Source organism: Flavobacteriales bacterium (assembly GCA_025210805.1).
Classification (GTDB): Bacteria; Bacteroidota; Bacteroidia; order Flavobacteriales; family CAJXXR01; genus JAOAQX01.
Map to the genome: position 1 here is coordinate 115343 of JAOAQX010000034.1, position 57671 is coordinate 173013.

The 57671-nt window shown below is 32.7% G+C and carries 57 protein-coding genes, 1 tRNA gene and 1 pseudogene (1 of these 59 cut by a window edge); 23 read left to right on the forward strand and 36 right to left on the reverse strand.

The features are described from left to right. Positions 1-979: the 3' portion of a glycosyltransferase gene (locus tag N4A45_13495; protein ID MCT4666233.1), read on the forward strand. Its footprint begins 152 nt before the window's first position; 979 of the gene's 1131 nt are visible here — the last part of the coding sequence; its start codon lies off the left edge, out of view; it ends in the stop codon at positions 977-979. 3 nt (positions 980-982) lie between these two features. Then, positions 983-2134: an HAD-IIIA family hydrolase gene (locus N4A45_13500; protein ID MCT4666234.1), complete on the forward strand. Its 1152-nt coding sequence runs from the start codon at positions 983-985 to the stop codon at positions 2132-2134. Between the two features lie 28 nt (positions 2135-2162). On the opposite strand, the gene N4A45_13505 is transcribed toward N4A45_13500, so the two are convergent. Genes N4A45_13505 through N4A45_13520 form a run of 4 tightly spaced genes read right to left on the reverse strand, consistent with a single transcriptional unit; the run spans position 2163 to position 6244 of the window. Next, on the reverse strand, positions 2163-3104 hold the full coding sequence (locus N4A45_13505; protein MCT4666235.1) for an FAD:protein FMN transferase: 942 nt from the start codon (positions 3102-3104) through the stop codon (positions 2163-2165). Next, on the reverse strand, positions 3101-4372 hold the full coding sequence (locus N4A45_13510) for an insulinase family protein (GenBank protein MCT4666236.1): 1272 nt from the start codon (positions 4370-4372) through the stop codon (positions 3101-3103). Before N4A45_13510 ends, N4A45_13505 begins: the two co-directional genes overlap by 4 nt. After that, positions 4359-5600 carry an insulinase family protein gene (locus N4A45_13515; protein ID MCT4666237.1) on the reverse strand — a complete coding sequence of 414 codons (1242 nt, stop codon included), beginning with the start codon at positions 5598-5600 and terminating at the stop codon, positions 4359-4361. Before N4A45_13515 ends, N4A45_13510 begins: the two co-directional genes overlap by 14 nt. Positions 5601-5608: 8 nt before the next feature. Continuing rightward, complete coding sequence (locus N4A45_13520) at positions 5609-6244, reverse strand: cob(I)yrinic acid a,c-diamide adenosyltransferase (GenBank protein ID MCT4666238.1); 636 nt, start codon at positions 6242-6244, stop codon at positions 5609-5611. A 330-nt stretch (positions 6245-6574) separates the two neighbouring features. Between N4A45_13520 and N4A45_13525 the strand changes: the two genes are divergently transcribed. From N4A45_13525 to N4A45_13535, 3 genes are all read left to right on the forward strand, one after another. Continuing rightward, positions 6575-6877 (forward strand): hypothetical protein, encoded by a 303-nt coding sequence (locus N4A45_13525; protein ID MCT4666239.1) that lies wholly within the window; start codon positions 6575-6577, stop codon positions 6875-6877. A gap of 11 nt (positions 6878-6888) precedes the next feature. Continuing rightward, positions 6889-7317, forward strand: coding sequence for a DUF2971 domain-containing protein (locus N4A45_13530; GenBank protein ID MCT4666240.1), 429 nt, complete (start codon positions 6889-6891; stop codon positions 7315-7317). A 254-nt stretch (positions 7318-7571) separates the two neighbouring features. Next, positions 7572-9422 (forward strand): WG repeat-containing protein, encoded by a 1851-nt coding sequence (locus N4A45_13535; GenBank protein MCT4666241.1) that lies wholly within the window; start codon positions 7572-7574, stop codon positions 9420-9422. A gap of 170 nt (positions 9423-9592) precedes the next feature. Here N4A45_13535 and N4A45_13540 read toward each other — a convergent pair. The 5 genes from N4A45_13540 to N4A45_13560 form a co-directional block, all read right to left on the reverse strand. Next, a tRNA-Ala gene (locus N4A45_13540) sits at positions 9593-9666 on the reverse strand. Positions 9667-9774: 108 nt separating this feature from the next. After that, positions 9775-10524, reverse strand: a complete 750-nt coding sequence (locus N4A45_13545; GenBank protein ID MCT4666242.1) for a DUF481 domain-containing protein — start codon at positions 10522-10524, stop codon at positions 9775-9777. A 2-nt stretch (positions 10525-10526) separates the two neighbouring features. Beyond that, positions 10527-11105 (reverse strand): PhnA domain-containing protein, encoded by a 579-nt coding sequence (locus tag N4A45_13550; protein MCT4666243.1) that lies wholly within the window; start codon positions 11103-11105, stop codon positions 10527-10529. A 5-nt stretch (positions 11106-11110) separates the two neighbouring features. Next, on the reverse strand, positions 11111-11452 hold the full coding sequence (locus tag N4A45_13555; GenBank protein MCT4666244.1) for a phage holin family protein: 342 nt from the start codon (positions 11450-11452) through the stop codon (positions 11111-11113). Positions 11453-11660: 208 nt separating this feature from the next. Further along, positions 11661-12128, reverse strand: coding sequence for a hypothetical protein (locus N4A45_13560; protein MCT4666245.1), 468 nt, complete (start codon positions 12126-12128; stop codon positions 11661-11663). A 241-nt stretch (positions 12129-12369) separates the two neighbouring features. Between N4A45_13560 and N4A45_13565 the strand changes: the two genes are divergently transcribed. Further along, positions 12370-13035, forward strand: a complete 666-nt coding sequence (locus N4A45_13565; GenBank protein ID MCT4666246.1) for an aspartate kinase — start codon at positions 12370-12372, stop codon at positions 13033-13035. Between the two features lie 243 nt (positions 13036-13278). On the opposite strand, the gene N4A45_13570 is transcribed toward N4A45_13565, so the two are convergent. After that, a complete protein-coding gene (locus N4A45_13570; GenBank protein ID MCT4666247.1) occupies positions 13279-13551 on the reverse strand; it encodes an HU family DNA-binding protein in 273 nt (90 codons plus the stop codon). A 113-nt stretch (positions 13552-13664) separates the two neighbouring features. Next, positions 13665-14591, reverse strand: coding sequence for a zinc dependent phospholipase C family protein (locus N4A45_13575; GenBank protein ID MCT4666248.1), 927 nt, complete (start codon positions 14589-14591; stop codon positions 13665-13667). 43 nt (positions 14592-14634) lie between these two features. Here N4A45_13575 and N4A45_13580 point away from each other — a divergent pair, with 43 nt between their 5' ends. Further along, positions 14635-15666, forward strand: coding sequence for a DUF4056 domain-containing protein (locus N4A45_13580; protein ID MCT4666249.1), 1032 nt, complete (start codon positions 14635-14637; stop codon positions 15664-15666). A gap of 46 nt (positions 15667-15712) precedes the next feature. Here the strand turns inward: N4A45_13580 and N4A45_13585 are convergent, their stop codons facing one another. After that, on the reverse strand, positions 15713-16564 hold the full coding sequence (locus N4A45_13585) for a YitT family protein (GenBank protein ID MCT4666250.1): 852 nt from the start codon (positions 16562-16564) through the stop codon (positions 15713-15715). A gap of 223 nt (positions 16565-16787) precedes the next feature. Next, positions 16788-19145 carry a TonB-dependent receptor family protein gene (locus N4A45_13590; GenBank protein MCT4666251.1) on the reverse strand — a complete coding sequence of 786 codons (2358 nt, stop codon included), beginning with the start codon at positions 19143-19145 and terminating at the stop codon, positions 16788-16790. 158 nt (positions 19146-19303) lie between these two features. On the opposite strand from N4A45_13590, the gene N4A45_13595 reads away from it, so the two are divergent. Together N4A45_13595 and N4A45_13600 are read left to right on the forward strand one after the other, a co-directional pair. Further along, positions 19304-19780 (forward strand): hypothetical protein, encoded by a 477-nt coding sequence (locus N4A45_13595; GenBank protein ID MCT4666252.1) that lies wholly within the window; start codon positions 19304-19306, stop codon positions 19778-19780. A gap of 68 nt (positions 19781-19848) precedes the next feature. Beyond that, positions 19849-20763 (forward strand): helix-turn-helix transcriptional regulator, encoded by a 915-nt coding sequence (locus N4A45_13600; GenBank protein ID MCT4666253.1) that lies wholly within the window; start codon positions 19849-19851, stop codon positions 20761-20763. A 52-nt stretch (positions 20764-20815) separates the two neighbouring features. Here the strand turns inward: N4A45_13600 and N4A45_13605 are convergent, their stop codons facing one another. Both N4A45_13605 and N4A45_13610 read right to left on the reverse strand, forming a co-directional pair. After that, positions 20816-22492: a hypothetical protein gene (locus N4A45_13605; protein ID MCT4666254.1), complete on the reverse strand. Its 1677-nt coding sequence runs from the start codon at positions 22490-22492 to the stop codon at positions 20816-20818. A gap of 71 nt (positions 22493-22563) precedes the next feature. Continuing rightward, positions 22564-23331, reverse strand: a complete 768-nt coding sequence (locus tag N4A45_13610; protein ID MCT4666255.1) for a hypothetical protein — start codon at positions 23329-23331, stop codon at positions 22564-22566. 288 nt (positions 23332-23619) lie between these two features. Here N4A45_13610 and N4A45_13615 point away from each other — a divergent pair, with 288 nt between their 5' ends. Beyond that, positions 23620-24858: a beta-lactamase family protein gene (locus N4A45_13615; GenBank protein ID MCT4666256.1), complete on the forward strand. Its 1239-nt coding sequence runs from the start codon at positions 23620-23622 to the stop codon at positions 24856-24858. A 216-nt stretch (positions 24859-25074) separates the two neighbouring features. Here N4A45_13615 and N4A45_13620 read toward each other — a convergent pair whose 3' ends face one another. The 11 genes from N4A45_13620 to N4A45_13670 form a co-directional block, all read right to left on the reverse strand. Continuing rightward, on the reverse strand, positions 25075-25476 hold the full coding sequence (locus N4A45_13620) for a hypothetical protein (GenBank protein ID MCT4666257.1): 402 nt from the start codon (positions 25474-25476) through the stop codon (positions 25075-25077). 108 nt (positions 25477-25584) lie between these two features. Next, a complete protein-coding gene (locus N4A45_13625) occupies positions 25585-26466 on the reverse strand; it encodes a metal ABC transporter permease (GenBank protein ID MCT4666258.1) in 882 nt (293 codons plus the stop codon). Then, positions 26466-27716 (reverse strand): metal ABC transporter permease, encoded by a 1251-nt coding sequence (locus N4A45_13630; GenBank protein MCT4666259.1) that lies wholly within the window; start codon positions 27714-27716, stop codon positions 26466-26468. The genes N4A45_13625 and N4A45_13630 overlap by 1 nt, the downstream gene beginning before the upstream one ends. Then, a complete protein-coding gene (locus N4A45_13635) occupies positions 27716-28498 on the reverse strand; it encodes a metal ABC transporter ATP-binding protein (GenBank protein MCT4666260.1) in 783 nt (260 codons plus the stop codon). The genes N4A45_13630 and N4A45_13635 overlap by 1 nt, the downstream gene beginning before the upstream one ends. After that, a complete protein-coding gene (locus tag N4A45_13640) occupies positions 28495-29430 on the reverse strand; it encodes a zinc ABC transporter substrate-binding protein (protein ID MCT4666261.1) in 936 nt (311 codons plus the stop codon). Before N4A45_13640 ends, N4A45_13635 begins: the two co-directional genes overlap by 4 nt. Next, the gene (locus N4A45_13645; protein MCT4666262.1) at positions 29414-30085 is read right to left on the reverse strand and encodes a metal-dependent transcriptional regulator; all 672 of its coding nucleotides are present in this window, start codon (positions 30083-30085) and stop codon (positions 29414-29416) included. Before N4A45_13645 ends, N4A45_13640 begins: the two co-directional genes overlap by 17 nt. A gap of 116 nt (positions 30086-30201) precedes the next feature. Further along, on the reverse strand, positions 30202-31866 hold the full coding sequence (locus tag N4A45_13650) for a T9SS type A sorting domain-containing protein (GenBank protein MCT4666263.1): 1665 nt from the start codon (positions 31864-31866) through the stop codon (positions 30202-30204). A 130-nt stretch (positions 31867-31996) separates the two neighbouring features. Beyond that, positions 31997-32950 carry a D-2-hydroxyacid dehydrogenase gene (locus tag N4A45_13655; GenBank protein MCT4666264.1) on the reverse strand — a complete coding sequence of 318 codons (954 nt, stop codon included), beginning with the start codon at positions 32948-32950 and terminating at the stop codon, positions 31997-31999. A gap of 3 nt (positions 32951-32953) precedes the next feature. Then, positions 32954-34024 carry a 3-phosphoserine/phosphohydroxythreonine transaminase gene (gene serC, locus N4A45_13660; GenBank protein MCT4666265.1) on the reverse strand — a complete coding sequence of 357 codons (1071 nt, stop codon included), beginning with the start codon at positions 34022-34024 and terminating at the stop codon, positions 32954-32956. 63 nt (positions 34025-34087) lie between these two features. Beyond that, positions 34088-34912 carry a hypothetical protein gene (locus tag N4A45_13665; protein ID MCT4666266.1) on the reverse strand — a complete coding sequence of 275 codons (825 nt, stop codon included), beginning with the start codon at positions 34910-34912 and terminating at the stop codon, positions 34088-34090. Then, positions 34905-35252 (reverse strand): 4Fe-4S dicluster domain-containing protein, encoded by a 348-nt coding sequence (locus tag N4A45_13670; protein ID MCT4666267.1) that lies wholly within the window; start codon positions 35250-35252, stop codon positions 34905-34907. Before N4A45_13670 ends, N4A45_13665 begins: the two co-directional genes overlap by 8 nt. A 47-nt stretch (positions 35253-35299) precedes the next feature. Here N4A45_13670 and N4A45_13675 point away from each other — a divergent pair, with 47 nt between their 5' ends. From N4A45_13675 to N4A45_13695, 5 genes are all read left to right on the forward strand, one after another. Beyond that, complete coding sequence (locus N4A45_13675; GenBank protein ID MCT4666268.1) at positions 35300-36358, forward strand: acyl-CoA reductase; 1059 nt, start codon at positions 35300-35302, stop codon at positions 36356-36358. A 202-nt stretch (positions 36359-36560) separates the two neighbouring features. Continuing rightward, positions 36561-37748 (forward strand): pyridoxal phosphate-dependent aminotransferase, encoded by a 1188-nt coding sequence (locus N4A45_13680; GenBank protein MCT4666269.1) that lies wholly within the window; start codon positions 36561-36563, stop codon positions 37746-37748. 423 nt (positions 37749-38171) lie between these two features. Then, the gene (locus N4A45_13685) at positions 38172-38999 is read left to right on the forward strand and encodes a KilA-N domain-containing protein (GenBank protein ID MCT4666270.1); all 828 of its coding nucleotides are present in this window, start codon (positions 38172-38174) and stop codon (positions 38997-38999) included. A gap of 301 nt (positions 39000-39300) precedes the next feature. Then, positions 39301-39846: an ATP-binding protein gene (locus tag N4A45_13690; GenBank protein MCT4666271.1), complete on the forward strand. Its 546-nt coding sequence runs from the start codon at positions 39301-39303 to the stop codon at positions 39844-39846. Then, positions 39819-41717: a RecQ family ATP-dependent DNA helicase gene (locus tag N4A45_13695; protein ID MCT4666272.1), complete on the forward strand. Its 1899-nt coding sequence runs from the start codon at positions 39819-39821 to the stop codon at positions 41715-41717. Before N4A45_13690 ends, N4A45_13695 begins: the two co-directional genes overlap by 28 nt. A gap of 11 nt (positions 41718-41728) precedes the next feature. Here N4A45_13695 and N4A45_13700 read toward each other — a convergent pair whose 3' ends face one another. The 5 genes and pseudogenes from N4A45_13700 to N4A45_13720 form a co-directional block, all read right to left on the reverse strand. Beyond that, positions 41729-42397 (reverse strand): helicase-related protein, encoded by a 669-nt coding sequence (locus N4A45_13700; GenBank protein ID MCT4666273.1) that lies wholly within the window; start codon positions 42395-42397, stop codon positions 41729-41731. A gap of 129 nt (positions 42398-42526) precedes the next feature. Beyond that, positions 42527-43039: pseudogene (locus N4A45_13705) on the reverse strand (DEAD/DEAH box helicase). Positions 43040-43189: 150 nt separating this feature from the next. Beyond that, positions 43190-44224 carry a COX15/CtaA family protein gene (locus tag N4A45_13710; GenBank protein ID MCT4666274.1) on the reverse strand — a complete coding sequence of 345 codons (1035 nt, stop codon included), beginning with the start codon at positions 44222-44224 and terminating at the stop codon, positions 43190-43192. Between the two features lie 73 nt (positions 44225-44297). Then, on the reverse strand, positions 44298-44918 hold the full coding sequence (gene rsmG, locus N4A45_13715; protein MCT4666275.1) for a 16S rRNA (guanine(527)-N(7))-methyltransferase RsmG: 621 nt from the start codon (positions 44916-44918) through the stop codon (positions 44298-44300). 15 nt (positions 44919-44933) lie between these two features. Continuing rightward, complete coding sequence (locus N4A45_13720) at positions 44934-46112, reverse strand: glycosyltransferase (protein ID MCT4666276.1); 1179 nt, start codon at positions 46110-46112, stop codon at positions 44934-44936. 175 nt (positions 46113-46287) lie between these two features. Between N4A45_13720 and tgt the strand changes: the two genes are divergently transcribed. Both tgt and N4A45_13730 read left to right on the forward strand, forming a co-directional pair. Continuing rightward, positions 46288-47418 (forward strand): tRNA guanosine(34) transglycosylase Tgt, encoded by a 1131-nt coding sequence (gene tgt, locus N4A45_13725; protein ID MCT4666277.1) that lies wholly within the window; start codon positions 46288-46290, stop codon positions 47416-47418. A 1-nt stretch (position 47419) separates the two neighbouring features. Beyond that, positions 47420-48496: an LptF/LptG family permease gene (locus N4A45_13730; GenBank protein MCT4666278.1), complete on the forward strand. Its 1077-nt coding sequence runs from the start codon at positions 47420-47422 to the stop codon at positions 48494-48496. Positions 48497-48632: 136 nt separating this feature from the next. On the opposite strand, the gene N4A45_13735 is transcribed toward N4A45_13730, so the two are convergent. The 5 genes from N4A45_13735 to N4A45_13755 all read right to left on the reverse strand — a co-directional run bounded on the left by N4A45_13735 (position 48633) and on the right by N4A45_13755 (position 52549). Continuing rightward, positions 48633-48830 (reverse strand): hypothetical protein, encoded by a 198-nt coding sequence (locus N4A45_13735; GenBank protein ID MCT4666279.1) that lies wholly within the window; start codon positions 48828-48830, stop codon positions 48633-48635. A 132-nt stretch (positions 48831-48962) separates the two neighbouring features. After that, a complete protein-coding gene (locus tag N4A45_13740; GenBank protein ID MCT4666280.1) occupies positions 48963-49439 on the reverse strand; it encodes a hypothetical protein in 477 nt (158 codons plus the stop codon). Next, positions 49439-50614, reverse strand: a complete 1176-nt coding sequence (locus N4A45_13745) for a GlmU family protein (protein ID MCT4666281.1) — start codon at positions 50612-50614, stop codon at positions 49439-49441. Before N4A45_13745 ends, N4A45_13740 begins: the two co-directional genes overlap by 1 nt. A 146-nt stretch (positions 50615-50760) precedes the next feature. Then, complete coding sequence (locus tag N4A45_13750) at positions 50761-51972, reverse strand: CotH kinase family protein (GenBank protein MCT4666282.1); 1212 nt, start codon at positions 51970-51972, stop codon at positions 50761-50763. Then, positions 51962-52549, reverse strand: a complete 588-nt coding sequence (locus N4A45_13755) for a hypothetical protein (protein MCT4666283.1) — start codon at positions 52547-52549, stop codon at positions 51962-51964. Before N4A45_13755 ends, N4A45_13750 begins: the two co-directional genes overlap by 11 nt. A 430-nt stretch (positions 52550-52979) precedes the next feature. Between N4A45_13755 and N4A45_13760 the strand changes: the two genes are divergently transcribed. The 6 genes from N4A45_13760 (at position 52980) to N4A45_13785 (ending at position 57247) form a co-directional block, all read left to right on the forward strand. Beyond that, positions 52980-53669 (forward strand): hypothetical protein, encoded by a 690-nt coding sequence (locus tag N4A45_13760; GenBank protein MCT4666284.1) that lies wholly within the window; start codon positions 52980-52982, stop codon positions 53667-53669. Positions 53670-53814: 145 nt separating this feature from the next. Further along, positions 53815-54333 carry a ferritin gene (locus tag N4A45_13765; protein ID MCT4666285.1) on the forward strand — a complete coding sequence of 173 codons (519 nt, stop codon included), beginning with the start codon at positions 53815-53817 and terminating at the stop codon, positions 54331-54333. Between the two features lie 21 nt (positions 54334-54354). Further along, the gene (nadC, locus tag N4A45_13770) at positions 54355-55215 is read left to right on the forward strand and encodes a carboxylating nicotinate-nucleotide diphosphorylase (protein ID MCT4666286.1); all 861 of its coding nucleotides are present in this window, start codon (positions 54355-54357) and stop codon (positions 55213-55215) included. Positions 55216-55222: 7 nt separating this feature from the next. Then, positions 55223-56161, forward strand: coding sequence for a YihY/virulence factor BrkB family protein (locus N4A45_13775; GenBank protein ID MCT4666287.1), 939 nt, complete (start codon positions 55223-55225; stop codon positions 56159-56161). 9 nt (positions 56162-56170) lie between these two features. Then, positions 56171-56743, forward strand: coding sequence for a Crp/Fnr family transcriptional regulator (locus N4A45_13780; GenBank protein ID MCT4666288.1), 573 nt, complete (start codon positions 56171-56173; stop codon positions 56741-56743). Positions 56744-57070: 327 nt separating this feature from the next. Further along, a complete protein-coding gene (locus N4A45_13785) occupies positions 57071-57247 on the forward strand; it encodes a hypothetical protein (GenBank protein MCT4666289.1) in 177 nt (58 codons plus the stop codon). Positions 57248-57671 lie beyond the last annotated feature (424 nt).

Genomic DNA, 57671 nt, shown 5'->3' on the forward strand with positions numbered 1-57671 from the left:
AACGCAATTTTCAGAGAGTCCTACTCCTCAAGATATTCATATTAAAAGAATGATTCATGCCTATAATCCTTTAAATTGGATTAAAACTGGGCGAAAGTTACAAAAAGCACAATATGACTTGGTCATCGTAAGATATTGGCTACCGTTAATGGGTCCTGCTTTAGGAACAATTTTAAGGAGCATTAAAAAAAATAATTATAGCAAAATTATTGCTTTAGTAGACAATATGATTCCTCATGAAAAACGACCTGGAGACCAGCAATTTTCACAATATTTTGTTCAGCCTATTGATGGTTTTATGGCAATGACAGAAAGTGTAGTCCACGATATTAAAAAATTTGTTTCTCAAAAACCTATCAGCCTTTCTCCCCACCCACTTTTTGATAATTTTGGAAAAAAAATAGGTAAAGAACAAGCTTGCAAGCATTTAAAATTAGATCCAAACGATCGTTATATCCTATTCTTTGGACTTATTAGGAAATATAAAGGGCTCGATTGGTTGTTAGAAGCTTTTGCTCAATCTAATTTAGAGAAAGAAAATATCAAAATAATTGTTGCTGGTGAATACTATACAGATTCTGAATATTATCAGGAAATTATCAAAAAACACCAACTAGAATCTGCCGTATTGCAGTATGACTATTTCATCCCAGATGAGGAAGTAAAATACTTTTTCAATGCCTGTGATGTGGTTGTTCAGCCTTATAAATCGGCTACTCAAAGTGGGGTAACACAAATAGCCTATCATTTTGAAATCCCTATGATTGTCACTCGTGTAGGTGGTTTAGAAGAAATGTGTCCTGATAAAAAAGTTGGATTTGTGTCTGAACCAAACACAGAAGCTCTTTCAGAAAAGTTAAACGCTTTTTTTAGCCCAGAAAATCACATAAATTTTGAGAAGAATATCCAAATTGAAAAGAAAAAGTTTGCTTGGGATGTTTTATGCAAAAAATTCTATGAACTTTACCAAAAATTATAAGAAATGAACACTGCCGCCATATTATCCAAAAACCTTAATGATTCTATTGAACTTAAAAAAGAGCTTTTAACCAATCCAAAAATTGCAAAGGATTTGGAAAGAATCTCTTCCGAAATTATCGAGGCTTATCACGGTGGAAGAAAAGTATTCTTTTGTGGAAACGGAGGAAGTGCAGCCGATGCTCAACACTTAGCGGCAGAACTTACTGGTAGATACTATTTTGACAGACCGCCTCTTTTTTCTGAAGCACTCCACGTAAACACTTCTTATATGACGGCGGTTGCCAATGACTATTCTTATGAACATGTTTATGAAAGAATGGTGGAAGCGAGTATGAAACCTGGCGATATTTTAATTGCACTTTCTACTTCGGGTAATTCCGAAAATATTGTAAGAGCGGTAAATCAAGCAAAAAAACAAGGTGTTTTCACTGTAGGAATGACAGGCGAATCTGGTGGTAAACTATTTGAATCTTGCGATTTAACATTTAGAATCCCTTCTAAAAACACACCTAGAATCCAAGAAGCTCACATGATTTTAGGTCATACACTTTGTGAAATTATTGAATACAGAATTTTTCACAACTTCAAGGAAAATCAAAATTACCTTGCAGATATTTCTGAGAAATTAGATCGTTCTTGGACACTGTTTTTGGATAGAGATGGAGTTCTTAATCAAAAGTTAGAAAACGATTATGTAAAATCTGTTGATGAGTTCAAATGGATTCCTGGTGCTCTTGATGCTGTTGTTTCTTTTGGGAAATTATTTGGAAGAATTGTTATTGTGACAAACCAACAAGGTATAGGAAAAGGCTTAATGACTCAAGAAGACCTCCACAAAGTGCATCAAAAGTTAGAGGATGATGTTTTAGCTAAAGGCGGAACAATTGATGCGTTCTATTTTGCAAAAGAATTAGCAGATAAAAATCACCCAAACAGAAAACCGAATATCGGCATGGGTCTCAAGGCTTTGGAAGATTTCCCTGAAATTAATTTCTCAAAGTCTTTAATGGTTGGCGATTCTATTTCCGATATTGAATTTGCTCAAAACCTTGGTATGCATTCTGTTTTTCTATCAAAAAAAGACCACCCGAAGGTGGACTTTAGATTAGATTCTTTAAAAGAATTAGCAGATATTTTGGGTAATGATTTATAGACTTTTCCTTAGTAACTAGGAATGACTATTACTCTATCAAATATACTTGATAGCCTTTTTGTTTTAAGGAATTTCTCAGTTTCAAACTTTTATCCAAACCCATTGCCAAAATAGCGGTAGCATAAGCATCTGCAAGTGCACAACTGGGCATCAGGATGGTGACACTTTGAATATCTGTAGCTTGACTTTTCCCTGTTAATGGATTGATCGTATGCACATATTTCTCCGTTTTATCTGGGCTAAGTTTCCATTTTCTATAATTACCAGAAGTTGCAACAGCCGTATTTTCGATGTCAAGTTTGTTAGAAAACTCCCCATTTCTATTTTCTTCGGCCTTGTCTATAGCTATTTTCCAAGGCATATTTTTCGGCTTTTTACCTTGTGCGTAAATCTCACCGCCAAGCTCTATTAAGAAGTTTTGAATTCCTTTTGCCATCAATAATTCTTTGATTAGATCTACGGTGTATCCTTGAGCAATAGAGTTGAAATTGATTTGAATACTAGAATCCGATTTCTGAAGAAAACCATTCTCCTTTAAAATAAGCTTACTGAGTCCCACCAAAGCCCGTGCACTATCCAAAGAAATAGGACTCACACCGCCCCTTTTTTCAAAACCATAAAACTGACTTAAAGGTTCCACCGTAGGATCAAAATAAGCTTCCGATTCTTGAAATACTTGTTGAGACATTTGAAACATATTGATAAAATGTGTATCTATTTCACCGTGATTCACCTCATTTCTATTCCACCTTGAGATATAGCTTGTAGGCAAATAGGTACTCAAACTTTGGTCAACCTCTTGGAACAAATTCGCCAAATCTTCATTTAAACCTGGTTCTTCTTTTCCGCCAAAATAGATAACGCCAAATGTAGTTCCTTGTGCCCTACCAGATAATTGGAATTTCTGAATTTTATTTTCTTCACAGGAAAACAAAACCACCATTAATACAATACTTAAAAGTTTTTTCATCCTCCTGCTGTTACAATAGTCAATTCATTTGCAAACAATTCTTGGGCTCGAGTTCTGAGTTTTTCCGCAGTCATATTTTCTACCATTTCAAAATAGCGTTTTTTACGTTCCCAGTCATATCCATTGGAATACAAGGCTTCAAAATAGCTTACTTGCTTTCTCCAGCCATTTACAACCCCAAGATAAGAACCTAAAGCATAATTTTTCACTAAATCTAACTCCTCTTGAGAAATGAGTTCTTCTTTCAATCGGTTAATTTCCAACTGAATTTGATTTAATGTATCTGCAACATACTCGTTCCCTACTTCTGTTCTGATAACAAATTGAGAATGATCTGAAAAACTTAAAATCATGGAATAAATTCCATAGGTATATCCTTTATCTTCTCTAATATTTGCCATCAATCGAGACCCAAAAAAACCTCCCAAAACAAGACTTACAAAATTCCATTCCGAAAAATTCTCATGATTTCTAGAAGGGAAAACAAACCCTGCGTTTATGGACGTTTGAATGGCAGAGTCCATTTTTCTTGTCCATTGTTTTACTCCAGATTGAATCTTAAAATCTTGTTTTTCAAAAATCGGATTTCTATTTTCATTTAACTTGAGGGTTTCTTCTATTTTCTGAAAATTTTCCTGAGAAAAAGTTCCTGCTAAATGCAAAGAAAAAGGACAGTTTTCAAATAATTCTTTATGAAAACGTTCTACTTCTTCTAAAGTACATTGATCATAAAAAGATTCGCTAAATTGAAAACCTAAAGGATGTTTTTCGCCATACAGCACTTTATTGAAAGCTTTCTTACTAATATAATCAGGCTTTTGTTCTTGAATCTTAAATTTTTGCTTGAATTTCTCTACACTTCTGTCAAATTCTTCTTGACTGTATTGAAAATCAAACATCACTTCTTTTAAAATCTCCAAAGCGGGATCTAGTTTCCTTTTCAAACAACTTAAACTTAAAACAATTTTCTCTTGTTTTATTTCAAAAGTAATATGAGCTCCTAGATTATCAATGGCATCATTAATGGCTGGATATGGATAGCTTTTTGTTCCTTTAAGAATCATCGATTTTGAAAAAACCAATGCCTTTCGATCTTGGAAATACTGAATTCCTGCATCAAAAACGAGTTTGATAAAAACCATTTCTTTGTCTTCCAAATCAAAAAGAATTAATGGTGTATTTTCTCCAATAATTCGGATTTCAGGATCTAGATGTTCTGGGAAGTGTAAAGCGTGTATTTGGGGTTGAATAGATCTATCGAGTTTCATTTTTGTAGTAGAATAAGGTAGAACACTGATTTGGGTCAAAAATTTCTTTTGCCAATCTTTTTACATCATTTGGAGTTACGGCTTTCAGTTTATCCAATGCTTTGGTATAATCCTCTGCTTCTGTGAGCAATTCGTTTTTACACAAATTCATCGCTTTGTTTAGGACAGATTCATTTTCCTTTAGAAAAAACACTTCATAGTTAATGATCATTTTATCTAAATCTTCTTGATGAATATCAGATTGAACAAATTCTTCTACCACTTTTTCCACAGCGGTATTTGCTTTTTCAAGATCGGCACCTTCCACTAGAGTTCCTGAGATATAAAATAATCCAGTATCAAAAGAACCCGAAACATAGGCAGAAATATCCGTAAATAAGTTTTGATCCACCACAAGTCTTTGATGCAGCAAAGCGGATTGATTAAAATCAATCAAATTTGAAACCGTTACTGATGCAGCGTAATTTTTGTGCCTGATATCGCACATTTTATAAGCCTTTATCAATACTTCAGCAGGAACGTCTCTATATACTTTTAATTGCCTTGCTCCCTCTTGCTTTGGTTCTAATGGTAAATTTCTTTTTGGGACATCTCTTACCGGAATTTCATCAAAATATTTTTTAATAAGCTCCAAGGTTTCATCATACTCTATATTCCCACAGATAGATAAAATACAATTATTGGGTGCATAATGCTTAAAGAAAAACTCCTTTACGTCTTTCATCTGAGCATTTTCTATATGACTAAGCTCCTTTCCTATGGTTTGCCAACGGTAAGGATGCACTTTATAAGTCATTTCTCTTACGAGTTGATAGAGATCTCCATAGGGTTTGTTTAGATAATTTTGTTTAAACTCTTCAATAACTACATTTCGCTGTACTTCAAGGCTTTTTTCACTAAAAGCAAGAGACAACATCCTATCAGACTCAAGCCATAGAGCTGTTTCTAGGTTTTCTTTTGGAATTGTGATATAGTAGTTTGTAATATCATTACTGGTAAAAGCATTATTCTTCCCTCCTGCTTTTTCAAGTGCATTGTCATAATGAGGAATATTCACCGAGCCTCCAAACATTAGATGCTCAAAAAGATGTGCAAAACCTGTTTGGTCTTCATGTTCATCTCTAGCACCCACATCATACAACAAATTTACAGCTGTGATTGTACTACTTTTATCTTGATGAAGAATGATTTTTAAACCATTCTCCAAAGTATATTTTTTTATCTCCATGTATATTTTTATCTCTTTTTGGGAATCCAAGGAATTTCTGGTGCATTGTATAACTTAGAAATCATTCTACCTAAAGTAAAAAAGTAATCTGAAAGTCTGTTTAAGTATTTTGAGATTATCATATTGACCTCTACTTCATCTGCTAAAACTACAACGGTTCTTTCTGCTCTTCTACAAACACTTCTACAAATATGTGCCGAAGAAACGATTGTATGTCCGCCAGGAAGAATAAAGGTGTTTAATGGTGTTAATTCAAACATCATATCATCAATCCACATTTCCAGCTCTCTAATCCATTCCTCTTCTAATTCAGGCAGGTGCTTTAAGCTTTTTTCGTCTGAGGTTGCTAAATGGGAACCCATATCAAATAAATGATTTTGAATAATGACTAATTGTTTTAAATAAACTCCATCAGGAAACCCATTTTCAATATCATATTTAAAATTATAGTGAGTATCAGGATTAATGTCATTTTGAATTCGATCTTTTATTCCTTGTTTGATCCCATCTCTCAGCGCACCAATAAAAGAATTTAGTTCATCTACTGTTCCATAAGATTCAATTCTCATATTTCCTTTAGAAACTCTCTGTCCTCCAACCAAAGACGTTTGCCCTTGATCTCCTGTTTTAGTGTAAATTTTCATAACATAATTTTTATTTACAAGCAAATTTAGAGAATTCCGATGGGTATTTACCTTTTGTATTCTGAGAATTGATTGATTGCCATAAATGCTTCGTATATTTTTCCTTCGAAGATTTAATTTTCCAATCACCAAAATGGCTGTTGTTTGTTTGATTTGTATCACAATTTTTGTTGGTTACCCTGCTTTTTGTATTTTAGAGCTGTGATATTCAAGAGCATGAAAGATGTTTGTGTGTTTTTGTATTTTTTGGGTGTGATATAGTGAGTGTAAATATTTAATTATCAACATCTTTTATGGCTATTAAAAACCATATCGTAAAAAACTGTAATTATGAATAAGCTTATCAAGTTTTCCCCGTATAATAAATATCTTTTAGAAGGAATGAACAATCAGACATTATTTTTCAATAATCTTTGCAACTATAACGACCCATTTGAAGGAGTATTTAGATATAATTTATCCACTAATTTTGAACAGTTTAAAGATTTTTATTTGAAGCAATACAGAGGTTCAAAAAATATGCTTGAATTTTATTTCAACAATAAAATTGAATTAGAGAAGCTTTTAAATAGAAGTTTTGATTGGAGACAGAAAAAAATGGAGTTTGTTGTTTTTCAGATGAATCAAAACTAGATGATATATTGATGTGGGCTAATTATGCAGATAAACATAAAGGAGTGTGTTTGGTATTTAATAAAGATGAACTCGAATTTCAGCCTTTGAATACGGTTGTAGATGGTATTGCAGTAAATAAACCAACAGGTCCTCATGAAGTTAAGTACACAAAAAAATATTTAGACTCGAATCCTCTAAGTAATGAGCTGAATCAAGTTAATTTTCTTACAACAAAATTTGATGTATGGAAAAATGAAAAAGAATACCGATACATCTCCTCAAGATCAGGTAGTTACAAATTTGAAATAAATAGCTTACAAGAAATTATTTTCGGTCTAAGAATTTCGCCTAGTGCTATTAAGACAATCAGAAATATTTATAAAGATAACGAAACCATTAGTTATAGGCAGATTGAACTAAATGATAGCGAATTTGGATTTCGCTTAAAAGAGCTATAATGTATAGCTAACAAGAATTAAAACCTCAAAAATACTCTCAAAATAAACTTCCTAATTTTTCGAATAGAATCTTAAAAACCAAAGAGATTGCGATAATCTTAGCAGAAAATTCAAGTCTAGTTTAGACACTTTGTCCCAAAAAACGTGTACTTTTATATCAGAAAAAAAATGGTGGCTGAACTTAATTTACTGAGTCATCCAAAAATGCAAAAATAAAAATACACCTAGATTCCTTACCTAAAATTACAACAAACATGAAAAACTATATTACAATCATACTGTTTCTTTGTTCTAGCCAAATTTTTGGACAAAATAATGAACTCTTCAGAATTGTCGAAAATGGCAAAATTGGATACATAAATGTTAAAGGGGAAACTATTATTCATCCAAAGTATATTGAAGCAAGTGTTTTCAGTGAAGGGCTAGCCTCTTTTAGAATAAACGGTCAATATGGATTTATTAATTCTAAAGATGAAATAATTTTACCAGCGATTTATGATTTCGTAGGTAGTTTTCGCAATGGAATTGTAGATGTTTACAACGACAACGAAGTCCGGTTTATAAACAAAAAGGGTGAAAGAGTTTTACCCAAAGATTTTAAATCTATTCGTTTTATAGATAAGAACAATTGTGTATTTACAACTACAAAAGGAAAATCAGGGATCTACAACTTTACTAATTCTTCAATAATTTTTCAATCAAAAAATTATCATATTGGTGACTTTAGCAATGGTTTAGCTGTTGTTACAAAAAATCGGAATAAAAACCCCAAGTATGGAGTGATTGATAAAAAAGGAAACTTTATTGTCAAATTCGGGAAGTATTCTAATATTAAAAAATTTAAAAACGGCTATGCTACAGTAGATATTGATGATAAAAAAAATAAAGATGAAGTCATTGATGGTGTAATTAATACAAACGGTGACTTATTGTTTAAAAGACCTCATGAAAACAACTCATATCTTGACAAAGATTTTCACAATGGATTTTCAATTGTCAAACTATATAAATATTGGATACCTGAAAAAAATGGAGTGCTTTCCTCTGAAAAATCTTATCAAGGATTTGTGAATTTAAATGGTGAAGTTGTATTTAATGATACTCTTATAAAATACGTTTATGACTTTTCAGACAATAGAGCTTTTATTGAAGATCACGATAGAAATTATTATGTAGTTGACACAAATTTCAATATTCTAAACGAGAAACCATTTGAAAATGTAAAAGATAATGGATTTAGAAATGGATATGCAATTGTAGAATCTGATAAAGGTTGGGGTATTATTGATGTGAATATGAATTATGTTGTAAAACCAGAGTTTGAATATATTCATGGTTTAGGAATAAATGATAATCTATTCTTTTTTGGAATTGAAGAGTCTGATTATTCACGACTTTACGGTATTAAAAACCTAAAAGGAAAAACAATTTGCCCACCTATCATTGAAGATTTAAATGCAAAAGGATTTCAAAATGGTCTGCTTAAAGTAGTTATAAATAAAAAACTGGCTTATCTGAATTTGAATGGAGATATTGTTTGGCAAAAAAAGCAATCAAACAGTAAGAAAAGTAATCATGTAAATATTACACATCTTAACAGAGGGTATTTTTATGCATATTCTAAAGTAACTGATGCTGAAAATAATAGTGGAGGCTGGGCAGTATCACATAATGAACCTGCTCCCTTAAAATCAAATCAAAAAAATAAATTAGCCGTAATAGTGGAGGATTTGAAGCTTTATATCCGTAATTATTCCAAAGACACAATTGAATTCAACGCTCAAGACAGCAGACTTTACATGAAACTACAAGCCAAAAACAAAAATGGTGTTTGGAAGGATATTGAATATCTACCAAGTAGTTGGTGCGGTAATAGCTATCATAGAATAGAACTGCCACCTAACAATTATTGGCAATTTGATTTACCGAAATATGAAGGCGATTTTAAGACTTTATTTAGGGCAGAATTAATGTATATCAATCCTACCACCAAAAAAGAAAAAGTCATTTACAGTAATGAATTCGATGGACATGTAAATCCAGGGCAGTTTTGGAGAATGCCAGAATATACTCCAAGAGGAATTATGGATCCATATTATGATTAAGATGTAATTTGAATTTCGTTTTATTACTCATCGTAAATATTTTATGGTTTTTTGAAGAATCATCGTATGGTAATAAAAAGTAATTTGTTTTTGATGGTCTGAATTAATATTACCACACACACATAAAAAAAGAGCCATGAAAAAAAATTCATAACTCTCTTAAAAACAAGTGGAGAAGATGGGACTCGAACCCACGACCTCTTGACTGCCAGTCAAGCACTCTAGCCAGCTGAGCTACATCCCCAATTGGAAGGCAAATATAACAAAGAAAAACCAAAAATTGTTTTGATTCTCTGGCTTTTTATTTGCTATTCACTTAATACTTTGACAATCTTATTCTTGAAAACGAAGACTAGAAAGTATAAACCAGTCCATTGGTAAACTTGTATAATACTTTAGGAATATTTACGGGTGGTTGTGCATCATAACTCCATAGCAAACTCGTATTAAACGCTAAATTTTTAAAGATTTTCAGTACAAGCATCATATCTGTACTCACACGATAGTCTGAAAAATCTGACAAATTTGGTTGAAAATACGTGGTATTTACCAAAGAAACATGCTCATTAAAGAAAAAGCTAAAAGACACATAAGTACTTAAACGAAGATCATCAAAACGATCTTCATTTTTCACTTTTTCCCATTCTTGCATGATGCTTAACCCTGTATATACTCTGTATTTTTCGTGTTTTGATAATTTATATCTTAAACCAACGCCTAGTAATATTCTAGATTCAAGATCTCGAATTTCATCAAATTGATTTTGCCCAAAAGCTTCAAGTTTTAATCGAGACTTTAAATCATAATTCAAACGAATATGCTGCGTTCCGTTCTTTACAATTTCTTTGTCATTAGACGTTTTCAGGTTGTAATCATTCATTCCCAAAACCAGAACTTTGTCTTTTTTGTATTGCAAACGAATCCTATTGGTCACTAAAACAAAACTATTCTTATTTTCAAGCAATTGAACATTAAGTTTTACACTTCCTACCCATCTTTTATTCTGCTCTTTTTGCCTAATTGATTCAATATTCAAAATCTGTCCGTAACTTGATGAAACTGTCATCAAGAAAAAAGTAAACACCCAAAATATGCGAGTCATTTTTATTGATTTTTTGGTTGCTTTTTTACAAACTCTGTTTTTATCATAATGGTTTGCCCTTCTACTTTTCCTTCAATATAACCTGCATCATTTTGGTCTAATCGAATTCTTCTAACGGCATAACCTTGTTTTGCTTTAAAGCTTCCACTTCCTTTTACTTGAAGATCTTTTACAAGTGTTACTGTGTCTCCTGCTTCTAGCACGTTTCCATGAGCGTCTTTATGTATCAGCTTAGCTACAGGCTGCCATTCTGCCCACTCTTGAATTTCTTCTTCAAGGTAAAGCATATCTATTAATCCTGATGCCCAATTCTCTTGCTCCAATCTTTTTAACATACGATATGCAACCACTTTTACAGCGTTTGTTTCATTCCACATGCTTTCGTTCAAAGGTCTCCAATGATTGGGTTCTACATCAGAGTCACCATTATATTGACTCCAACATTCTTGACAAAAAACGACTTGATTTTCTGGAATTTCTTCTTTTCTTGGTTCTATAATTTTTCCAGATAAATTCTCTGTATTCCCACAGAGTTCACAACAATTCCCACTTCTATCTTCTAGAGCTTGGATCAAATTCATATAACTTATTTTTCTTCAATAAATGCATAAAATAAGGATTGTAATACTGATAATAAAATGGAAAACAGAAAAGCCCACCAAAATCCATCAACATGAAAACCACTTATTAGACTATCAACCAATAAAATAATTGCTGCATTAATTACCAAAAGAAATAGTCCAAGACTAAAGATTGTAATAGGTAAAGTAAGTAGCACCATTATTGGGCGTACAAATATTCGCAAAATTGCTAAAACTAAGGCAACAATTAGTGAAGATTTCCACCCCTGAACTTGAACACCGGGCATATATTCTGCCAACACGAGCACGATTAAGGCGGTAAATAATAATTTTAAAATTGTTTTCATCAACTTATATTTAATTGTATTTCTTATCCAAAGGTAAGAAATCAAGCATTTATAGAGATCATACTTTTTACATATTTAATAATTAATTGATAAAGTTTTAAACCCTTTTCTACTCTAGCATAGAAAAATTGACAGATATTTCCCCATTGCCTGTTATATTGTTAAAAAAATATTTAAATAGGATGTTTTTCAGCGCTATAGATAAAGTCTATTTCAATAACACTCGAATATCCGAGTGATTTTTCCCTTCCTTGATCCCTACTGCTTTTGTCTCTATAATTCCATTTGACAAATGTCTGTATGTAATAAAACGGGGGTAAGCAGAAAATTTATTCCGAAAAGTTAACATTTTCTCATTATGCTGATTTAATTCAAAAAAAGCTTCTTTACTCACTCCTTCACTGCTAGATTTCACGCTTAGAAAAATCTTTTTGTTTACATAGCCTATATTCATTTCTTGAGAATAAACAGTATCCACATCATTCAAAATCATACTTCCAGTTCCAAAAAAGTGTTTTTTTTCGGAATCCCATTTCCAATTTTCATATAATACGTATTGCTCTCCATTGTAGTGCCACTCACCTGTGATCCAAGAATATTTTTCAAGATCAATTTTTTCATAGTTACTACAAGAATTAAATACTACTAAAATGAATAAGGACAAAAACCATTTCATAACTTATTTTTCAAAAGTCAAACATCACAGTAAAACCAAATGGCTTTCAAAAAAAGGGACTTATCATATTTATAAATCACTTGTTTTGAGATTCAGTTGGTGTTATTACATAAATATCGATAAAATTACTCATCGTAGGGCTATCTCACAAGATATTGATTCTTAATAAAAGCAAATATTTATTAATTAAATCCTTTAATAATTAAACAAATTGTTTATTTTTGAAATCAAAATAAAGAATATGAAGAATATTTCAGATGTTGTAGAAAAATACTTAAAAGATAAACCATATTTAGCAGAAGCGCTTTCTGAGGGATTAATCAATATATCTTCTTTAGCAAGAAAAATTCAACCAGAAATTGATCGAGCATTAGGGATAGAAAGCGGAATCCCTGCAATCTCAATGGCTATTAAAAGGCTAGATCTTACAGTTCAAAATAGAATTGCTAGCAGGATGAAAACTGTTATTGATCATCTTGGGGATATAATTGTAAGAACCGATCTCAGCGGATTTACTTATGCAAACTCTCCTAAACTTGAATCAAAGAAAACAGAAATTTTGATGAGCTCAAATATCTCCGATGAGAATTTTTGCACTATTTGTCAAGGAGTGTTTGAAAGTAATATTATTTCTTCGCAAAAAATGAAAGAAAAAATACAGAATACCCTTGCTAACGAAGAGTTGATTTCTATGAGAGACAATATGGTATCTTTAACTATTCGTCTCCCAAAAGAAAATTCAAATTTACCAGGCTTATACTATTTCTTTTTCAGACATTTTGCATGGAACAATATCAATATTCTTGAAGTTATTTCTACAACGAATGAATTCACTGTTGTAGTAGATGAATCAATGCTTGAAAGAGCTTTTTCTACCATTAAGAACATAAAGACTAGCCTAACTTAGAATCTTAATTTCTTACTTAAACTCTTATTGTAGTTAACGAAAAAAAATGGCAAAATGCCAGAAATTGAGAGGCGTAACTCTCTTAAATAAAACATTCACAAAACTCAATTATGGTAAAATATTAATTGAGTAATTTTAGAAGAATGGCGTATAAGCTAAAATTCTTCGAGCTATATGAAATATATCGACATAAAAAAAACCTCCATATTGGAGGTTTTTATGTTATTTAAGTAACTAGCCTGTTTAGTTTACGCTATCACTTAAGTCAGAACCCGCTTTAAATTTTACGAGGTTTTTCGCTGGAATAGTAATTGCTTTTCCTGTTTGTGGGTTTCTTCCTTGTCTTTCTTCTCTTCTTGATACAGAGAAAGAACCGAATCCTACAAGAGCAACTTTATCTCCACCTTTTAGACTAGTAGAAACGGCGTTTGTAAAAGATTCTAATGCTTTTTTAGCTGCTGCTTTTGAAATTCCTGCATCTGCAGCCATCACATCAATAAGTTCTGATTTGTTCATAATTATTGCTTTTAAATGTTAGTTTATTTTTTTGAACTGAAACAAATATAGCTCTTATTATCGTAAATACAAGTACTTACCTTTTATTTTGCTTAAAATATCGCCAAAATGCACTATTCATGGTGTCTTTGGGGGATTTTAGCCGATTTTTCACCTTGATAATTTATGGGAATACGCTCAAAATCCTTTGTATTTAGCGATTCCTTGTGTGCCTTTTGCCACATAAAAGCTATTAATTCTATTGATTGTTGAACACTACTTTGTAGGAGAATATGGTTCTTTTTGAAGAAAGCATTCATAAACTCAGATGAAAATCCCTTTTCAAGCTTTCCTTTTCGGGAATTAAAGCCAAATACTTTATTAGGCATTTCTTTCTTTAACTCCTCTAGGGATTCATACAATGGTTCTACTTTTTTGTGAGAATCTATAATTACTTCTTGAATCACCTCTTTTACATTTCCTTCTGCCCTAATTTCAATTTCCCAGCAGTCTATCTGCGGATAAAATTTTTCATAGAGAACGGTTTCCCAAAAACGATGAATACCATCCCAGCCATTTTCTTGACCATCATAATTTTGAGTGGTATGCAAAGGGACACACATATCAGAAACATAGTGTGCAAGTTCTCCACTATGAAAAATAATAAGACTTGTATCCTTTTTTCTAAAAGCATTCACTAGATGATTATAGGATCCCAAAACAGCAAAGGGGACAATTCCTTGTGAATAACATGAAATATCAGAAGTACAGGAACCCCAATCCTTCTCCCATAACGTTTTTAAATCCATTGTGTCGGCATCCAAATAATGCTTACAAAACTCAAATTGATCTACATTCTTTCTTTGATCGGGCTTGATACTTTGATCAATCACCGCTAATTGATGAGTCTGGTAAAAATTGAATAATTCTGTTTCAGGCAAACTATATATTGCCCATTCCGTAATTTTTTTATGACCAAAAAAGCCCCAAGCCTGTAATTTGTATTGCGGCAAGAAACAGATACACAGTAAAAATATCAGAGATTCAGTATTATATTTCATAATTTTTGATTAACATTAAGTTTACATTGAATAAATTTGCATCATGAAAAATTGGATTTTATATGTATTTCTGACCCTATTTTTGATTAGCTCGAGTCTTCTTGCGAAGGCTCCCATTATTCCGAGCAATAAAATTAAGAAAAATCCTAAAAAGGTGATTCGTGTCTGTTGTTCCTTCGGTGATGGTATCAAAATGAAGGCTTTTCCGTTCAAAAAAATTTCATCAATTACGGCATATCCGCTAATTGGGAATCATAAATACTTAGGTTCACCAAAGGAGAATAATGGAATTATTTATACGCAAAAAGGTGGATTTATTGACTTGGCACATACAAGAGATTATGTTGATTGGACTGCTTATTGGTACTCTTTTATCCATTATTATAATGACCTGGATACTATTATTGTAAAAAAATTAGGGAAAGAAGCAGGTAGTAAGACAATTCAAATAGATTTACGAAAAAAACTTTCTGAAAACGAAATGATTTCTTTAGCAGGAAGTATTGCGTATGACCTCTCCATTTGGCATGAAGTATCTACTTGGTTTGGAGCCTCCTCTGTTCCGCTTATTCACGAAAAAAACTCAAGCTTTTCACCTGAAGATCAATACTCCAATCTTCTTGGTGTTGTTATAGGAATGGAAGCAATAAAAAGCCCTTTAGACTTCAATACAGCGGTAACGCAAATACTCGATAGATATCTTTTAAAGATGATTCCTTCTGTAACAATTGAGGAAACAAAAAATGCATTTAAAAAAGTGGATCAACTATGGTGGGATAGTCGAAAGAGTATTCCCAATAGAGATTTGGTACTCAAAAGATATATTAACACTCAAAACGAATTACTTCCTTGGCTTATTTCCTCACATTCAGAGCCTATTCCTCTTAAAATTCCATTAGATTTTAATGATTCTTTAAAAAAATGTGCAATCTTCAAAGTAAAAACGAATCATTTAATAAAGAAAAACAGTGATCTCAAAAAACTCGGCATTGGGAGGGTGATAAGTAATCTTGATTTCCCTGTGATTTTAAGATATTTGGAAAAAGAAATAGAAGCCATCGAACAAAAATATTAGAAAACCATTACGTCTATTTCAAGCCTAATTCACCTTAAAAAAGTATCTATTTCGTTCCACTCAATAATTCGGTTGCCTCAAAAACGACCATTCTGGCATTGGGTTCATTTTCTTGTACCAATTTTTTTAGATTCATAATTCTATTTTTGTTTACCGATAGAAAAATGATTTTTCTATTATGAGAATAATCTAATCGATCTCCTTGGATGATTGTACCATTAATTCCCATTTCTTCAAGAATCTTTATTTGTAGTTCGTGTGGATTTTCTGAGGCAATATGCACTACTTTATTTTGCCTCCTACCTGTTACAATGAGATCAATAAACTTAGAAGTTGCATAAATAGAAATCATACTCCAAAGTGCAAGCTCTAGGTTTTTAAACACAACTGCTGCCAATATAACTACAACGATATCAATAGCCAAAATTATGGTTCCTGGTTTAAAAGTAGTTTTACTACAAACTATTTTAGCAATAATGGTTCCTCCGCCTGCAGATGCCTCACCTAAAAAAATAAGTCCGATCCCTAAACCAGAAAGTAAACCACCATAGATTGTGGAAAGCAATAAATTTTCACTCAATGCTTCTAAATGAATCACTTCATTAAAAAAATCGATACTTATTGAGAGCATCAAAATGGCAAGAATTGTCCTTATAGCAAATTGTTTCCCCAAATACCTTATACTCACCAACAAAAGTGGTGCATTTACCAAAAGGAGAAGAATACCCATGGGGATTTTGAAAAGATAATAAAGAACAATTGCAAGTCCTGCCGTACCGCCCGTTGCAATCTTATTGGGTGAAAGAAAACCAACAACTCCGGCACCTACAAGAATGGCTCCCAAAAGAATGAATGCAAGATTCATTAATTCCTTATTCCAGTTGATATTCTTAAACATAATTTTTGTTGGCAAAGGTATTCATATTCCCTAGCATTACATCAAGAAAGCACAATAGAAAATGGGAGAATAATACCGTTTATGGTGTTAATTTACCCATAAGTTCTAGCTTCTTTTTCGGATGCGGTATAACCCCCTTACCCTCCCGAAAAATCGGGACAAGCTATTCAAAGAGGGCTTAAATAGTGAGTAAATTAACACCATAAATGGTATAAAACCTATTTTAGCCTCCAAATCCACCACCACTTCTCAACTCATTGCTATCACGGTTTTTTCTTCTTAAAGCACGGTTTTTTCCTTGTCCAAATCGATAATTGAAACCAACATAAAACGTTCTGCTTTCCCAATTAAACTGTCCATTTTGCTCAAATGGATTTGTAGAATCGAATTTGAATCTCATTCCTTGGAAAATATCATTTACACGTGCTGAGATTGTTCCTTTTCCATTTAGAACAGTATAACTAGCACCTAAATTAAACATCCACATGGTTTTGCGGTTAAATTGGATTCCATTTTCTGGGGCGTTTATCATAGTAAACACTTGAAAATTGAGCTTCTTTGAAGCATAAAACATTGAACTCAATCTACCTGATAAAGAATTTGTTACTACCTCTAAATCCCCTTGTCTATCCGTTTTATTGTACAACTCCACAGAACCATTTAAACGCCACCATCTTTTAGGAGCATAACTCGATGATAGTTCAATTCCAAAACGATCTGTCGGGGAAAGATTCGCATAAGTTAGAAGTTGTTTTTGTGGATCCTTTGGGTCCAATGAAATAAAGCGGTTAATAGGATCTGTTATTCTTCTATAAAATACGCCAGCAGTGGCATTTCCTTTTTTAAATTGACGAGTATAATTAAACTCATATGAATTTGTAAACTGCGGTACAAGTTCAGGGTTTCCTACAGAATTTATTAATGGAGTACTCCATTCTCTAACGGGGTTAACCTGCCCTATTGAAGGTCTATCAACACGTCTGCTATAACTCAATTGATATTGATTTTTCTCAGATGGGTTATAGGTAATATATGCAGATGGATAAATGCTAAAAATCTCATCTGAATAAGGTGCATTGTTTTTTCCTCTGCTAAAAGTACCTTCTACCTCATACTGTTCAAATCGAGACCCTAACTGGATTCCCACTTTTTCAAACTGATGTCCAAAAGTGGCATAAAGTGAATAGATATTTCGATCATATTCAAAAGCAGAATTCCCAACATTCAATTGAGTAGAAATATTTTCATTTGTGGTGAGGTTTTGACGGTATTCTGCACCTAATTCAAGTTTAGATTTATCTCCAATGGGTCTATTATAATCTATATTAAAGATGGTATTTGTGAATTGCTTCTCCACATCATTCGTGAAATTCAAATCTTTAGAACTGGTGTTTATTTTATCCCAATAACGAGCATCTTCCTCATTATTGGTGTGTGAATAGGTGATTTCTGCATCTAATTGATGTTGTCCATTTTTATCAAATTTCCTTCTATAATTTAGGTTATAAGTTTGTGATGGAACTGTGTTTGACACAATATAAGGTGCGTCAGTAATCGTTTTTTGGTCTTTAATTACCCTGGTAAACCCATCATTGTCTGTTTTAAAGAAATTCTGTGTGGTATATGCAGATAGGGTATTTTGATCATTAATATAATAATCTGCACCCAATTTTATCATGTGAGATTCTGGTGTATTTTCAAATCCAAATTCTTGACGTAGTGGGAATTTATCGGTTCTATTTACATATCCTTTGTTTTCTCTTGTTCCTGTATTATATCCATAATTCGAATATATATTTACTTTCCCTGTCTTATAATTCATATTTAATGAACCATTAAAACGGGTGTTAATTCCTTGGGTTAAACCAGCGTTCACATTGGCATTAAAACCTTGAAGTGCATTTTTATGAAGTACTAGATTAATCATTCCACTCATACCTTCTGGGTTATATTTTGCAGAAGGATTGGTGATCAATTCCACTTTTTTGATTGAAGCTGATGGTATTTGCTTTAAAACCTGGTCAGCAGTAAGGTTTGTGGGCTTACCATCAATCAAGATTCTTACATTTTCATTTCCTCTTAAACTTACCGATCCTGTTTGCTGATCTACATTCACAGATTGAATTTGATTAAGCATCTCTCCTGCCGTACTTCCCACAGATGTTAAGTCTTTTCCAACATTAATAACTTTTCGGTCAATTTTTTGCTCAATTGTTGACGCTTCTTCTGTAAGCTCAACTTCAGACATCATTTCTGCTGAAGCAGAAAGGCGAATGACTCCCAAATTCAATTTTCTTCTCTTGTCATTTAATTCAACTGGTTTTGAAATGGTCTCATATCCCATAAATTGAATTTCAGCAGTGTATTTTCCATAAGGAATTTTTGAAATACCAAAACTTCCTTTATCATTGGAAATTCCACCGGTAACTATTTTTTTATCTGAGCTTTTTACAACAATGTTCACATAAGGCATCATCTCATTATTTTGAGCATCCTTGATCACTCCTCGGATACTACCTGTTTGTGCCAATGCTGGAATTACCGTTATTAATGTAAAAAATAATACATAGAAATTCTTCATAACCCTTAGATTTATAATTTTAGCAAAGATATGAGGTATCAATACCAAAATTTTGTTAAATCTTGTGGAAAAAAGTTGAATCGAAATTTGTATGCATATTTTGGTAATTAGCATACAACTAAAGATAACAGCTGCTCGTAGTTTTGCTTCAAAAAAACATGAAAGAGCATTTCCACATAGAAAAAGTAAAAAGCTCGCATAGAAAAATCTATAGCGATATTATTATAGATCAACCAGCAGAAAAGGTTTGGGAAATTATATCTGATTTCAAATCATATAAGGATTGGGCTGTTTTTATGGTAGATATTCAAGGGGCATGTATTCATCAATCAGAAATAACTGTAAAATTTCAATTAGATCCAACGAAGGACAAAACCAACACGATTTCTCATTTAATTCATGTAGAGCAAAAAAAGGAATTCTATTGGGCAGAAAAAGGACCCATGGGAATTTGTGACAATCATCATTTTATTATTGAGGAAATAGATGAAAAAAGCGCTCGTTTTATCCAAAAAGATGAGTTGACTAAAGGAGCCACTTGGTTGCTAGGAGGATATCTCTCGAAAATATACCTTAAAGGCTATAGAGCTTTTAATAAAAGTCTTAAAAAGGAAGTGGAACGTAGGTTTCAATAATTCTTTCGGGAATTAATTCTCTGTATAATTGAGTAGCTTAGCAGGTATCATTTTTATAATAAGCACAAATGAAAAATATCATCCATATTAACACCATTTCAGAATTGCACAAATTCCTTGGTCTTGATGAACCAAAACATCCTTTGATTTCTATATTCCCCTATAATAATGAAAATGCAAAGGCTACTCAAGAAAATTTTAAATATTCATTTAACTTTTATCAAATTAGTATAAAAGGAAATTGCCCGCTTCTTATAACAAAATACGGAAGAAGCACCTACGATTTTCAAGAATGCTCAATGATTTTTACCGCACCCAATCAAGTCTTAGAATACCATACGGATTATACCACTACGGATGGCGATTGCTGGACACTCGTCTTTCATTCAGACTTGATTAGAAAGTCCGTTTTGAGCAACCTAATAGACCAATATTCATTCTTTTCATATCAATCCAACGAAGCATTGCATTTGTCACAAGAAGAAAGAACGACTATTTCTGGAATAAAAAATAAAATCATCAAAGAATATGAGAATAATTTAGATCCTCATAGTCATAATTTAATTATTTCCAATCTACAATTATTACTGAACTATTGTTTACGGTACTATGATAGACAATTTTATACAAGAACCACATTCAACAAAGATATCGTTACAGATTTTGAACAAGTGTTAAAAGAGTATTATTCTACAGACCAACAGATTACTCGTGGGCTTCCTTCTGTAAAATATTGTGCAGATTCTCTTCATGTTTCCCCAAGATATCTAAGTGATTTACTAAAAAAAGAGTCTGGTAAAAGTACCCAAGACCATATCCATGATTTTATTATCGAAAAGGCAAAAAATCGTTTATTAAACAGCAACGAAACCGCCAGTGAAATAGCTTTTGGATTAGGGTTTGAATATTCTCAATACTTTAGCAAAATTTTTAAGAAAAAAACCACAATGAGTCCTAAGCAATATAGGAATACCATGAGTTAAAAATCCTCCCCAAATTAATATTAGGAAGGTATTTTTTTAAAAATAATGTAGACTAAAATGAATAACTCATTCCAAATGAACCCCCAAAAGTGGTAAGAATCTGATCTATACGTCTAAATTTGGCTTCAAATTTCCAATTTCTAAAACGATAGTTCCCTCGGAAATAATAAAACATTCCGCTTTTATAATAACCAATTACCCTTCCCATAGGAAAAACATCAGGTTCATAAGAATAAAAAGCTCCCGAATCTTGATGAAAAAACCCGAAACCAAACCCAAGTTCACAATTCTCAAATTGTTGTTTTAAATGACTAAATAATGCAAAACCATGCTCCCTTCCTATTTTTGACTGCAACTCAAAATCAAAACTAGTAGAGGCTCGTATATCCAATTCAAAACGAGATTTTAACACTGCCAAATCATTTGAATGGGTTGTTTTCTGAAACAATAAACGGTTTCTCAATCGATACTTCCTGCTCAAACGCAAATTAATATCTAACTGAGATCGGTTCTTTTTTTCCTTGGTTATACTATTTTGTGAACGAATAAAAGCGTATTGAACTTCATATTTTTTTCTTTTCTTGGATATTTTCCCAAAAAATAAATCCTCAGAATCTGCATAGAGATCTTGATAATTCGAAAAAATCGCCTGCTGATTTCCTTCTTTTAAAGTTCCTACTTTCATAAACCAACGATTTCCCATGGCATATTGAATTTCTCCATAAAAATCAAAAAAATGATAATTGTGGGATTGAATTTCTGCACAGAACGTCCATTTTGAAGATCGATATTCCACAGATTGATAATGCGATTGTAAAAAATCCTGAGATGCCAACTCTAATAATGAATCAGAATAATGGTGAGAATGGAACAGATGCTGAAAACTCCAAGCGCCATTTTCATACCTCAATCCAATTCCTCCAGATTTTTGTAAAAGATTTTTCCGAAATTTTAGATCATTTTTACTCGAATGTATCCCTGTATTTCGCAAGGTATTTCCTTCTGATTTTATGGTCATATCCCGGTGTTTATAAGACCCAAAAATGAGTAGTTCTAAATGTGGTTTCAAACGGGTACTAAAACCCACACCTGTGAAATAAGAATACTCCAAACTTCCTGTGTGTTTTCTTAAAATACTTGAATTATATTGATCACTTGATATATTCCCAACCAAAAATCCTTGTCTAATTCCGAGAACTTTTCCAAAATTTATTTGATAATTTCCTATCATAATTTGTGAACTTTTTGAATATTTGGAAAATGAAAAATTAACAAAATCTACAATATTCTCCTCCGTTGGATCTTTTTCTACTAAAATTGAAAAACTCCAATTATCCTTAGAATAAAATAATGAATTCCGATACCGAAAAGGTGATTTCTCCTTGCTAATAAAATTTGCACAACTTATCATAACACGCGCTTTTCCAGATTCTTTAACACCATAACCTAAACCATAACTACAATACTGATAAAAAACATATTTCTTTTTAAACACATCAAGTCCTACAACACGATTTAAAAATAAAATACTTTTTTCCTTCGGATATTTCTCAAAATATTTAGACAACAACCCTCTCTCCTCCTTAGAAAAAATTGTCAACTCAGATAAATCCATTATACAATCATTTGATTTAATACGTAATATTTCTTGATTGATATTATTTACAAAAATATTTATTTCTTCTTCAGATATTTCTTCCAAAGAATTCTGAATTATTTCATTTTTCAAATACTTCAAATATGGATTTACCGACTGAGAATAGGACAAAAAATGAAAGCAAAAAAGCACAAAAAACCACCTTACCATTTCCATATAAAATTGATGTTTTGATTCCAACCAAGGTTCGGATGTTTCTCGAAAAATAAATGAATAGAAAACCTGGATTTTATCACTCCAATTCCTAAATCAAATTGATTCTGTAAATAATCATATCGCCACTCAAAATTGAATAGTTTGATATGATATATTAAGTGTGTTTTCAAAAAGAATTCTTGTTCAAGATATTTTATAGAAGTATTTATTCCAAAGTTTTTAGACGCTCGATAAAGTATTTCACAAAGCATATTTTCTTTTTTACGTGCTGATAAATTCTGTAATTGAATTGCAAGATTCCAGTTCTGGTGAATTTTAAACCAAGATGAAAACCCAATACGGAATAATCTATCTTGATAAAAATCAACACCTTCTACCCTACTATTCGCATACTCTACAGAAATATTTATTCGAAAATGATGACCAAAGCCACGTAGATAGCTTACTCCTGCTCTAGTTTCTTTCTGTAAACCGATGTTTTGATACCCCAGTGTTAAATTAAATTGCTGCTTGGAGAAAGGTATTTTACATAATACTTCAGTGCGATACAAATTATTAACAGAATATAAACGTGAATAATTTACTCCAATACTACTTTTTGATTGAATTTTAAGTGAATAAAGCCTGTTCGTATTTAGATAACTATCAGGACTTCCACTGGATATTTGAGACTGATAATAGTTAGAATCTTGACCAAATACATCCATTGAAAAAAAGCAAATACAGATGAGTACCCTATATAATAATTTTGTCATTTTCAATACTTTATTAATCTATTTATTGTTGAAGTTATTGAAAAAACTGCGGCTTTCAAAATACTAAATACTCATTATCAATTATTTAAATAACAATTCAATTATATACTAATTCACAACTATAACATTTATTCAATACACTTAATTAATGATGTCTAAAAAAACATGAGTTAAAATGATCGGTTCATCCACAATCTTCAATTAAAAAGTTCGGAATTATAATATCAATCGCTCAATAATTGATTTCTTATGATTTTTGCTTCATCAAACCTCAAAAAAAACAGATAAATGAGAATAATATTAAGCTTAGCATTCATTCTAGCCATGCTATCCTGTGAAAAGGAAGAAGCATTAAAAACATCACTCCCTGATCCTAAAAATATTCAAACTGAAGAAGACCTTTCTGAGTACTTATCTCTATTGAGTAAAAGTAAGACCATTCAAGGTTTTTCCTTATCAATAGCTTCACAGCAAGAAATTGTCTTTCAATCATATTTCGGCTTTTCAGACGCTGCAAAACAAAAATCATACACCAATCAAACTCAAAACAGCATCGCTTCCATCAGTAAAACATTTTTAGCTGCTGCTACTTCTGATGCAATCGAAAAAGGGCTTTTTTCTTGGGAAACAGACATCAATAATGTATTGCCATTTACTATTTCCAACCCAAATATTGAGCAGCATCAAATTTTGATCAAAGATTTGGCAACCCATACTTCGGGTATCAATGATGGCAAAGATTATTTAAAAGAGAATTACTATATTCTAGAAAATCAAAATATTGACGGTGAATTAGGACAAATTCTCACTCAAAAAATTGGGATTAAAAAGGGATCAAAAATACCACTTGAAACCTACCTTGAAAATCTCTTAATTTCCTCGGATGGAAAATATCATTCTGATTATTTCACTACAGACCTTCCAACGGATTGGACATATTCTAATACTGCAACAGCTCTTTTGGGTCTTGCAATAGAGCATCAATCTGGAATGCCTTATGAAGACTATCTTCAAAAATATATTTTTGCACCGCTTCATCTGTCTGCTACCTCTTTTGATCTTCAATCTCAATTATCAAATATGACAAAATGGTATTACGATGAAAACCAATCGTTCCCAAGGTATGCGAATCATTCCCCAGTAGAAGGTGGTGTTTACTCAAACAATATTGATATGGCTTTGTATTTAAAAGATATGATGCTTGGGCTTCAAAATCACTCGCAAGCGAATTTTTCGAATACTTTTTATCAGAGAATCTTCAGCCCTAAACTCCAAAAAGGCATCGTTCCAAACGATTTTGCTGAAAACATGGGAATGCTTTGGTATTTGAAGCAAGGTACTTGGCAACATGGCGGAAACGATTTAGGGAATTCTTCACATATTCAGATTGACGAAAATGGGCTTTTTGGCTTTATTTTACAAACCAATATGGACGCTACATTTGTAGGAAATACTGAAAAATGGATTGAAATAAAGAACAAAATTTCCTTAGCGATTAATCAATATCGAGCCGCCAAAAAACTCTAATACCATTTACGGTGTTAATTTACCCAAAGGCTTCAGTCTCTTTTTCGGGGTATTTCGTTGTAAAACATCCCCCTTCCCCCCTTCAAAGGGGGCTTATATTTGTGAGTAAAATAACACCGTATATGGTATAAAACCTATTATCTTTAAGCAGATAGAAGACCTTTGTAAAACTTGCTTATGTTTACCGCATATACACATTTTACAAAGGCCTTTTTTTTATTTAAACAATACCCCCTTTTTACCATCCATTAAGTCAATGGCTTCAATGGTTTCTTCTTTTACGGTATTTCTTGGAACAATAAATTTTTTGTCTTGCAATTTTCCATTTAAGAAAAAACTTACTAAAAATTCATTATTCATAAGAAGCAAAACGGCATCTTCCATATATTCTACCTTTGCAACACTTTTAGCAGGCAGTTTTTCTATTTTATGTTTTAACTCAGACGTTCTAACTCCCTCGTATTTACCTACAGTAGAAATGATTACCATTTCCAATTCTTCTGCTTTATCATTGACCAAATAAGCATACCAATCTTCTGTTCGATGTTCTTTATTAAACTCTCTCACAATGGCTAAATACAGCCCTTGAACTTCCTCTATTTTGATATCTTTTTTCATAAACCCTTTTTTACACCAAGTGAATTTCAAAAGTAAGGATTAAACAATCAGATTGCCCATTCTTTTGATGTTCCTTTAGCATGACTTCTTCCGCAAATTTATTTTTCTTTAGTCAGAAACGATCTGTTTTTGTCTTTTTTTCGAAAAAATGAGTTGCAGGAGAAAAATCATCAGAAATTGAAGTCCAAGTATTGAAGCGATTGCACCAGCTATAGATCCATTAATAAGCACAGCCAAAAGATATCCAAAAAACACACCTGTAACTGCAAAAACAGAAGAGAGGAAAAGCATTTTTTTGAGATTTTCGGAGAGTAAATAAGCCGTTGCCGATGGAACAACCATTAAGGCAAGAACCAAAATAGCTCCCACAGCATCAAAGGAAAATACGGTTACAAAAGAAACCAAACTCATCAACACATAATTGATTCCCACTGCTGAAACACCAATACTAATAGCATAAGATTCATCAAAACTGGTAATAAACAAACCTTTATAAAATATAAGAACCAATGAAATAACAACAACAAACATAAAAAGAGCTTGAAGAAAACCATTGGGAATCAATAATTGATCTGTAATCTGGATAAGATCTAAAGGTAAATAGGCTATTTCTCCAAAAAGAACACAATCTTGATCGATATCCAAATCGTCATTAAACCAAGAAATAAGCACCACACCCGATGCAAAAAGCCAAGTATAGGTGACCCCGATGGAGGCATCCTCTTGCAAGCGTCCAAATTTATTGAAGCTTTCGATCATTACAGCAGCCAAAACTCCTACTCCAGCAGCAGCAATAAGCATCCAAATAGATTGATAATTTTGAGTAAAAATATAGGCAATAACGATTCCTGGTAAAACAGCGTGAGAAATTGCATCACCAATCATTGCCATTTTTCGAAGTATCAAAAAAGAACCGAGAATGGCATTGGGAATCGCTATGAGCAAAGCGGAAAGGAAAATCCACCAAAAATTCTGATCAAATATTTCCATTAGTGATAAGGTATTTTGTTTTGATGTGGATCTTGGTCTGGGTAATCCAAAATAGCTTCTAGTTCTTTCTCCAAATCCTCGTTGATAAAATGCTCTATAGTATCGGCATCATCATGAACATGGTCTCCAGCTATTCTCAGCTTTTTACTTAGATATAATTCCCATAGTCTGTGTAATTTCACGATTCTTTTAGCTCTTTTAACTCCTTCAGAACTCAGGGAAAATTCTTTATTCTCTTTTATTAAAAGCTGTTCTTTTGTAAGTTTTTTCAGTCCTTTTTTTAAATGAGTGATCTCAAAAAAACGTCGATCCATCAAATGACTCAATTTTCTCGAAGTTTTGAAATCTTGTTTTTCTTCTGCCAAATGATAAAATGTTTTCAAGATATTATCCTCTAACATTTTCATTTTGATGTGTTTTCTTTTCAGAATTCTAAATAGAACACCTCTTTTTGGAGAAAATAAAATAGAAAAAACTGAAATTACCGATAGAGAGATAACAATCCATGGTCCTGTGGGCATTTTTTCGATACTCATGGAAATCCATACACCCAACCAACCAGAAATAGCAGCAAAAACGGCTGATAAAATCACCATTGTAGATAGTTTATTGGTCCAAAAACGTGCTGTAGATGCAGGTGTTAATAGTAAGGCAGCCATTAAAACAATTCCTACAATCTGTACGCCTATCACAATAACTAAAATAGTAAAAAGAGCCAATAAAAATTCGGCACGTTTTACTTTGATTCCTGTAGTTTCTGCATATTCTTTATCAAAACTAATGATGAGAAAATCCCTAAAGAAAATCACAATTCCAGATAAAATAATCAAGCTTATGGCAGAAAGCCAATACAAATCACTTTTGAGCATAGATGCAGCTTTTCCAAACAAGAATTTATCTAGTCCCGTTTGCGAAGCATTATAATGATGTTGAATATAAGTAAAAAACAAAACACCCAAACCAAAAAACACACTTAAAACTAAAGCAATTGCCGTATCTGATTTTAGTTTGGAATACTTAATAATAGCATTGATAGAGAGTATGGATAAAAACCCAAAAACGATGGCACCCAGAATGAGATAAACGGGATCTTTTGTACCACTAAACATAAAACCTATGGCAACTCCTGGAAAAACAGCATGAGCAATAGCATCGCCTAAAAGGGCTTTTTTTTGTAAAAAAGTAAAAGAACCTACCAAACCAGAGGCTATTCCCAAAAGGCTTATTCCTATAAATATCAATATAACCATTAGTGATGCTCTTTTCGTCCTATTTCTTTTTGTTTTAACACGTGTAGAACTTGAGATAAAATAGATAATTGTCCTCCATAAGTTTCTTCTAAAATCTCTTTTTGGAACACGTCCTCCATTTTACCCGAAGCAACTAATCTTGTATTCATAAAAACCAGCCAATCGAAATAGTTGTTTACCGTTTGTAAATCATGATGAACAACTAAAATTGTTTTACCTTCCTCTTTCATGTTTCTTAGAAGATCCATTATCGATTTTTCTGTAGTTGCATCTACTCCAGCAAAAGGCTCGTCCATTAGAAAAAGTTCTGGCTTTTGAGCCAAAGCTCTGGCTATAAAAACTCTTTGTTGTTGTCCACCAGAAAGTTGAGAAATTTGTCTACTTGCAAAACTTTCCATTTTAACTTTTTCAAGACAATGCATTGCCCAATCTTTATCAGCCTTACTAATTCTTTGAAAAATAGACTTATGCGCATACAAACCCATAAGCACAACATCTAAAACAGAAGCAGGAAAATCCCAATCAACAGATTCTCTCTGTGGAACATAAGCAACTTTTCTTCTAATATTTTTTAAATCAGTTCCGAAAAGTTTTACAGAACCACTATCCAAAGATAAAAGCCCCATAATAGATTTCAGTAATGTTGATTTCCCTGAGCCATTAGGACCCAAAACCCCACAAATTACACCTTTAGGAATCGTGAAATCCACATCCCAAAGTACGGGTTTTTTATCATAGCTCACGGTCAAATCATGAACTTCAATTATAGGCTCCTTTTTCATTTTACAGCTTCAATAAAAGTATGAATATTATGTTGGATCATAGAAATATAATCTTCTCCTTCTGTTCCTTTATCACCCAAGGCATCAGAAAATAATTCTCCCCCTATCTTTATTGGTTTTCCTTTTTCCGTACAAGCTTCTACTACCGCTTTCATAGCCTTTGGAGAAACAGAGGACTCCACAAAAATGGCAGAGATATCGCTCTCTAGAATCGTTTCTACCATATCATTTATGTCTTTTATCCCATATTCTGTAGTGGTCGATAATCCTTGTAATGCTAAAACTTCAACTTCGTAAGCTTCCCCAAAATATCTAAATGCATCATGAGCTGTATAAAGAATTCTTTTTTCTTTAGGCACTCTTTCTAACAGTCCTCTTACTGTTTGATCTAATCCTTCAAGTTTCTTAAAGTATTGTGCGGATTTTTGCGTGATTTTCTTCTCCAATTTTGGATATTTACGACCTATTTTAACCAATAGATTTTCTCCTGCTTTTTTCCACAAAAGAATATTAAACCAAAAGTGAGGATCCACAACTTTTGTATGGTCACCACTCGTCAATATGTCATTTTCATTCAGTCCTTTTGATAAATTTAATACCGTTTTTCTTTTGGCAAGTTTTGACAATATATCCGTCATTTTCCCCTCAAGATGCAAACCGTTATACACAATTATGTCTGCATTTTGCATTTTAACCAAATCACCTTGTGATGCCTTGTAATAATGAGGGTCTACTCCTGCTCCCATCAATGAAACTACTTCAAATTCTTCGGGTAAAGTTTTTTCCAAAAGATCCGCAATAATATTTGTGGTAGCCAATATTTTTACTTTAGAATTTTCTGGGCTTTTATTTTCTTCTTTCTTACCACTTTCACAAGAAAAAAACAGAAAAATAAAGATAAATACTTTTAGATAATTAATTATTTTCATCATATTTTTTTACGATCAACAAATTGGCAATTTCTTTACTTATTGTGAGTGTTTTAGATTTAAATGAGATAATGAATGAGCCATCGAAATCTAATATTTCTTCAATGTTTAAAACTGTACCTAATCCCAATTCTACTTTATCTAAATAAACTAACAAGGAAGGTGTATCACTCTTAACACCGAGCAGTGTGCATTTTTGACCTTCCGTACAAATACTCAATCTTTTGGTTTGTCTTTTTGGCAAATTACCCTCTTTATCAGGAATCGGATTTCCATGCGGATCCCATTTTGGGGAACCTAAAAAGTTGTTTAAACGATCTACCAATTCATCAGAATCTATATGTTCAAGCTGTTCTGCAATGGGATGAACTTTCTCCCACCCAAATTGAAGTTTCTCTACCAAAAAAAATTCCCAAAGACGGTGTTTCCTAACAATATTAGAGGCAATAATGAATCCCTTGTCTGTTAAATTAGCACCTTTATATTTTTGATAGATACATAAATCTTTATCAGAAAGTTTTTTTAGCATATCTGTAACAGAAGCAGCCTTTGTCTGTAACTCATCGGCAATTTGATTCGTAGTTACTGCTCCCTCCCTTCTGCTTTGCCATTTATAAATAGCTTTTAAATAATTTTCTTCTGAAATAGATAATGGCATATTGTAAATTTTAATGCAAATTTAATTATTTTTTTAGACATGCCTAAAAATAATTTTACACTAAAAAAAATACACCTCCGAAGAAGTGTATTTTTATTGTATAGTTTTTTCTTTTTTTATTGAATCACAATCTTAGACATCATTCTTTTGTTCTCTGTTGTGATTTCTATCAGGTACATTCCTTTTGATAAATGTGTAAGATCCATCTGATGAGTAAAAGCTCGTGTACTAAGTATCGATTGTTGCTCTACAAGCTTTCCTTGTATATCTCTAACAAATAGCGTTCCTTCTGCTTCTATTGTTCCAAGATCTACAATGAACACTCCATTATTTGGATTTGGATAAATTTGAATAGCATCATAATCAATAATTTCTATTCCAGCATCAGTTACTTTTACAGCATTTGAATAAGTCCAACATTTTGATAAATCTGGGTTTGGATCAGACTCTACATAACATTTATAAACTCCATTACCATCTATTGGATACTCATTTACAGAAGTAGTATCTTCGGTTTGACCATCTTTCAACCAAATATAAGATCCATTTGGATTATTTCCATTGATTGTAGCTTCTAGCATAGATCCATTTCTTGTTAAATTACAAATAAATGGTGGAGCTGAACTAATAGAAACTTGAAATATTTCTGTGAATGGCCCTCCGTATTTTGCTGGAGTATTATCTTGTACAGAAAATGTATAATTTCCAGGTAGTAAAGCTGTTGAATCAAAACTATTAAAATTGAACGAATAAGGTGGTGTTCCTCCATCTACAGCACAAGTTACAGATCCATATCCTCCTTGGCAGTATGGCGAAACAGCTCCTAGTGTAATATCTATTGGGTCAACGCATTCTCCATCATCCACATTGGCATATTGGTTATAATTCATTGCATTAGGGTCTGTACATCCTATATTATCTGTAGAGATGGTAGTCATCGGAACTGTGATATCACATGTTTCTGGACCTTGCGGGAAGGTTGACGAAAATTTCCCAGAAATCGTAAAAGTCTGCCCAGTTAAATTACTGACATTATTCAATATATGCACTTTCACAATTCCAAAAGATCCTGAAGGGATAGATGGAATCACATCGGCAGATAAATCTAATGGCACACCAGGGTTTATTGTAGTAATAGAAAAAGAGAAGCTTGCATTTGTTATTGTAACACTTGAATTATTCTGGATAGCAAACTGGATATATGGTGTTGTTCCTGCACCATCTTGTTTTATCTGTACGACGTTAAATACATTTAATGCCGAACAAAATGATGACAAACAAGAACCATCATTTAACTTATACTGACTTCCATAATTCACTGACGCAGGATCTGTACATCCCCATTCAGTGAGCGGGCTTACTAAGTAGTTTGGAGCATTTTTCACACATCCACTAATTCCTGTGGCGGTAATATTCACATTACTCATGATAATAACCCCTCCAATGGCATGGTTTGTAGCATTAACTAAGTTATTGGTAATCAAAAAATCAACGGTATTAGAACCTGTTGAAAGTGTTTGCCCTGTCATGGTATTATTGTATGGAGCTTGAAGCGCACCACCTAGAATATTGGTAATATTCAAAACAACATTCGCTCCTGTAACGGCTGTTCCCGTATTCGAAATATAGGCTCGGTAGGAATAACTTCCTGGAATACCGTTATAAACAAATCTTAATGAATCAAAAGATAAAGTAGCACAAGATTGAGCTTTAGCTTCTTGTGACTGAAAAGCAAAAAGGGTAAATAATAAAACGGAGAAAAATTTTAGATATCTTTTCATAATTGTTCTTTGTTAAGAAAAATTGGTTTTTTAACTAAGCGTAAATTTAACCATTTTTTATTACATAAAAAAAACTTCCAAAACATTAAAGCTGTTTTGGAAGTTTTTACTTATAACTATTTTAGTGGGTTTATCCCAATAAATCGATAATCTGCTCGGCTAATTCTTCACCTATTCTTGCTTGTGCTTCCTTCGTTTGTCCTCCAATATGAGGGGTCAATGAGATTTTTGAATGCATCAATATTTTCATATCAGGTTTAGGTTCATTATCAAAAACATCTAATCCTGCATGAGCTACAACACCTTCATCTAGTGCTTTCATAAGTGCTACTTCATCAATTACTCCACCTCTGGCAGCGTTGATAATATTTACACCTTCTTTCATCATTTCAAACTGTTCTTTTCCTATAATAGGTTCTTTTTGAGCAGGTAAATGAAGTGAAAGACAATCGGCACTCATCAATACTTTTTCTAGTGGTTGTGTTTCAATTTCGAAATCAACTGTTTTTCCTTGTGCTAAATCTAAGGTAATTGTTGCTGTTTTTGGAGTTCTGTTATAAACACAAACATCCATTCCTAATCCCAATGCAATTTTAGCAGTAGCTTGACCTATACGTCCAAAACCGATAATTCCCATAGTTTTCCCTTTGAGTTCGATTCCTTTTGAATAGTTTTTCTTGAGTTGCTTAAAGCTTACTTCTCCTTCTAGTGGCATTTGTCTATTAGAATCATAAACAAATCTTGCCATTCCCATCAAATGAGCAAAAACAAGCTCTGCTACAGAGTGGGAACTCGCAGCTGGAGTATTGATTACATGTAATCCTTTCCCTCGTGCATATTCTACATCAATATTATCCATTCCTACTCCTCCTCTTCCGATGAGTTTTAAGTTTGGACAAGCATCTATTAAGTCTTCTCTTACTTTGGTTGCTGATCGAACCAATAAACCTACATAACCTTCATCATTGATTGCCTTGATAAGATCTTTTTGGGCTACATTCTCTGTTACCACTTGGTATCCTGCTTTCTCTAAAGCGATCACTCCTTGAGCTGAAACTCCGTCGTTTGCTAATATTTTTTTCATTTCTTAGGCTTCTTTTTCTAGTTGTTTCATCACATCTACCAATACTTGAACAGAAGATAAAGGCAATGCATTATAGCAAGATGCTCTATAACCTCCTACAGATCGGTGACCGTTGAGACCATTAATTCCTGCTTCATTCCACATTTGATCAAATTTTTCCTTTTTAGATTCATCCGTTAAGGTAAAAGTGATATTCATCTTAGAACGATCTTCTACTTTTGCATGACCTTCAAAAAGTGGGTTTCTATCAATTTCATCATACAACAATGCTGCTTTTGCATTGTTTATTTTCTCCATTTCCTCAATTCCTCCATTATCTTTAAGCCATTCTAGTGTAAGCATAGATACATAGATAGAGAATACTGGTGGCGTATTGAACATTGAATCCTTTTTGAAATGCGTGTTATAATCCAACATCGTAGGAATCTGACGATCTGATTTACCTAAAAGTTCCTTTTTTACAACTACCAAAGTAGCTCCTGCTGGACCCAAGTTTTTCTGAGCACCTGCATAGATCATATCAAATTGAGCAAAATCCATTTGTCTTGAAAAAATATCAGAAGACATATCGCAAATTTTCAAAGCTCCCTTTGCTGCTGGAAAATCATTCATTTGCGTTCCAAAGATGGTATTATTTGATGTATAATGCACATAATCCAGACCTTCAGGAATTTCAAAACCTTTTGGGATATGATTATATGTTTCTTCTTTTGAGCTTCCTAACACTACAATATCTCCCATCATTTTAGCTTCTTTGATGGCTTTATTAGACCACGTTCCTGTATCTAAATATCCCGCTTTTCCATTTTCTTTTAAGAAATTAAAAGGAGTCATCAAAAACTGTGTACTTGCTCCACCTTGAAGAAATAATACGGTATAATTATCATCCAGATTCATAAGCTCTAAAACTAATGAACGTGCATTTTCCATCACTGCTACAAAGTCTTTACTTCGGTGAGAGATTTCTAAAATAGATAATCCGATATTATTAAAATCTAAAACAGATTCTGCTGCTTTTTTGAATACTTCTTGTGGCAAGATACAAGGTCCTGCACTATAGTTGTGTTTTTTCATTTCAATATTTTTTTGCAAGGTTGCATTTTTTTTCAGAATAATAACTAAAGTGGTAATTTAAGTTTACTTTAATTCTCCAACGTCCACATTCTTAACTAAGGACCATTTTCCTTTTTTGAAAGTAAATCCATAAAAATCGGAAGTAGGTACATAGGATGATTTTACATGGAAAGACTCCCCATCTACAGGAGCTAAATGATCAAATACGATAATTTCTTTTTTGGGATAATAGCTTAATTTTACAGAAGACAAGCTGTTAAACTCCAATATAAAACGATTCTGAATTCCTTTATTACTTACAAATAATGGAGCTCCAAAATAGGGTCGTTTATTTCTATCAAACCATAAAACATCGGCAATTTTCTTTGAAGAACGCTTCGTGTAACCATCCCACCCTAGCAAGGTATAATAAGTGACACCGTTGTAATCCTCTGCTATGATATCATAATAGAGACTTCCGTACCAAAAATCTGGCGTAAAGGTCTTTTTTTCGGGATCAGCAATTTCATAACTTCGATCCTTTAACACATGAACTACCTGAGCTCTTTGTTTTTTATCATAATAGTGGAAGATTCCACCGTAAAAAAAGTTTCCGTTGTTCAGACTAATTGCCCAAGTGAAAAGACGTATTTTTTTATCCTTTGGCTGTAAAACGATAATTCTTTTTAGTTTATCAAAAGAATATCTATTAGACTTGGGATTGCTTAGAACTTCGTATAACTCATTAACCATTTGGTTATGAGCATCCATTTTCTCATTATCAGATTTTGATGAATATACAATTTCTGATAATCGAGCTATTTCTTTTTCTTTTTGCTGAAAATACTTCGTTTGTGCACTTAACTCCGAACTTAGAAAAAGTAGGAGCAAAAATAAAAGTCTAGGCATGTAAATAATCCTTTTTCTTTTGTAATTCTTCTGAACTTTCTACAAGGTCTTCGTTAGGCACACAACAATCTACTGGGCAAACTGCCGCACATTGTGGATCTTCATGAAAACCAATACACTCGGTACATTTTTCGGGTACGATATAATAATAATCATACTCTACAGGTTCCAATTCTTTATCGGAATCTACTTCCTTTCCATCCAAAAGTTTTGACATTCCGCTTCTATTCGTCCCTTCTGAAAAAGACCAAGCGATTCCTCCTTCGTAGATAGCATTGTTTGGGCATTCTACCTCGCAGGCGCCACAATTTATACACTCATCTGTAATAATGATTGCCATGAACTGAATTCTTTATTATAATTTTGCTCAAAATTACGTATTTTTCTATGACAGCAACACAAGAGATTCGGGCATTTGTCCTTTTGGGGCAGTTTTTAGGTCAATTCCAAAGTAATGGAACGCAAAACGAGCACCTGAAAGAACTGAACGAGATTTTTTATGAAGATTTCCTAAGAATCATCAATACCCATGTTCATTATAATGGTTGGTTTTCAAAAGCAACGATTCAATTAGCAATAGAAAATACCACTCCTCTACTTAGTCAAGATACTTTAGAGAACTGGACAAATCAATACAAACGAAATGACACTTCTCAAAAAGTTTTAGTTATTTATCCTAGTAACCTGCCCTTGGTAGAGTTTCATGATTTTATAACGGTATTACTCTCTGGGAATACGTATATCGGTAAAGGAAGTTCTCAAAACAATCGCATTCTTCCGTTTTTATCCAAAATATTGATTTTTTTGGAAGAAGATTTTGGAGATCGAATCATTTTCACAGAAGCACCTATCAAAGATTTTGACATGGCTATCGCTACAGGATCTAATAATTCTGCTCGTCATTTTGAATATTATTTTAAAGGAAAACCTTCTATAATAAGAAGCAACAGAACAAGTATCGCTATTCTAGATGGTTCAGAAACAGAAGAAGAACTGGAGAATTTAGGAAAAGATATCAGCCAATATTTCGGGCGAGGTTGTAGAAGTATTACAAAATTATATCTCCCAAAAGATTTTGATATCAATGCGGTAATTAAAGGGGTATTCCCTTTTTCAGATATGGTAAACAATAATAAATATGCAAATAATTATGATTATCATAGAGCCGTAATGATGATGAATCAAGAACCGTTTTTAGACAATGGATTTATGCTTTTTAAAGAAAATGAAGCCATACAAACTCCTGTTTCTGTAATAAATTATGAATTCTATGAAAGTAAAATAGAATTGGAACAAAAAATCAAGAATCTATCAGAAGAGGTTCAATGTATTGTTTCTAAAGACACTCAATGGAGTTCTCTAACTTTAGGAGAAGCCCAAAAACCTACATTGGAAGATTATGCTGATGGGATTGATACTTTTGCCTTTTTAACGAACCAAAAATAAAAGAAGATATCTAAGAAATTGGATTGATCATTTTTTTTTCAGAAACTAAAATATTGGTTGTAAAATCGATTTGAACCACCATGTTGAAATTTCTTTGATAGGCGATCAATCTTCGAAAGAAAATCGTAATTTCACTTGCTCAATTTTTCAGCCCATATTTGGGCAAAAAACTGATTATCAAACTCAAAAAAAAACTTAAATCATGCCGAATATTTCTGCTAAGGGTAAAAGAATGCCCGAATCACCTATTAGAAAACTAGTTCCTTTTGCTGAAGAAGCAAAAAAACGTGGAACACAAGTGATTCACCTAAATATTGGACAACCAGATATCAAAACCCCAGAATTGGCACTAAAAGCCATTAAGGAATACCCAGAAAAGGTAGTGGCTTATAGTCATTCCGCAGGTTATGAAAGTTATCGAAAAGCCTTAGCAAATTACTATAACAATTGTGGATTACCCATTTCTCATGAAGAAATTATGGTAACCACAGGAGGATCGGAAGCCATTACAATGACGTTAAACTCCATAATGGATGAAGGTGACGAAGTAATTATTCCTGAGCCTTTTTATGCAAATTACAATGGTTTCTCGGTCTCAGCTGGAGTAAATGTAGTTCCTGTTGTTTCTACTATTGAAAATAATTTTGCCTTACCAAGCATCGAAGAATTTGAAAAGAAAATTACTGCGAAAACTAAGGCAATCATCATTTGTAACCCTGGAAATCCTACGGGTTATCTTTATTCAAAGGAGGAATTAGAACTTTTGGCAGAGATTGTCAAAAAGCATGATTTGTTCCTCATAGCAGATGAAGTATATAGAGAATTTGCCTACGACGGAAAAACGCATCATTCTATTTTATCTTTGGGAATTGAAGATTATGCCATTGTTATTGATTCTACTTCCAAAAGATATAGCATGTGTGGGGCACGTGTGGGTTGTTTGATTACACAAAATAAAGAAGTTTTTGCAACTTGTATGAAATTTGCACAAGCCCGTCTATCTCCTCCAAGTTTTGGGCAAGTGGCTGGAGAAGCAGCCTTACAAACAGATCAAAGCTATTTTGACGAAGTAATCTCTGAATATCTTTCTAGAAGAGATTTATTGGTGGAAGGACTGAATAATATTACAGGAGTAAAATGTGCGAAACCTACAGGAGCTTTTTATTGTATTGCAGAACTTCCTGTGGAAGATGCCGAGGACTTTGCTCAATGGCTTTTAGAAGAATTTTCTCACAAAGGACATACTGTAATGGTTGCTCCAGCTCAAGGTTTTTATTCCACTCCAGAAATTGGGAAAAAACAAGTGAGAATTGCTTATGTTCTTAACAAAGAATCTTTAGAGTTGGCAACAGAAATACTTGATGAAGCCCTAAAAGTTTATAACAAATAAATCATCTAGGTATTCTTTTACCTATTATTAGATATCATTAAAGCTGAAAAATGAGTTCGAATGCAAATTCGAACTCAAATACAACCTTATAATATGAACACAAAACGTATTGTTTTAGCATAAGATTTAGTAAAAGAAATAAGTAATAACATAGAGTTAAATTATCTCACAACTCTTAAATGCATAGAAAAAACCAATCTCGAAAATTTCGCTAAAAACCCTTCTATTTATTCACCAAGCATCCGCTTTAATTAAAAAAATATTGAATAGAAGAAATGGTTAGGAGTTGGGTGTTGAAGTGCATTACAAAGCACCTGTAAAAGATTATCAATATTAAAAAAAGAAGCTAGTGATATGATATTAACGCAGTAATTGATGGTTATTTTAATTATGGCGAATACGCTCAATTTAGAAGTAAATATTATGAAAAAAAATAAAAAAATAGAGGTTGAAGGCTCTTCTATAACTGTTCTTTCTGAAAAGAAAAATGATTTTATTTCTCTAACAGATATGGCTAAAAGCCAACTTCAAGATGTTGTGATCATAAAATGGCTTAGTTTAAAAAGCACTATTGAGTACCTTGGTGAATGGGAAGCATTGTACAATCCTGATTTTAATTATACCGAATTCGGTACAATTAGAAATGAAGCAGGGAGCAATAATTTTGTTTTATCCGTTAAAAACTGGATTGAAGCTACTAACGCAATCGGTTTAACTGCTAAAGCAGGCAGATATGGTGGAACTTATGGTCATAAAGACATTGCCTTTCATTTTGGAATGTGGATTAGTCCAAAGTTTCAACTATTACTCGTAAAAGAATACCAACGACTTAAAGAAGAAGAAAGCGATAGACTAAAACTACAATGGAGTTTTCAAAGAACACTTGCCAAAGTAAACTACAAAATTCATACAGATGCCATTAAGGAAAATCTAATTCCTAAACAACTAAGTGGCAAACAAACCTCTATTATTTATGCCAATGAAGCGGATGTTTTAAATATTGCTCTTTTTGGAAAAACGGCTAAACAATGGCGAGAAGAAAATCTTAACAAAAAAGGGAATATCAGAGACTTTGCAACGATACAGCAGCTGGTAGTTTTATCCAACCTTGAAAGTATAAATGCCATGCTTATTCATCAAAATTTACCACAAAAAGAACGATTGATACAACTCAATACAATGGCTATAACCCAAATGAAATCATTGGTAGAGAATATCACTATAAAGAAATTAAACAACGAGCAACGATAAACAACATGCTAAAAACCAATAGAAAATATACAAATCCCACGATTGGAATAAAGAACGCTTAGAATCCCTAAAAAACTTTACCCATATTGTTTGCAAACCAATATTAATCTTGTTTTAATGATTTTTGCAGACGAAACACTAGAACATTTCAAGAACCATATTGACCTTTAGATAATCTATCACTTTAAGTTTGCTTAAAGTTAAGTGAAGTTTGTAGTTTTATGTATTTTTGAATGATCACAACTCATGAAGTGGATCATGAAGTGGATTTAACTTCTAATAAAAATCTCAAACTGAAAAAATGACCAAAAGAATCATATTAGCAGGAGGCCCAAGTACTGGGAAATCCAGTGTAATTAATGCTTTAAAAAGCGAATTCCCTTGTATGGAAGAAACTTTTAGAGAACATTTAGACAGAGAAAGAAAAGCTGACTCTGGAATTGATTTTAGAAACACTCCTTTGGAATTTAGTTTTTTTCTTTATAACACACGCCTAAAACAATATGACGAAGGATCTGAATTCCCTCTTTGTTTTTATGATAGAAGTCTTATAGACATTTTAGTATATTTGGATTACGAAAAAATAGAATATCCAGTAGAATGGGACGAAAAAATCAACAATCTCCCCTATCATAAACAAGTGCTATATTTCCCATTTTGGGAAGATATTTTTGAGCAAGATGACCACAGAATGGAAAATGTTCTACATGCTCAAGAACTTGACAAAGCATTAAGAGAAGGTTACCAAAAAAGAGGATATGAACTTGTCGAAATCCCCTTTGGAACCATTGAAGAAAGAAAGCAATTTATTATCAATCAATGCCAATTGAAAAAGCAGAATATTTAAACATCCTCAAACAGTACTGGGGTTATGACCAATTTCGTCATCAACAATGGGAAGTAATAGAACATATTGATGAATATCAGGATGGTTTGGTGCTTTTTCCTACTGGCGGTGGTAAATCATTATGTTATCAAATTCCAGGCTTAGTAAAGCCCGGAATTTGCTTAGTTATTAGTCCTTTGATTTCTTTAATGAAAGATCAAGTAGATGAATTGGTTCAAAGAAATATCCCCGCTCGTTTTATCAACTCTACCCTTTCTGTTCAAGAAAAAACCGAAATTTGGCTTAAAGCCCAAAAAGGAACTATTAAATTTATTTTTACTTCTCCAGAAGCACTTCAACTTCCCTCTATTCAAGAAGAGTTTAGGAGCTTAAACCTTAACCTTATTGCAGTGGATGAAGCCCATTGTGTAAGTGAGTGGGGGCATGATTTTAGACCTGCATACTTGAAAATTTCCGAAGCACTTGATAAAATAAACACCAAAGCACCTCGACTAGCACTCACAGCTACTGCCACTCCAAAAGTGATGGAAGAAATAAGTGAAAAAATTGGGCTCAGGAATACCAGAATATTTCAATCGAGTTTTAAGAGAGAAAATCTGGCATATTTTGTTCTCACAAATGAGAATATGTATGAACAGATCAAAAGAATTATAAGAAAGAACAAAGGTTCTGGTGTCATTTATTGTAATAGTCGAAGAAAGTGTGAGGAGACTGTAAAATGGCTCAAAGAGCATCAATGGGTTGGCGCTGCTTATCATGCTGGATTACCAGCCTTAAAAAGAATGGAAATCCAAGAACAATGGAAAGCTGGTGAAATTCCTATCGTGGTAGCTACAAATGCCTTTGGAATGGGGGTAAATAAAGAGAATGTAAGATGGGTAATTCATACAGATTCTCCGATAAATTGTGAAGCATTTTTCCAAGAAGCAGGTCGTGGTGGACGGGATGGGAAAAAAGCATTTTCTATTCTCTTCATTCCTGCTAATAGAAAAAAATGGTTCGAAAGTATTGAAAACAGTCAACTAAGCCCTAAGAGACTAAAAGAAATTACTCAAAATATTTATCAGTATTTTCGTCTATCTATTGGAGAAGGACAAGATCGCTCCTTCCCTATCAATTTTGCCGATTTTACAAAGAAAAGAAAGATTGGAGTTTACGAACTTAAACAAAGTCTAATGATTCTTCAAAATCAGGAAATACTCCGTTTTCATTCTCAACAAAGTCAAACTGTTTCCTTTCGTTTTATCAATATCCACTTTAGCCCAGAAGAATTTGATGATCAACAATTAAGCTTACTAAAACTCTATCAGTTTCTCCTAAGAAAATATGCCCATCAACATTTTGAAAGAATTCAACTTCCCTTAGATTTCCTTTCGGATTTCCTAAGAGTGATCCCGCAGAAAACCTTGTATTTCCTAAAACAGTTAGAGCATTTAGGACTCATAAAAATCTATGATAATTTTGATGGATTCATCCAGTTTCTCTATCCTCGCCAAGAGCATTTTAGAGGTATTTTGGAAACCAATAAAATGATCATGCTCAACAAGCATAAAATTGATCAAGCTGAAAAAATGCGTCTTTTTTCTGAAACAGATGGCTGTAGAATGGCTTGGATGATGGATTATTTTGGTGAAAATGCTTTGGGATACGAGTGTCAGGTTTGCGACAACTGCATCAAAAAGAAACCATTTGATTATAAAGCTTTTGCTAAACTTGTTCTCAAAAAAATCACTCAACCAATAGCATTTGAAGACCTCAAAAAAGAATTCCCTATTCACCAACAAAAAGCAGTTCATAAAACAATAGCAAAACTTATTGAAGAAGAACAAATTGAAGTATTAGACGATTTTCTTATCCCGATAAAAAAATAGACTCGCTCTAATCACTCAGCCAAAGAAACACGAACTTTTCTCTTCTTGATTCGGGTATTATTGAGTTTCGAAATAAGCATTTTAGCCTTAGAAGATTTCACCGTTACCAAAGAATATTCTTTTAAAACTTGAACCATTCCAAGGTCTTCTTTTTCTAGATTTCCTGCTTTATAAAAAGTACCTACTAAATCAAATTTTGAAATTTTATCACGTTTTCCACCACTAATAAAAAGTGTAGTTAAAACAGGATTAGGTGGTAGATTCAAATCTTTTGGAACAGAGAAACTTGAAATTACCTCTACATAATCTGGTTGAAATTCTTTTTCAGAAAGTAAGACCCATACTTCTCCTTCTTTTTCCATCCTTGCCGTTCGCCCATTTCTATGCGTAAAATCGGCTTCTTTTCTTGGCACTTGATAATGTACTACTACATCAATTGCAGGAACATCCAAACCTCTAGCTGCTAAATCTGTACAAACAAGTATTTGTATGCTTCCATGACGATATTTGAGTAGATTTCTTTCTCGATCTTGCTGCTCCATCCCTCCATGAAAAGTTCCATGAAAAATACGTTTCTTTTCCAGATAATCTGAAATACGATCCACTGCTTCACGGTGATTACAAAAAAGAATTACTTTTTTGTTTGGATAATAAGAAAGTATGGAAATTAAAGCCTCCATTTTCTCTTCGGCTATTACCAAAGATTTTTTTAAAGAGAGCTTTGGTTTTAGTTTTTCTAAATGATTTTCAGTTACAAAATCATTGGCAGGTAAAAACTCTGGAATTTCAACTGCCTCCGTTGCCGATGTCAAAAAACGATATTGAATGTGGTGCATATACCCCAAAATTTTTCTAATCTCCCTTTGAAAACCAAATTCTAAAGACTTGTCATATTCATCAAGCACTAAACCTCTTGTTTTTGCCAAATATAAATTTCGTCTTTCCAAATGATCTAAAATCCTACCTGGTGTCCCTATAACCAAACTTGGATTTCTATCCAATACTTTTTTCTCTTCTTGGCTAGAGTTCCCTCCATAACAAACTGCTGATAAATAGTCTTCTTGAAGTTGAGTAAAAACCTCTTGAATTTGGATAGCCAACTCTCTTGCTGGAACCAAAATAAGCACCTGAACTCCCGAAACTTGAGGATCCATTTTTTTAATTATCGACAATAGAAACGCTAAAGTTTTTCCACTACCAGTAGGTGACAACAAACGTATATTATTTTCTTGCCCTCTTAACCCAATCATGGATTTTTGCATAGGATTCAACTGGGAAATCCCCATTTTCTGTAAGCGTTTTTCTAAAGTTGACATGGTGTTTTTTCTTTGATAGGCAAAGGTTGAATAAAAAGCTTAGAAAAGGTGAACATTCTTGAATTTATATAGAATAAAATCAAAAAAACATCACCACGAACTATCAAGTACCTAATTTCGTTTTAAATCATACCTATAAATGAGCAAGAGAATAACCTACAATCGCCCCAACTCTTTTTTCTGGAAAACTCTATGAAAAAGAAGCATTTGAAACCCAAACAAAATGGCAGAAACCAAAAGATGAGCAGGTTGTGCCCAGGCAGGAAAATCCAAAAACCTAAATGCTAAACCTAAAATATAGGCTAGAAAAATCATGGCAATAGACCAGATAATTACAGGAGAATGTTTTTTCCAATGATTATGGTATCTCCATGCTAAATAAACTCCCATTGCGATAGAACCATAAGCTAATAAAATATGAATATCTAACTGAAAAGGTAAGTGGTCTAACCATGTAGATCTTGGATGAACAATTTCACTTTTATTTAACCCATCTACCGCTTGCCTTACCTGAGTTCCTACCAGTATTTGAATAATAGAAACGGCTAAATATCCTATAGAAACCCATTTGATAGAATCAGGTTGTTTTTGTGTCTCTAAGCGTTCTTTTTTTAGCTGTTCTATATACACAATAATCCACCACACAATAAGTAATGCCATAAGCATGTGAATGGTGATTTTATGAGGTGCAAGCATGGAATAAACTACCGTAGCTCCTAGCCAAGCCTCGAAAACCATCCCTAAAAGTACGGCAACACTTAGCCAAATGAGCTTTCTTTTCTTTACCAAAATGGAAAAAACCAAAAGCAAAACACAAAAAAGACCCGAAACGGCACCAAAAAGTCGATTGATATACTCTGTCCAAGTATGTGCCACATTAAAAATGGCATAATCGTGTTTTGTATATTTTTCCCAATTATCAATTTGAAAAACATCTGAGGTAATAAAATCATTTTTCGATTTCCAGAGTGCTTGATCCTTAACAATAATCTGACCTTCTTCTATCTCCTTTTCAGGAAACCACATGACTTGTTCTTCTTCTGTAGGCGGAATGTAATATCCGAAACATTTTGGCCAATCTGGGCAACCCATTCCAGACCCCGTAGCTCTTACTACAGACCCCGCAATAATTACCAAATAAACACTAACTAAAGTGGCAAAAGCATATTTACTAAGAAATGTTTTAGACATTGTGAATGGATATTTTTTTTTACGAAAGTAAGATAAAGTCTAAGGGAAAATAGGGATTTTTTTATCGAGAAATTTACATTTTTAAATAAACCACTTTTTTGGTTTCAAAAAACTCTTCTTCAAAAAGATCAGTGATATCATAAATTTTAGGTCTATTCCCCAAAAATGCCAATTCAGCTTTAAGGTCTCCGCCTTTGAGATAAAGGATTCCATTTCGGAAATCGTGATTGTTTTTTTGCTTAAATCGTCCTTTTACCCATGGCAAAAAATTATCCATAGAAGTCACGGCTCTACTAACTACGAAATCGTATTGTTCCTTAATTGACTCTGCTCTTCGCTGTTCTGCTCTCACATTTTTAAGTCCTAATTGTTGAGCAATATCTTTTACTACCGTGATTTTTTTACCAATAGAATCTACCAAATGAAAATTAACTTGTGGAAATAGTATTGCCAAAGGAATCCCTGGAAAACCACCACCTGTACCAACATCTAATACATCTGCACCTTTTTTAAAAGATTGAATCTTGGCTATAGCCAAAGAATGAAGAATGTGTTTGGTTTCTATTTCATGAATATCTTTCCTACTCACGCAGTTAATTTTTGCGTTCCACTCTGGAAATAGAATCATGAGTTTTTCAAACTGCTCAATTTGCTTGGCAGTGAGACCTGGAAAGTATTTTTGAATAATTTTCATAAAGGTGTTTTTGGGCTATTTTCCGTTCCAATTTTTAGGTTTTGAAATCCAGTTTGAAATCAAAACTACAAAACGGAACAAAAATACTAAAAGACCAGCGAATGGTAAGAAAAATACATAAAATCGTTCATGGAGCCATTTACTCACTTTTGCTATTTTGAGAATAAATATCAAATATGCAAAAAACCAAAGTACGAATGCCAACTCAACAAAAGCTGGTAACAATAATGCCAATACAGGACTTAAAAAGAACAGAAAATGTATTCCTTCATTAAAAGCCAATTGTATTTTTAAGCCAAAAGAATACTCATCTGAGGTTGTAAAATGTCTTCTTTTTTGGAAAAACCATTCTTTCCATGAATTAGGAGCTTTGGAAATTGTTTTAGAACCTGCAGAAAACTGTACACCTATACTCGGTTTTTTCGTTTTTGCATAGTCTTGAACAAATAAATCATCATCACCTGAACGGATAAATATATGGCTTGAAAACCCCTTTATTTTAAAAAAAATATCTCGATGATAGGCTAGATTTCTTCCCACTCCCATATACGCTTTTCCCAGATGGGCAAAAACGCCATAATGCAAGGCTGTTTTTAGTGTTTCCCACCTTAAAACCCAGTTTAAAATTGAGGATTTAGTTTCATAGGCTCCATATTGCAAAACCATTTTATGAGTTTCCATGGCTTGAGATGATTCGCGTATCCATTGATTTGAATGCGGAATACAATCAGCGTCAGTAAACAATAATTTCTCATATTTAGCTGCCTTAATCCCAATAGTAAGTGCTAATTTTTTTCCAATAAAATTTCCTTCATAAGCATCATCCACCGTTCGGCAAATGTGTAATTTCGGGTACATCTCTCTTGCCTCTAACAAAAAATCTCTCGTTCCATCCCATGAACAATCATCTACCACAATCACTTCAAAAAACTCATAATCTTGTTCCATTAATTTTGGTATTAAGATTTTTAAATTCTGAAGCTCATTTTTAGCTGCAATTATTACAGAAACGGCACGCTCGGGTGAAACTATTTCATTTGGTATTATTTGAAAAGACTTCTTTTTTATTAGAAAAAGATACCAGATCATCACCCAAAGCTGAATAAATACAAAAACACCAATAATAACCCACTCCTCCTGACTTACAGAATGAATAGAGTTGTTTTTAAAATAATCAACGATATATTGCTCCATTGTGTTCCCCTAACTGATCATTTTTATCTACCAAATAGAAAAGAAATGAAGAAATGAGATCCTCATTAATGTTTTGAGTAGGTAGATAACCAAAGTGTATTTTTATTTTTAAACTTCGGCTTTCAAAGATATAAAAGTATCTTTGTCGAGCTTAAGAATATTGGAAAATTATTGCATGAAATTTACCTTAGAAAAAACAGATATCAATTCACAAGCAAGAGCTGGTGAAATAGAAACGGCTCATGGGAAAATCCAAACGCCTATTTTTATGCCCGTAGGTACAGTAGCTACTGTAAAGGGGGTTCATCAGCATGAGCTAAAGAATGATACCAAGGCGCAAATTATCCTTGGAAACACCTATCATTTATATTTAAGACCTCAATTGGATGTTTTACAAAAAGCAGGAGGTTTGCACAAATTTATAGGATGGGACAAACCTATTCTTACAGATAGTGGTGGTTATCAAGTGTATTCTTTGGGTGCTAATAGAAAAATAAAAGAAGAAGGTGTTACTTTTAAATCACATATTGATGGATCTAAACATTTTTTCTCACCAGAATATGCTATTGATGTTCAAAGGAAAATAGGTGCAGATATCATTATGGCATTTGATGAATGTACGCCTTACCCTTGTGATTATCATTATGCTAAAAGATCTATGAAAATGACTCATAGATGGTTAAAAAGATGTTGTGACCGTTTTGACAGTACTGAAGGTCATTATGGTTATGATCAAACATTTATGCCGATTGTACAAGGGTCAACCTATAAAGATTTGCGAAAGCAATCTGCCGAAGCTATTGCTAGCTTTGATAGAGATGCCAATGCCATTGGAGGTCTATCCGTTGGAGAACCTGCCGAAGAAATGTATGCAATGACAGAAGTGGTTACCGCTATTCTTCCAAAAGAGAAACCAAGATATTTAATGGGTGTTGGAACGCCTGCAAATATTTTGGAAAATATTGCCCTTGGAATTGATATGTTTGACTGTGTGATGCCTACAAGAAATGCTAGAAACGGACAAATGTTTACCAGCGAAGGAATTATTAATATCAAAAATGCAAAATGGGCTGATGATTTCTCACCGCTAGATCCTCATGGTGATTCCTATGTAGATCAAACTTATTCAAAAGCTTATGTTCGCCATTTATTTAAATCTAATGAATTATTAGGAAAACAAATTGCAACTTTACACAATATCAGATTCTATTTATGGTTAGTAGAGCAAGCTAGAGAACATATTTTGGCAGGAGATTTCTACCAATGGAAAAATATGATGGTAAAAAAATTAGTGAACAGGTTATAGATTGAGGATACTTGACTGGTACATACTTAAAAAGTTTTTAACAACTTTTATTTTCACCCTTTCCATGATTCTAATCATTGCTATGGTATTTGATGCCGCTGAGCGATCTGATAGAATTATGACAAGGAAACCTCCTACTTGGGACTTGGTGAAGTACTATATCTATTTTTCATTAAAATGGGGAATCATTCTAAGTTCTTTCTTTACTTTTATTTCCGTAATGATTTTCACTTCTCAAATGGCAAATAGAACTGAAATAGTTCCTATTTTGAGCAGTGGAGTGAGTTATAAAAGACTTATGTTTCCTTATATTATTGGTGCTTCGCTAATAGGGATTATGGCATTTTTCTCAATGAGCTTTTTCCTTCCAGCTGCTTCAGTGGAAGGCTTGGCTTTCGAAAAAAAATATATTTGGAGGACAGAAAAAAGAACCTTTGTTGATATTCACATTAAACAAAATGATCGTTCTTATCTATATTTCAGATCTTTTACGAATAACGATTATACAGGGAAAAGATTTAGCCAAGAAATATTTGATGGTAATGAGTTGAAATACAAACTCATGTCTGAAACAATTACTTGGATTCCTGACAGTAATAAATGGGAATTAGGAAATTATCATTGGCGAAGTATTGACGAAAATGGGAAGGAATTCACTGAAACAGGAGACTTTATCTATAAAGATTTAGACTTAAAACCAGATGAAGTCTATGTGGAAACACATGACAAAATTCAGCTCAACTATTTCCAGCTAGAAGATCAAATAGCCAAAGAAGAAGCTAGAGGATCTAAGAATGCTTTAGACTTTAAAATCGAGTTCCATGCACGTTTTGCAAATTCCTTTGCCAATATTATCTTAACACTATTAGCTTTTTTCATTTCTTCTAAAAAAGTGAGAGGTGGAATTGGGTTCAATATTTCTATTGGATTATTCATTGTAATGCTTTATCTATTAGTAAATAGATTTGTACTCACTTATGCCAATGCTTACGAAATGAATGCTTTTTTGGCAGCTTGGCTACCGATGTTATTTAATATCCCTGTATTGCTTTGGTTTTATAAAAAAGCACAGAAATAAAAAAACTACTCAGTTTTCCCATAAAATAAAGACACGGTAAAAGATTTTTTGAAAACAGAAACCGTTTATCTATTCCACAAAAAAATCCTAAAGCCGAAGCTTTAGGATTTTTTTTTGTAAAAATACTCTTGATTAATTAATGAGCGTGACCGTGATCTCCATGATCATGCCCATGATCATGCCCATGATCATGTCCGTGATCATGGCTTTCAGGAGTCTTTTCAGTCTTTTCGGTTTTCGTTTCTTTCTTTGTAGAATCAGCTCCGCATGATACCATTCCTAAAGAAAAAACGCTCAATATCATTAATGTAATTAGGTTTCTTTTTGTCTTCATAAGATTTTATAATTTAGTTATGTTGGCATTTAACTTGCCAATACTAAATTAATGACAAATTTTCAAGTAATCAATATATCTCGATGCTAAACGCCCACAAAACCTATTTTTTTGTCGCATTTAGTAGGGTTTTCAAAACAGAAACCACCCATGGCTTCCTGCCGTTGCTCCAAAAATAGTTATCATACTTATGCTAAGAAGAATCCAGTGAACTCTTTGCATGATAACAAAAGTTTTTTCTGGATATTTTTCGGTAAGTTCTTTAAGCTTTTTGGCAACTATAAAAGGCTCTGCTATGAATAAGATAAAACTGAATATCAACCAAACGAAAACCATAGCGTGCATCCACCAATATGTGGGGTCTAAAAAGCGATTCCAAGCATCAAGAATATGCACCATATAAAAACCTGAAATAGCAGTGAGAATAGTGGTTATTTTGGCAAAAAAAGCAAATCTACCCTCAATCATTTCGAAGGTTTCTAGTTTTTTACTTCCTTCTTTCATTTTATTGATTGCGGGCAATAATATGACCGTCACCATAAATACGCCACCAATCCAAATTACGACGGCTAAAATGTGAATTACACGTGCGAGCACATAATCTTCCATTATCGATACTTTTTGGTTTCTAAAAGAATATTTTCCAATAGTTTTCTATCTGCCTCATTCAAATCTACTTTTCTTCTCTCCATTACTCTTTGTGCAACTTCAAGAGCTTTGTCTAATCGGTATTCTACAAAACCATCTGCTCCGCCCCAAGTAAAAGAGGGAATAAATTTGGGTGGAAAACCACCACCAAATACGTTTGCAGAAACGCCAACTACTGTTCCTGTGTTAAACATCGTATTAATTCCACATTTTGAATGATCACCCATAATGAGTCCACAAAACTGAAGACCAGAATCTTGATATTCTTCTGCCTGATAATTCCATACCCTAACTTGAGAATAGTTATTTTTTAGATTGGAATTATTTGTATCTGCTCCTAAGTTACACCATTCACCCAAAACAGAGTTTCCTAAAAAGCCATCGTGTCCTTTATTGGAATAACCAAAAATGACTGAATTATTCACTTCTCCCCCAACCTTGGCAAAAGGCCCTACCGTGGTTGCTCCATAAATTTTTGTTGAAAGTTTAAGCACGGCATTTTCTCCCATTGCTAAAGCACCTCTAACTACCGATCCTTCCATAATTTCGGCATTTTTCCCGATATATATAGGACCAGAACTTGCGTTAAGCACTGCACATTCTACTTTTGCTCCTTCCTCCAAAAAGATATTTTCTGGGGCAATACAGGTATTTGTTGGAGAAATAGCTTGAGAATTTCTTCCTTGGGTAAGTAAATCAAAATCTCTTTGAATTTCTACACCATTTTTTGAAAAAATATCAAAATGAAAACGCAACATTACAGGTTCAACCATAAGATCATGCTTTTCCCAGTTTTTGTCTTTAAAATCTTCTAGATTTCCTTTATAAAACAGAAGATCTTCTTGCCAAAAATATGCTTGATTGATCGTTGTGCGCTTCATTAAATCAATTAAATCACTAGAAGGACAGACACTTGAATTCACAAAGATTACTTCTTCATTATTATTTTCAAATTCTCCAAACTTTTCTTGTAAACTAGAATGATTGAGGTATTTGATTTCGAAGTTTGTTCTTTTTTGCCATTTTTCCGCAATGGTAAGAATCCCTACTCTAATATGAGACAAAGGACGTGTAAAAGTGAAAGGTTTTAATTGTGTTCTATATTGACTGTTTTCAAAAAAAACTATTGTGTTCATAATATTATTTTAGTTTACCCATTTTTCAAATAAATCGTCTATCTGAAAAGCTTACTCACAAAGCTATTTTCTTTTTTTTGTATATCCCAATTTAAAACAAAAAAAAGCCATTCAAAAAAGAATGGCTTATAATACATCGAGTGGAATTAATCCCTAAAAAGACCTTCATAACGATCTTTGTAATTCAGTTTTAATTCTTCAATATTTAGCAACCATTCGCCATAAGTTTCAGGATGTTGATATTTATCAATCTGATATGGCATCCATGGCTTTATTTCTTCAACCAACTCATTCACAATACTTAGATAGTTCTCAACCTTCAGTTTAGGATTATTTTTAAATTCCTCTTTCCTTTTTGTGAATTTTGATTTAAACTCCGCATTCTCTTCTAATACAAAAAATAAATCGCTCACTAAATTTTCATATTCATCGTCTATAAAATGTTCATGATCATCTTTTAAATCATCTTTTAAAGAAAAATCTAAATCATATAAGAAAAAACGAATTTTGCTCCCATCTATAGAAAAGAATCTAACATTGTTTGATGGCCAATCTACATTTCCAACAAAGGATTCAAAGAGCATATAGTCTATAAAATTATCTATATCAACATGTTCTTTTAAGTAAGCTACATCTTTGGATGTTACTGCTGTCTTTAAATTTTCTAAAACAGACTCTTCACCATCTTTCAATATTGCTGTAGCATCTGCCATTTTTACTAGGGTAACATCATCTTTATCTGCTCCAAAGAGACCTGCGATTCCATGCTTGTTACTTTCTGTTCTTAAATTTAACACTCCATAAAATTCTTCATTTACAAAAGCGATAACAGGCTCACCATACATCAAATCTATATTCAAATCAAGATCAATAGCCAATTTAGTTAATGATAAATCCTTTATCATTGTTTCTACAAAATCGTTTCCTGAATTTCTTAGTCTAATAGATTTTATTTTTTCTAAGGAATGATGTGGCAGTATATTTTTAGGATTTAATAAATTGTAGTCCTTTGAAGCATTTTTATACTTTTTATCGAACTTAATTCCTAAAGATTTCATGGGTAAAGCAGAACTAGATGCTCCTTTAATTTCTACCTCAACTTCATCTAATTCAATAATTTTCTCACCATTTTTAAACATTTCGAATGTTCCTTCAATCTCTATTTCAGACTCGTAATTCTTCATCATATTAGAGAATTCCTTGTTATCAAGATAAAGATTCACTACTGGTAAATCAGTATTAATGGTCTTTGGTTCTAGTGAGTTAAAAGATGGGATATTGGATTCAAATTCATCTTCAACCTCTGTACACGCCCAAAAAATTGGGACCAACAATAGTAATAGCCATTTATTTTTCATTTTTTACCTCTTTTTTAGGATTTATAATCATAAAACGTACTCCAAATTGGAGGTAGTTCTTTGGTGCTGCAAGTGCATAAACATCTGCCGTTTCTTCTAGAGCAAACTGCCCAAGAGCCATCAAATGCCACTTTTCATTCAATTGATATACTCCTTGTATCATTGCATTTAACCGAAATATATCACCTTGATCGATATTCATGTCCTCAAAATCTCTTTCATTTTGAACAGAAAACCCAGCTCCTATTTTGATACGCTCTTGTAGTTGATACCTTACCAAAAGTGGAATTTGTAGTTTTAACTTCTGAATATTCATACGATACCCTTCAAATTCATAAGTTTTCCTTGAATGCATAGCATAAATACCTGTTTCGATTCCAATTTTTTCTTTTATTGGAATATCGATACCAGCTCCTAGCCTACCACTTAAAACAGAAGCTCCAAGCTCCTTATTATCAATCATTAATTTAGATTGGAATCCCAAACCAATTTGCCCATCAACAAACACATTTAACTGCCCATAAGACTGAAAACTAGCAAAAAGTAGGGTAATCAGAATACCTTTTTTAAACCACATGTGATTCTCTATTTTTTTTTGCAAAAGTATTGAAACTAAAGGTCAAATACTTATCATTTTTCAAAAAAAACATATCCATACCTTTTCATAGATCATTACCTATTGAATTATTTTATAGAAATTATCAAAAATACTTTTTGCATACCCAAAAGAAACGAATCAAAGAAAAGTACACTTTTTGGAGTGTATTTTTTTGTTGAAGCATAACATTCTTAGCGTTTTGATAGTGTTTTCATTTGGATAAATCAACGATTTACTTGAACTTTGCTGAAAGGTAATTCGTGTGTTCTCAAAATTTAATAAATATCTATACATCAACTTTTAAGTCACAAGAAAAAATAGGAATTCATAAATTACAAATCACTTTATATACTCTTTTATAAGTGTTATTATATCATTTTACATATCAGAGTATTCTAAAAATTTTATTATGGACATAATGAAGCAAAATTTTTTGTTGGCATCAAAAGCTTATAGCGAAAGTATACCTCTTAGATTACTTATTAAAAATTCTATTCCAATCATTGGTGAATATATTGATGCACTTACTGTAGAACCTTGGAGCAAATATAAATCTCAACGTATCGATATTTTTATCTCTTGTGTTGAAGAGGAATTTAAATTAATTGAGAAACAATATATAAATAAGAAGTATATTAATTCAATAGAATTCTTAGAGTTATTTTCGGAGTTACTTGATAGAAGTAAATCGTCAAAAGATGATGAGTTTATTAAAATCTATGCACGTGTTCTAAAGTCAAATTTAGATACGAGGGTCGACTTAACATTTGAGCCCGAAGATTATATTGAAATTATTAGACACCTTACTATTAGGGATATCAGAATCATCAAAATTATCAGGAATATTAGAACAAAAATTAATGAAACAAAAATTCAAGACCCAAGTACTTACGATTTTATAAATGTAAAACATTTCGAAAAGGAAAACATTCACTTTAAGCCGAATGAAATAAAATTTTCTTTAGCGAAACTTACAAGATTAGGTTTATTAGATTCTTATACTGCAAATTCATTTGGAATGACTAATGCATCAGATTACAGAGAAAATGACGTTTTCAATGAATTTTGCAGTTACTTACTGACATTTGATATAGAGTAATATTAACGAAGTGGATTAAAGTAATCTTCTTTTCATGAAAAATTTCCAATTCTGGATTCTGGAAATCCAAAGACTCATTATAAATTATCGAATCTCAAATCTCATAATCAACAAATATCTTATCTTTGATTAAAAATTTACAACCATGTTGAAACCTGCAATTTTAAAAGCATTAAACGAACAAATACGATACGAAGCGGAGTCTTCTCAATTATATCTTTCTATGGCAATTTGGGCTGAAAGCCAAGGCTTAGAAGGAACTGCCAATTTTTTCTACGCACATTCGGACGAAGAAAGAATGCACATGCTGAAATTTGTGAAATATATTAACGAAAGAGGTGGAAAAGCGATTATCACCGCACTTGATAAACCACAATCTGAATTTAACAACCTACATGAAGTATGCGAAACGCTCTTGTCTCACGAAATAAAAGTTACCGAGTTAATTAACGAATTAGTGGCTATTTGCCTTGATAACAGAGACTACAACACCCATAATTTCCTTCATTGGTTTGTAACAGAGCAATTAGAAGAAGAAGCTCTTGCAAGAACTATTCTTGATAAACTGAACTTGATTGGTGAAGACAAAGGAGGATTGTATTTGTTTGATAGAGATATCGAAAAAATTACCGTTACTTCTTCTGCTCAAAATACAGGTGAATAAATCTATCCAAAAGAAAGAAATATGTATATCGACAAAAATAGATTAGCAGAACTGCATGATTTTATTGATATTGCATTTGCTGAAGATGTAAAGGAAGGCGATCATTCCTCATTGGCTTGTATTCCACTTGATGCTGAGGGAAACATGAAGTTATTGGTTAAAGAAGAAGGGATTCTTGCAGGAATAGAACTTGCTGAAATTATTTTCAAAAAAACAGATCCTAATGCTGAAATCAAGGTACTCATCAAAGATGGAACACCTGTAAAATATGGTGATATTGCTTTTACAATAAAAGGAAATAGAATCAAACTATTACAAGCAGAACGCCTTGTTCTTAATTGTATGCAAAGGATGAGTGCTATTGCTACAAAAACACAAAGTTTTGCAAAGTTGATTGAAGATTTACCTACAAAAATCCTCGATACTAGAAAAACGACTCCTGGAATTAGACTTCTAGAAAAATGGGCTGTAAAAATTGGAGGTGGAGAAAATCATCGTTTTGGATTGTATGATTTAATCATGCTCAAGGATAATCATATTGATTTTGCTGGTGGAATTGCCAAAGCCATTGATAAAACACACCAATATCTTAGCGAAAATGATCTTGATTTAAAAATCGAAATTGAAGTAAGAGACCTCAAAGAACTTGATGAAGTGCTTTCTCATGGTAAAGTAAACCGAATTATGTTAGATAATTTTAGTTTTGCAGACACCCGTGAAGCCGTAAAACGTATCGATGGGAAGTTTGAAACAGAATCTTCTGGAGGAATTAACGAAAAAACCTTGAGAGAATACGCACTTTGTGGTGTTGATTATGTTTCTATGGGAGCTTTAACGCATTCCGTTTATAATCTAGACCTTAGTCTAAAAGTGATAGAATAAAAAAGATTTGAAAAGAAAGTTTTTAAAAACATTTTATAGACTCATTTCCTTCACTAAAATATTGGTTATACCAGGTTTTAGAGGTAAAAGTGTTTATGATGTAGCTATTTTTTTTATTGAAAGCCTAGTAAAAGGAAGCATAACTACGCGTGCTTCCTCTATTGCTTTTAATCTTTTTTTGGCACTTTTCCCGGGAATTATTTTCTTGTTTACCCTCATTCCTTTTATTCCAATAGATGGGTTTCAGCATGAACTTTTTTTCTTGCTTCAAAAAATATTTCCTCCCACCACCTTTGATGCAGCACAAACTACCATTAACGATATTGTAAATAATAAACAAGGAGGTCTACTATCCATTGGTTTTATAATGGCGCTTTATTTCTCTACCAATGGAGTTAATTCACTTATAGAATCCTTTAATGCCAATATTCATATTGAGGAATCTAGATCGATCATTGCTCAAAGATGGGTTTCTCTTGTTCTCACAATATTGATAGTCTTTATTCTCATAGTTGCTATTCTAATCATTATTTTCACACAAGGTGTTATTGACTTTTTTATAGAAAAGAATTTGTTTAACCAAAATATGGCGGATGTGTTCCTTAATGCTCGATGGTTAATTTTGATGATCGTAATTTATTTTTCCATATCCATTCTTTATTATCTAGGGCCCACAAAATCTGACAAACTTAGCTTGTTTTCGCCAGGAAGTGTTGTAGCTACGTTTTTTATCATTCTCACTTCTCTTGGATTTAGTTATTATGTAGATAATTTTTCTCAATACAATAAACTCTATGGCTCTATCGGGACACTCATTATCATTCTGCTTTGGCTCTATTTTAATTCCATTATTTTCATTGTAGGATTCGAACTTAACACCAGTATTTTACAAGCTGTAAAGAAAAATCCTTTATCGCTAAAAAGAAAAAAAAAGGAAATTCAATAATCCTAAAGCATGAAAAATATTTTTAGAGATTTTATAGAAAAATATCATCCAATTAGTCCAGAAGATTGGGCAATTATTGAGCCTTTTCTAATCGAAAAATCTTTTACAACAAACGAAATAATCACCCAACAAGGCGATACTGAAAAATGTTTGTATTTTCTTCAAGAAGGTGTCGTACGGCTCTTTGTGGAACTCCCAGATAGAGATAGCACTTTTGATTTTGCTTTTAGTAATGAAATCACAAGTTCCTATACTTCTTTTCTACTACAAAACCCAAGCGAATGTTCTATTGAGTGTTTGGTAGATTGTAAAACACTCACCATTAAGTATGATGATTTACAAGAAATCTATCAGCAAACAAAAATTGGTAATCTTATAGGAAGAATTGTTTCCGAAGAACTCTTTATCCATAAGTCCAAACGAGAAAATGACTTCTTGACTCTTTCGGCTGAAGAACGCTATAATCAAATCTTCAAAGAACACCCAAAACTCATTTTGGAAATTCCCCAAAAATACCTCGCTTCTTATATCGGTATTACTCCTCAAGCTTTGAGTAGGATAAGACGTAGACAGGTTGATTAACAAACTGATTTATATAATCCTCCTATTCTCTCTGTTAATTACAACTTACTTACTATCTTCATTCAATTTAGAATTGTTTTTTTGTATGTTCAGGTTATGCCAATGAGTAAATTTTGCAAGAAAAGCATGAGTAAGAGCATCATCTTTTGATTTTTTTTCCCAAAAAATCAGCAATTTTTCCCAAATTTCACAAAAACAAACAGCTAAACCTTGCCTATATTTATATTCGTAACCATTGTTGTTTTATCAAAGCATTGACAGTGAAAACTCATTATTTTCACCACAATACCTAAGTTCGTTTAAATTGTTCTAAAAAAAAATCACATTATGCATTACAAATTACTACTTAGATTATTATGTCTGATGATTTCTCAAGTATACTCTCAAGTGGGAATTGAAACCAGAAACATCCATAGAACATTGGATATCAATAAACCATGTAGGATTTTCAGTAAAATGAAACTAACAGGACAAAGCAACAATCCAATTCTAAAACTTATATAAGCCTTATTGTAAACTAAATGCATCAATAGAATTGTTCAAATAGGGAAAAATAGTATTTAGCACTCAAATTATCACTTCGTTACCCTGTCAGGCTCTTGGGTAATTCAAGCAGATTTTGAGAATAGTTAACTTCTTAACAACATGAATGGAAACTGGTCTTCAGGACTCACAATTCTAAATCTAGGAATAACTGCTTCTTTCAAAGCTTAAGTGAAAGGAAGTAATATCGGAACCGCACATTCTATTTCATAAGCCAGTGAAAATGTAATTTTATTGAGTGGACTCAATAGTTTAAGCTCAATAGTGTTTTATAAATTCTTAAACAGAAATCGTTTAGAAATAAAAAGAATATAAAGCATGGAATCTAAACACAAAAACAGTGAAGGGAAAATCATAAAATCATTGACACCTTCAATCTTCAAAA

Excerpts from the sequence above, each read along its gene's own strand:
- N4A45_13650 (MCT4666263.1), bottom strand. The coding sequence starts at position 31,866 with ATGAAAAGATATCTAAAATTTTTCTCCGTTTTATTATTTACCCTTTTT.
- N4A45_13580 (MCT4666249.1), top strand. The coding sequence starts at position 14,635 with ATGAAAAATTGGATTTTATATGTATTTCTGACCCTATTTTTGATTAGC.
- N4A45_13530 (MCT4666240.1), top strand. The coding sequence starts at position 6,889 with ATGTGGGCTAATTATGCAGATAAACATAAAGGAGTGTGTTTGGTATTT.
- N4A45_13680 (MCT4666269.1), top strand. The coding sequence starts at position 36,561 with ATGCCGAATATTTCTGCTAAGGGTAAAAGAATGCCCGAATCACCTATT.
- N4A45_13745 (MCT4666281.1), bottom strand. The coding sequence starts at position 50,614 with ATGAACACAATAGTTTTTTTTGAAAACAGTCAATATAGAACACAATTA.
- N4A45_13670 (MCT4666267.1), bottom strand. The coding sequence starts at position 35,252 with ATGGCAATCATTATTACAGATGAGTGTATAAATTGTGGCGCCTGCGAG.
- N4A45_13735 (MCT4666279.1), bottom strand. The coding sequence starts at position 48,830 with ATGAAGACAAAAAGAAACCTAATTACATTAATGATATTGAGCGTTTTT.
- N4A45_13665 (MCT4666266.1), bottom strand. The coding sequence starts at position 34,912 with ATGCCTAGACTTTTATTTTTGCTCCTACTTTTTCTAAGTTCGGAGTTA.
- N4A45_13620 (MCT4666257.1), bottom strand. The coding sequence starts at position 25,476 with ATGAAAAAAGATATCAAAATAGAGGAAGTTCAAGGGCTGTATTTAGCC.
- N4A45_13585 (MCT4666250.1), bottom strand. The coding sequence starts at position 16,564 with ATGTTTAAGAATATCAACTGGAATAAGGAATTAATGAATCTTGCATTC.
- rsmG (MCT4666275.1), bottom strand. The coding sequence starts at position 44,918 with ATGAAAATTATTCAAAAATACTTTCCAGGTCTCACTGCCAAGCAAATT.
- N4A45_13505 (MCT4666235.1), bottom strand. The coding sequence starts at position 3,104 with ATGAAAAAACTTTTAAGTATTGTATTAATGGTGGTTTTGTTTTCCTGT.
- N4A45_13740 (MCT4666280.1), bottom strand. The coding sequence starts at position 49,439 with ATGGAAGATTATGTGCTCGCACGTGTAATTCACATTTTAGCCGTCGTA.
- N4A45_13500 (MCT4666234.1), top strand. The coding sequence starts at position 983 with ATGAACACTGCCGCCATATTATCCAAAAACCTTAATGATTCTATTGAA.
- N4A45_13560 (MCT4666245.1), bottom strand. The coding sequence starts at position 12,128 with ATGAAATGGTTTTTGTCCTTATTCATTTTAGTAGTATTTAATTCTTGT.
- N4A45_13555 (MCT4666244.1), bottom strand. The coding sequence starts at position 11,452 with ATGAAAACAATTTTAAAATTATTATTTACCGCCTTAATCGTGCTCGTG.
- N4A45_13645 (MCT4666262.1), bottom strand. The coding sequence starts at position 30,085 with ATGCCATTATCTATTTCAGAAGAAAATTATTTAAAAGCTATTTATAAA.
- N4A45_13720 (MCT4666276.1), bottom strand. The coding sequence starts at position 46,112 with ATGGAGCAATATATCGTTGATTATTTTAAAAACAACTCTATTCATTCT.
- N4A45_13515 (MCT4666237.1), bottom strand. The coding sequence starts at position 5,600 with ATGGAGATAAAAAAATATACTTTGGAGAATGGTTTAAAAATCATTCTT.
- N4A45_13575 (MCT4666248.1), bottom strand. The coding sequence starts at position 14,591 with ATGAAATATAATACTGAATCTCTGATATTTTTACTGTGTATCTGTTTC.
- N4A45_13640 (MCT4666261.1), bottom strand. The coding sequence starts at position 29,430 with ATGATGAAAATAATTAATTATCTAAAAGTATTTATCTTTATTTTTCTG.
- N4A45_13525 (MCT4666239.1), top strand. The coding sequence starts at position 6,575 with ATGAATAAGCTTATCAAGTTTTCCCCGTATAATAAATATCTTTTAGAA.
- N4A45_13700 (MCT4666273.1), bottom strand. The coding sequence starts at position 42,397 with ATGGAGGCTTTAATTTCCATACTTTCTTATTATCCAAACAAAAAAGTA.
- N4A45_13615 (MCT4666256.1), top strand. The coding sequence starts at position 23,620 with ATGAGAATAATATTAAGCTTAGCATTCATTCTAGCCATGCTATCCTGT.
- N4A45_13595 (MCT4666252.1), top strand. The coding sequence starts at position 19,304 with ATGAAAGAGCATTTCCACATAGAAAAAGTAAAAAGCTCGCATAGAAAA.
- N4A45_13570 (MCT4666247.1), bottom strand. The coding sequence starts at position 13,551 with ATGAACAAATCAGAACTTATTGATGTGATGGCTGCAGATGCAGGAATT.
- N4A45_13590 (MCT4666251.1), bottom strand. The coding sequence starts at position 19,145 with ATGAAGAATTTCTATGTATTATTTTTTACATTAATAACGGTAATTCCA.
- serC (MCT4666265.1), bottom strand. The coding sequence starts at position 34,024 with ATGAAAAAACACAACTATAGTGCAGGACCTTGTATCTTGCCACAAGAA.
- N4A45_13710 (MCT4666274.1), bottom strand. The coding sequence starts at position 44,224 with ATGTCTAAAACATTTCTTAGTAAATATGCTTTTGCCACTTTAGTTAGT.
- N4A45_13750 (MCT4666282.1), bottom strand. The coding sequence starts at position 51,972 with ATGAAAAATAAATGGCTATTACTATTGTTGGTCCCAATTTTTTGGGCG.
- tgt (MCT4666277.1), top strand. The coding sequence starts at position 46,288 with ATGAAATTTACCTTAGAAAAAACAGATATCAATTCACAAGCAAGAGCT.
- N4A45_13755 (MCT4666283.1), bottom strand. The coding sequence starts at position 52,549 with ATGTGGTTTAAAAAAGGTATTCTGATTACCCTACTTTTTGCTAGTTTT.
- N4A45_13760 (MCT4666284.1), top strand. The coding sequence starts at position 52,980 with ATGGACATAATGAAGCAAAATTTTTTGTTGGCATCAAAAGCTTATAGC.
- N4A45_13630 (MCT4666259.1), bottom strand. The coding sequence starts at position 27,716 with ATGGTTATATTGATATTTATAGGAATAAGCCTTTTGGGAATAGCCTCT.
- N4A45_13610 (MCT4666255.1), bottom strand. The coding sequence starts at position 23,331 with ATGACAAAATTATTATATAGGGTACTCATCTGTATTTGCTTTTTTTCA.
- N4A45_13520 (MCT4666238.1), bottom strand. The coding sequence starts at position 6,244 with ATGAAAATTTACACTAAAACAGGAGATCAAGGGCAAACGTCTTTGGTT.
- N4A45_13780 (MCT4666288.1), top strand. The coding sequence starts at position 56,171 with ATGAAAAATATTTTTAGAGATTTTATAGAAAAATATCATCCAATTAGT.
- N4A45_13535 (MCT4666241.1), top strand. The coding sequence starts at position 7,572 with ATGAAAAACTATATTACAATCATACTGTTTCTTTGTTCTAGCCAAATT.
- N4A45_13785 (MCT4666289.1), top strand. The coding sequence starts at position 57,071 with ATGCATTACAAATTACTACTTAGATTATTATGTCTGATGATTTCTCAA.
- N4A45_13765 (MCT4666285.1), top strand. The coding sequence starts at position 53,815 with ATGTTGAAACCTGCAATTTTAAAAGCATTAAACGAACAAATACGATAC.
- N4A45_13550 (MCT4666243.1), bottom strand. The coding sequence starts at position 11,105 with ATGAATTTGATCCAAGCTCTAGAAGATAGAAGTGGGAATTGTTGTGAA.
- N4A45_13510 (MCT4666236.1), bottom strand. The coding sequence starts at position 4,372 with ATGAAACTCGATAGATCTATTCAACCCCAAATACACGCTTTACACTTC.
- nadC (MCT4666286.1), top strand. The coding sequence starts at position 54,355 with ATGTATATCGACAAAAATAGATTAGCAGAACTGCATGATTTTATTGAT.
- N4A45_13655 (MCT4666264.1), bottom strand. The coding sequence starts at position 32,950 with ATGAAAAAAATATTAGCAAACGACGGAGTTTCAGCTCAAGGAGTGATC.
- N4A45_13600 (MCT4666253.1), top strand. The coding sequence starts at position 19,849 with ATGAAAAATATCATCCATATTAACACCATTTCAGAATTGCACAAATTC.
- N4A45_13635 (MCT4666260.1), bottom strand. The coding sequence starts at position 28,498 with ATGAAAAAGGAGCCTATAATTGAAGTTCATGATTTGACCGTGAGCTAT.
- N4A45_13695 (MCT4666272.1), top strand. The coding sequence starts at position 39,819 with ATGCCAATTGAAAAAGCAGAATATTTAAACATCCTCAAACAGTACTGG.
- N4A45_13690 (MCT4666271.1), top strand. The coding sequence starts at position 39,301 with ATGACCAAAAGAATCATATTAGCAGGAGGCCCAAGTACTGGGAAATCC.
- N4A45_13675 (MCT4666268.1), top strand. The coding sequence starts at position 35,300 with ATGACAGCAACACAAGAGATTCGGGCATTTGTCCTTTTGGGGCAGTTT.
- N4A45_13625 (MCT4666258.1), bottom strand. The coding sequence starts at position 26,466 with ATGGAAATATTTGATCAGAATTTTTGGTGGATTTTCCTTTCCGCTTTG.
- N4A45_13685 (MCT4666270.1), top strand. The coding sequence starts at position 38,172 with ATGAAAAAAAATAAAAAAATAGAGGTTGAAGGCTCTTCTATAACTGTT.
- N4A45_13565 (MCT4666246.1), top strand. The coding sequence starts at position 12,370 with ATGAAGAATATTTCAGATGTTGTAGAAAAATACTTAAAAGATAAACCA.
- N4A45_13545 (MCT4666242.1), bottom strand. The coding sequence starts at position 10,524 with ATGACTCGCATATTTTGGGTGTTTACTTTTTTCTTGATGACAGTTTCA.